This window comes from Alkalicoccobacillus porphyridii, assembly GCF_007293315.1.
GTDB lineage: Bacteria > Bacillota > Bacilli > Bacillales > Bacillaceae_D > Alkalicoccobacillus > Alkalicoccobacillus porphyridii.
Genome location: NZ_VLXZ01000013.1, coordinates 1 through 56,670 on the forward strand (window position 1 = coordinate 1; position 56,670 = coordinate 56,670).

Here is a 56,670-nt window from a genome sequence, read left to right on the forward strand (position 1 = left end):
TGAGATATCGTGTATCTCTTCGTACGCTTGGCTTCTGTTCAGTTTTCAAAGAACTTCCGTCGCTCATTTGGCGACTTTCATATCATAACACTTCATTAAAGAGGAAGTCAATTCCTTTTTTAAAAAGTTTATTGTGTTTGCCGTGCTCGTTCGCAGCGACAAGTAATAATTTAACACGCACCCGTCATAGAGTCAATCATTTTTTTAATTATAATTCTCAATAACATATTTTGTTTGATAAATGGACTTCGCTGGTGTTTCTCTTTTCACTAATGAAACACAGCCCTTTTCAACTAATGTGTTAAGCATTAGCTCTAAATCAATGCGATATTCCTGCACTTCAGGCAATGATAGCATCTCAGAGATGGTCGCTTCTCCTTCAATAGATCGAAGCTGCTCCAAAAAGTGTGATGCCCCCAGTTCAAGCTTAGAATGAATAGCAACACCAAGTGCTAGAATTAGCAATTCAATTCTTTTATCAAGTGCCTCTTCACTATTTAGTGCTTCTTGATATAGTTTATGAATTTCAGGTTCTATCTTTTTCACTTGCTCCCAAACCGTCACTTCAGGATAAAATCCATCTTTAATAACAGCCATTCTCGCCAGATGGTGAAGGGCATGAAATAAATTACTAAAGCCATCCAAAATAAAACCTTGCTGGAACAACGTCTTACCTTCTTCAAATCTGCGCAGCAATTTTGCAAATTGTATGGTTAGCTTCTTAGAGCGATCCCCTGGAGGAAAGCTATCAATACGAAACTTCACATCCTGCATAAACTCATTGCGATCATACACAATTCGTCCATTAACAAGCCAATCAATTAAGCGGCGTTGGTTTCCAGTAATAAGAGAATGGTGCATCATCTCTTGACTCATCGTATGAAAAGCAATTCGTTTCCCCACGGCTTCATAATGCTTACTTTGCCAATCTTTCACATGATCAGAAATTAATAAGATAATTGCATCAAAGCCGTCTGTACTAAGAAAGGATGAGTCGTCCTTTCTTAAAACCAAAATGGCACACGTATCTTCTTTTCCCGCTTGATCTTGATAAAGCTGTCTTAACAGCATGTCCATGATGTATCCTCCCCGTAGAAAAAGAATCTTTCTCAATAAAATATCATATGTCCTTATCAATTCGTCAAGAAGTACTTCTCCTCCTCCTTCCTATTGACTTTAATTGAGTGAGTGTATACGCTGTCTGTGGTATACTTTTTCTGTCAGGAGGCGGAGTATGGCTATTAAGTATTCAAATAAAATTAATAAGATACGAACTTTTGCTTTATCCTTAGTATTTATCGGTATTCTCATTATGTATATAGGTATTTTCTTTAGAGGCAATACAATCATTATGACCCTTGCCATGTTAATTGGTTTCTTAGCAGTAATATCCAGCACCGTGGTCTACTTTTTTATTGGCATGCTTTCGACAAGAGCAGTACCTGTGGAATGTCCAAGCTGTGGCAAGCATACAAAGGTTCTTGGTCGAGTAGATGCGTGTATGCATTGTAATCAGCCTTTAACGGTTGATAAAGATCTAGAAGGCCTTGATTTTGATGAGAAGTACAACCAAAAAACAAGTAAATCGTAAAAAAAAGCCCCTCAATTGTAATGATTGAGGGGCTTACTGTTTATTCATTAATGGGCCAACTCGCCTTTACAATCTGGACATGTACCGTGAATTTCCATTCGATGTCCATTCACTTTAAAACCAGTAACATGTTCAGCCAGAGACTCAACCTCATTTAAACCTGGGTAGTGAAAGTCAACGATTTTACCACAATCATTACAAATGACGTGATAATGATCTGTTGTGACACTATCAAACCGACTGGATGAATCCCCATAGGTCAGTTCCTTTACGATACCTACTTCTTTAAAAACTCTCAGGTTATTATATACAGTTGCAACGCTCATATTAGGAAATCTACCTTCTAATGCCTTATATATATCATCAGCAGTAGGATGGATTGATGACTCATATAGAAACTCCAAAATGGCGTGGCGTTGAGGAGTCATTCGAACACGAGTGCTTTTTAGAGCCTCAACTGCATCATGCAGGCGATGATTTGACGACATCGTCATGCACCTCGCTTTCAAAACCTATTCTTACTTTATAATAATTATAAGTCAAGAATAATCTCCCTGTCAATTAGGCAACATCCCATTTGCTAGAACATGGGATAAATCCCCCGACTTTATGAGGAAGGACGTATAACGATGTGTTTTCTGATCCTTGCGCTGTTTTACTTTCTCAACGTTTAAGCAGGCCTCTTTTAGTGATTCCCTTAATGCAGGAAGATCATCCTCATCCGCTCCGAATAGAAAGGTCGTACTTCCCTTTCTTAAAAAACCTCCCGAACTGGCAAGCTCAGTCATTCGATATCCTTTTTCCCGGAGCTCTTTCTCTACCTGATCTTTATAGAAATTATCCAGTATACATACAAGTAACTTCATCTGGATCTTCCTTTCTGCTTCTTATTGGCCGCTATTTAGCTCATTAATATATTCAAGCACTTCTTCTGCATGCCCTTTTACCGATACTTTACGCCATTCTTTTACTAATTGAAAGTCTTTGTTAATGACAAATGTCGACCTGACGACACCCATGTATTCTTTTCCGAAGTTCTTTTTTAATTGCCATACTCCATACGCCTCTGACGCCTCATTATTCTCATCAGCAAATAACGGAAATGGTAACGAGAACTTTTCGCTGAAATTCTGGTGCTTCTTAATTGAATCAGGGCTTACACCTAAAACCACGGCTCCTTGCTCTTCTAATTCTCCAGTTAAATCCCTAAAGTCACAGGCCTCTGTTGTGCAACCTGGGGTATTATCCTTTGGATAGAAATACAGGACGATATGCTGACCTTTATAATCAGATAATGCTTTTGTTTCTCCTGATGTGATAGGTAACTTGAAATCAGGAGCCGTACGACCAACTTCTGCTGTCATATTCACTCAATCCTTTGTTCATTATTTATCTGTTATCGTAGCTGATTCTTGTCTGTTAATCAATTGGTTTGCCAATTAGACTTATCCTGAAGCGGTTGAGCACCCAAAAAACTTGCCGATCCCTACTGCATATGGTTGAATGGCTAAGAGAGACTTAGATTTTCTGGAGGGAACCATATACATGAATAGAAACCAATCAGAGCTCCTATTTTCGGAAGCTCAAGAACATATTTTAGGTGGCGTGAATAGTCCGTCTCGAGCCTTTAAAGGGGTTGGCGGTGGAACGCCTGTTTTTATGAAAAGAGCCTCTGGGGCATACTTTTGGGATGAGGACGATAATCAATACATCGATTACCTAGGCGCCTATGGGCCAATCATTGCCGGACACGCCCACCCTGCAATTAGTCAAGCGATTCAAACGGCTGCAGAAAATGGGCTTTTATATGGAACACCTACTAAATTAGAGAATCAATTTGCGAAGAAGCTTAAGGATGCCATTCCTTCACTAGAAAAAGTACGCTTTGTTAATTCGGGTACAGAAGCCGTAATGACGACCATTCGTGTTGCACGCGCGTACACCGGTCGAGATAAAATTGTTAAATTTGCCGGCTGTTATCATGGGCACTCCGACCTTGTACTTGTAGCGGCTGGTTCTGGCCCTGCAACACTAGGTACACCTGATTCAGCTGGTGTGACTAAGAACATTGCAAAAGAAGTTATCACTGTACCCTTTAATGATATTGAAGCCTATCGTGCAACGCTTGAAAAATGGGGCGATGAAATCGCAGCTGTTTTAGTTGAACCCATTGTTGGTAATTTCGGCATGGTAGAGCCCGCACCCGGATTTCTACAGCAGGTTAATGAGTTGACTCATAAGCACGGAGCCCTTGTTATCTATGATGAGGTTATCACCGCTTTCCGTTTTATGTATGGTGGAGCGCAGGACTATCTTGGGGTTTACCCAGATATGACGGCGCTTGGCAAAATCATTGGTGGGGGATTACCTATTGGAGCGTATGGCGGCCGAGTAGACATTATGGAGAAAGTTGCTCCACTTGGACCAGCGTATCAGGCTGGAACTATGGCAGGGAATCCCGCATCTATGTCTTCAGGAATTGCCTGTCTTGATGTATTAGCAGAAGACGGCGTGTATGAGCATTTAAATCATTTAGGCGAAATGCTAGAAGACGGTCTGATGAAACTCGCCCGTAAGCATCACGTTCAAGCAACAGTCAATAGAGTAAAGGGTGCCCTGACACTATATTTTGGTTCTGAAACGATTACCAACTATGACCAGGCGAATGCTACAAACGGCGAGCAATTTAGCATCTTCTTTAAAAGTATGTTAAATCAAGGCATTAATTTAGCGCCTTCTAAGTTTGAAGCATGGTTCCTCACGATTAAGCATACAGAACAAGATATTATCAAAACATTAGAAGCAGCTGATTATGCGTTTGCCGAAGTAGCTGCTACCTTGTAAACACCCTATCTAATGTTTCGGAAAGGATTCATCTCAGATGAAGTTAGGAGCTAGAATATTCAAAACCGGGTTAGCCATTATTCTTGCTTTATATTTAGCTGAATGGCTGGGTTTTAACCCACCAACCTTTGCAGCTATTGCAGCGGCATTTGCCATTCAGCCGTCAATCTATCGAACCTTCAAAACATTACTCGATCAAGCACAAGCAAATGCCATCGGGGCCGCTCTTGGGGTCATTTTCGTCATTACATTTGGCAATGAGCCTTTTGTGGTAGGTGTGGTTGTCGCGTTATCGATTGCGATTATCTTGAAGCTAAAGCTTCAAGCAGCCACCATTCCGATTGCGATTGTAACAATCATCATTATTATGGAAACACCTACTGAAAGCTTTTTGGAGTTTGCTGCAGGTCGTTTTTTCTTAATTATCCTTGGGATTCTATCTGCCTTTATCGTTAATCTAATTTTCATTCCGCCTCGTTATGAATTAAAGCTGTACGAGCGAATGACAAAGGCCGTAGATGAAACGATACAGTGGCTCATGCTTTTTGTTCATCAGGATGCGGAAACAAAGAAATTAAAGCAGGACATTGACCGTCTCAATTCGGAAATGGAGAAGCTTGATACATTGTTTGACTTGTTTAAAGAAGAACGGACGTATTTCTTAAAAAGAAGCTTTTCAAAAGCGCGCCGTGTTGTGGTATTTAGACAAATGGTTCACGCTTCGAAAAAAGCCCTGGATGTGCTAGCAAGCTTTGACAAGCGATTATATGAGCTAGATGAGCTACCTCCTCGAGTGCGTGATATTATCCAAACACAGCTTGAGCATCTAACGACCTATCACAGTCGTATCATGATGAGGTACGCAGGAAAAGTAAACAAAAACCCATCTGAGGAGCTAATTAGTGACATTGATAAGGGGCAAGCGAAGCTAACAGACTTGTTTGTGACTTTATATGAAGAGCCTGAATTTGATCTTGCCCAATGGCATCACTTCTTGCCTGCTATCTCTGAGGTCATTGAGTATCAAGAAGAGCTTGAGCATCTTGACCAATTAGTGGAGAATGTGACCTCTCACTTAGAAGAACCGACCGTATAAAAAAAGCTCGGTCCACCTTGTTATGTGGATACCGAGCTTTTTTAGAAGGGGAACGAAGTATGTGTTGTTTCTTCGACTACCGCTCCCGGAAATGGGGGCACGCTTACCGCGGGAAGGTATTGAACTAATCTGGCTCCGCCATCTTATTTCAATGAACCTTTTCATCGAGGCCACTGAAAAATGATCTTTAGAAGACTACGAACTATCATCAATAGTTATAGTCAGATCGTTAGCGAAAGGAGAACCCGAAGACTCCTGCGGAACAGAACGCGGCAGACCGACATCGAAGGGGCGATTTTCCGCTTTGAGGGCTGAGGCCGTTCCCGCGGAAAGCGTAGGGTTCTCCTGTAGCGGCGCCATTCAGCTCATCCATGACTTTATCAGTGGCCTCCTTTTCATCCCGCAGTGTCAGCCCTCCATTTCCGTCCGCTTGTTAGTTTGGTATTATCATCAGAATGTACACTATTATAAGGAGACTGGACTTTTTTCATGTTATCCTAGCTGCTGTACATGGAATAGCTTATGGTAGCTTCCTTCTTTTTTCATTAATTCATCGTGTGATCCAATCTCACTGATCTGCCCGTTCTCAATTACAACAATTCTGTCTGCTGTAGTAATGGTAGAAAGTCGGTGGGCAACAATAAATGTTGTACGATCCTCTGCAAGCATTGCAAGAGCTTCTTGTATATAATGCTCACTTTCTAGGTCAAGGGCCGATGTCGCCTCGTCAAAAACTAAGATTGGCGGATTCTTAAGAAACACTCGTGCAATCGCAATTCGTTGCTTCTGCCCTCCTGAGAGTTTCACCCCTCGTTCACCTACCTGTGTATCATATCCGTGGGCTAAAGCTTCAATAAAGTCATGCGCATTCGCAGCTTTGGCTGCTCTCACAATCTCTTCATCCGTTGCCTCAGGGTTACCCATTTTTATATTGGTTTTGATCGTGTCACTAAAAAGAATATTGTCCTGAAGAACCATACCGATTTTATCCCGCAGTGTTCGAACCTTTAATCCGCGGATATCATGTCCATCAACTAGAATTCTTCCTTCCGTCACATCATAAAATCGTGGAATGAGGCTAATTAGTGTGCTTTTTCCTCCACCACTCATACCAACAAATGCGATAGTTTCCCCTTTTTTTACGTCAAGGTTAATGTCCTTTAAGACTGTTGCTTCGTCCTCTTCATATGAAAAGCTAACATGCTGGAAGGATACATCTCCTTCTACTACCTCTAATGCCTGAGCCTCATTAGAATCTTTGATGTCATACTTTTCGTCTACAAATTCAAACACTCGATCCATTGATGCTATAGACTGGGTTAATGTGGTTGATGAGTTGATGAGTCTACGCAAAGGACCATACAAACGCTCCATATATAAGACAAATGCCGTCATCGCCCCAACCTCAAGCGAACCCGTAATAACAAAGTACCCTGATACAATAAGTACTAATAATGGTGCAAAATCAGTAATTGTATTTACAACCGCAAATGTCTTGGCATTCCACTGTGTATGATCTAGTGCTTTATCTAAAAAATGATGATTGCGTTTTGAGAAAGCTTTTTGCTCATGATCCTCTAAAGCAAAGCTACGAATAATGTTCATGCCTTGGACCCGCTCATGCAGATGCCCTTGTACATCTGCTAATGCCTGTGACCGATCTCTGGTCAGCTTCCGGAGTCTTGCATAAAAATATTTAATTGAAAATCCGTATAGCGGAAACATAGATATCGCTACAAGCGTTAACCAAAAATGGATATTCATCATGATGATAATGGCAATGACGATGGTAAACAAATCGAGCCAGATGTTCATAAGTCCTGTAATGACAAAGGTTTTTGTTTGTTCCACGTCATGGATGACTCTTGATATGATCTCGCCAACCTTCCGATTTGAATAGAAGCGTAGGCTCAATTTTTGAATATGGTGAAACAACCCATCTCGGATATCAAAAAGAACCTTATTGCCAATCCATTGGGCAAAGTATTGCCGATAATATTCAACGGGTGGACGAACCACGACAAAAATAAAAAACATTCCGCCCATAATCCAATACAGGGTGGAAAGCTTGTCTGCCTGGCTTAACGTGTTATTTAAAATCACGTCGTCAATAATGTACATCATAACTAAAGGCAGAAGTAATGGTATGCCAAATTTCAAGATTCCAATCACGATCGTGGCGGCAATCTGTTTCCAATACGGCTTTACAAAACTCATATACCTGCGTATACTATCCAAATTCTTACACCTTCTCCTCAAGAAAGAAAGCCTGGAACCCAGGCTTCAAGACTAAAAACAATTGATTAATTCAAGGAAAGCAGATCCAATCTGCTTCATAAAACTTTAGCTATCTGTACTGCAAATACCGCTCGTACCAGCTTTCAACAAACTGCGGCGCAAACGGTCCCTTCCTTTGATGAATCCAAGAAATTAACTCATCTACACTTCTTCTTAGTATTCCATCAAGCTCGGGAGGATAATTCATCGCTTTACTATGAAGCTCATATTCATCTTCATCCAATAGCTTAAAGGTCATGTCCGGAAATACTTTAATATCGAGATCGTAATCAATATACTTCACTGCCTCATCATCCCATGTAAACGGAGTGCCAAGATTACAGTAATAGTAAATTCCGTCTGATCGAATCATGCCAATCGTGTTAAACCATGTTTCAGCGTCAAAATAACAAATTGCCGGCTCTCTTGTACGCCAATTACGTCCATCCGATTCTTTAACAATAATCCGATCATTTCCGCCAATAACAACTTTTGACGTCCCTTTAAGTACAATTGTATCTTCCCAAATGCGATGAAGTGATCCATTATGCTTATAGCTATGGATTTGAATGTTGCTTCCTACTTTGGGAAATTTCATATAAGGCTCCTTTCTCATTTCTGCGGACGCCCTAAACAGGGATACTCCCCCTGTTTACTGCTAACGTTCTAACCTGCCATTGTTTTATCCACTTATATTATACAGTTTTCCATATCGTTTTGAAACGGTAAGGGCCTGAATTTAATAAACAGGCTATCGGATTTGGACACTCCATGTAAAAAACGCCCTCTAAACCGGATGGTCAGAGGGCGTTTCGCTCTGCAAAAATGAATGGTGCAGAGTGTTATTGTTGTGTTTTTTTAGACTGAGACTGTTGGTTTTGCTTTCTCACTTCTTGAGCATCTGTTTCAGATGCAAATTCAGTGTTGTAGTTTTGTTGTTCAGAAGCTTGGTTTTGCTTCTTAACAGTCTTAGCGTTTGTATTTGATTTCTTTTCCATGGTTTATCACCTCCACAAACTATAAGATGTCCGGAAGGTGAGGGTCTTATTCAAACTTTTTAAGCGAGTAAAGAAATTCCTCCATCGACAATAATCGTTTGCCCGCGAATCATACTTGCTTCATCAGATAACAAGAAAAGAGCTGCATTGGCAAGATCTGCTGGTTCTACAATTCGTCCAGCCGGAGTTCGGTTGGCTGCGTCGTTTAACAATTCTTCTCGGTTCGGGAAGTGAGTTAATGCATCTGTATCAACAGCCCCACCTGAAACGGCATTCACCACAATATTCATCGGCGCAAGCTCTACGGCTAAATATCTGGTTAACGATTCTACAGCCGCTTTGGACACACCAACCGTTGTATAGTTAGGAAGGTAACGGATAGACCCAAGTGAGCTCAGGCTGACAATTTTTCCTCCGTCCTTCATACGCTTAGCTGCCTCTTGTGCGCAGAATAGTAATGCTTTTGCATTAATGTCCATCGTCCAATCCCAATGACTCTCCTCAAGCTCCATTAATGGACGCAATACTCCGGATGCCGCATTGTTCACAAAAATATCCAGTCGTCCAAACTCCTCATCAACGGTTTGGAACATTTCTTTAATTTTTTCAGGCTTACCTACATTTGCTTTTACAATTACAGCCTTTCTGCCTAGTGCTTCAATTTCCGCGGCAGTATCCAGTGCAGCTTGTTTGCTTCTAGCATAATTTATGACAAGGTCATACCCTTTTTCCGCGAGTCTTAACGCAATCTGTTTTCCAATCCCACGGCTACTTCCTGTAACGAGTGCTACCTTTTGTGACATTCTTTTCTCCTCCAATCAAATATGCCCATCTATTATAGCGCATAGCAGGATTCGCTGAAAGCCAGACTATAAATAAGAATGAATACAGGAGGAATGATTACATGTATGTAGGAAGAGATATGAGCGAGTTGAGTCAGTATTCCACAGAAGAATGGACAGATAAGGAGCTCGCTTTTTTTCATAATGGAATGACACAGGTAGCACCCTACCTTAACCAAGAGGGCGCAGCCATTCATGTACAGATCATAAAAGAAATTGAAGCAAGAGGCGGTTTACACCATAAGGAGGCCACTTGGACACAGGGCACGGAGGTTCATTATGACTAATGAAGAAAAACAGCTCTATTACGTAAATCTAAACCCAATCAGCATGGATGCGATCAGTCCCGTCAGAGTAAATGACGGGCAATTAATTGAATATGAAATTGAGGCAACCTTAGACGAGAAAAAAGAACTAGAGCACTTACTGCACGAAACCCAAGCTCACGATGTCGAGCTAGGCAACCTTATCAGCTTCCGCCACTTTGATGATGAAATTGGAGATGCCGACAAAAACGAATACCAGCGCGGTTTAGGAACTATTTTTGACGAGCTCTACCGACTCGGAACGGAAGAAACCAAAGCAAAGATAAAAGAAATTCATTTGATTAATGATGAGGACGTTGGGCAGGATGAACCTGGTTTGTGAAGGAATGAGGCTGTGCGGGGGAGTTGAGCGGGAGCAGGCATGCGAGCTCGTGCTTGGGCATGCGAGACTTCTGGCTAAGTATTAATGATAATCTAAATAAAGATGATTCCTCTTGGGACAAAGGATTAGAGGTAATAGGGAATTGGTGCGAAACTCACAAAAGCGGCGGGGGCTGAGCTAGTATCGGCGCGAATCCCTCGAAAGCGGCGGGGACTGAGCTAGTATCGGCACTAGATATCTTTCCCGATATCTGTTCCCCTTTCCCGATATCCGCTCCTCTTTCCCGATATCCGCCTCTCCTTCCCGATATCCGCTCCTCTTTCCCGATATCCGCTCCTCTTTCCCGATATCCGCTCCTCTTTCCCGATATCCGCCTCTCCTTCCCGATATCCACCTCTCTTTCCCGATATCCACCTCTCTTTCCCGATATCCACCTCTCTTTCCCGATATCCACTTCTCTTTCCCGATATCGCCTCCTCACCTAGGCAAACAAAACACAAAAATGGCACGCAAGCATCCCACGCTCACGTACCATATTTCCTTATTTACTTAAAAATTTGATTTAGATTGTCCGCCGTCTACGTTTATGGTGGCACCGGACACCCAGCCTGCTTTGTCGGAGGCTAGAAATACGACGACGTTGGCGACTTCTTTTGCGGTTCCGAAGCGACCGGCAGGAATTTCATTTTCGACAAAGGCCTTCATTTTCTCCGGGTCTTCATCTATTCGTTTTTGCCAGTTACCGGATGGATGGAGGATGGATCCTGGCGCCACCCCGTTTACTCTAATTCCGTTTTTGATTACTTCGTCCGCAAGTGCTTTTGTGAAGCTAATTAATGCGGCTTTTGCATTATTGTAGGTGGGACGGCCTCCTGCCTCGCGTCCAAAAATGGAGGAGATGTTTACGATCACTCCTCTTTTTTGTTTTTCCATTTCAGGTAGGGCAAGCTTGCTGAAATGGACGGCCGAAAAATAATTCAAATCAAACGCTTGATAGAACGTGTCCAGCTCTGTCTCACTAATGCTAGATCCGTTACTACCGCCCACGTTGTTAACCAGCACATCCACCTTGCCTAGTTCATTGACTACTTCACTAAAAGCCCGTGAACGTTCCTTTTCATCCGCAAGATCAGCTTGTACCGCATAGACGCCAAGTTCATTTTCACATGCCTCAAGCTCTTCTTTTCCCCTTGCTGCGATTGCGACTTTGGCTCCCTCTTCAATAAATGCTTTGGCGATGGCTTTTCCAATACCTTTGGAGCCGCCCGTCACAAAGACAACCTTCTCTTTTAATTGTAGATTCATGCTTAATCACCTCGTATAGAATGGGTAATAATCTTTTGATGTGAGACTGGGAATGCATATTGTTCTAGATCCTCTTCTTTGACCCACTTTAAAACGGTACCTTCTGTGCTTTCAACGGTGTCTGCTTTGCCTTCAAACACTTGTATATTCCAAATAATATGGGAAAAGACATGCTCTATCTTCTGAATCGCTTCGTTGTGATTGTAGTCACGAACGCCATAATGTGTAGCTAAGCCTTGCTCTAGCTCTGTAAAAGAATACTCTCCTAGCTCAAAATTCGGGAATTGCCATAAGCCAGCCAGTAGCCCTTTTTCTGGACGTTTTTCAATTAAGACTTCATCATGATCATTTCTAATTAAAAAGGCTGCCATATTTTTTGGTACAGCTTTCTTCTTTTTAGCTTTTACAGGTAATTCGGCTTGTTTCCCTTCAAAGTAAGCACCACATTGCGTTTGGACTGGGCAAAGAAGACAGCCTGGCGACGTCGGTGTGCAGACCAATGCCCCGAGCTCCATTAGCCCTTGATTAAATGCAGAAGGATCATCTGGATCAATTAATTCATATAGTTCGCTCTCAAACATTTTGCGAGTTTTAGCTTTTCCGATGTCTTCATCAATTAGCAAAACTCTAGCCAACACTCTCATCACGTTACCGTCCACAGCTGGCTCCGGTTTATTATAAGCAATACTTAAAATAGCTCCTGCTGTGTACGGACCTACTCCTTTTAAAGTGGAAATTTCCTGTCTTGTATCAGGAACCTTTCCAGCGTATTCAGTCACAACTTCACGAACGGCGGTTTGCAAATTACGAACGCGGGAATAATACCCTAGACCTTCCCACGCTTTTAAAATTTTGTCCTCGGGGGCATTCGCAAAGCTTTGGAGGTCTGGGAACTCGCGCATAAAATTTGTGAAGTACGGAATGACAGTGTCTACTCGAGTTTGTTGGAGCATGATTTCAGATACCCACACTCTATAAGGATCACGATTTTCTCTCCATGGCAAATCACGTTGATTTTGATAAAACCATGTGATTAAATCATTTCTAAATGCATTGATATCTATGTCTGTGCATCGTAACGTCAACTCGATTCACCCCCAGTTTCTTTTCGCTGAAAGGCCCAGCAATGCAGCTTTGATAGACCACCTGCAATCATTGGATCTAGCTGCTGGAAATCGGGATGAATTTTGGTTTGACGTAGTTGCTTTAAACGTCGATAATGGGATAACGTTGAGACTTCAAACATTTCAACATATAATAGAGGTTGATCAGCTGCTTCAAACCACTCAATATTAGTGGCACCCTCTTCTGAGAGAGTGTTTAGCAGGCTAGGCATAAGTTGCTCATAACCTTTTTTTGCTTTATCGTTAATTTTATATTCAACAAATACACGAATAGGTTGTTTCATTCATAACATCCTTATATATTATTAGAATCCCACTAAAGGAGGATCCCTTGTTTCATGGACACAAGTACACATATTGTCATGGGAATTGGCCTTGGTGGACTAGCTACGATTGATCCAGCAGTTGCCACGAATCCGGTCATGCCTGGTGCCGTTATGGTTGCAACGCTAATTGGCTCCCAGGCTCCTGACTTTGATACGATATTAAAATTGAGAAATAATGCAGTGTATATACGAAATCACCGGGGGTTGACACACTCCATACCAGCTGTGATTATCTGGTCATTTCTAATTTCAACCATCATCGCTTTATTTGTTAGTGATGCGAGCTGGCTCACTTTATTGTTATGGACGTTTATTGCAGTGTTCCTGCATGTTTTTGTAGATATCTTTAATGCCTATGGTACACAGGCTTTAAGGCCTTTTTCAAACAAATGGATTGCTTTAGGCATAATTAATATCTTTGACCCATTTATTTTTGCTTCGCATGTTGTGGCTATTATGCTTTGGTGGACGGCTCTTGCGCCACCCGGGCCAGTATTTTTTGGCTTGTACAGTTTGTTGATTTTGTACTATTGCTGGAGAATTAAAGAAAAGCGCAACGTTGTTCGGAATGCAAGAAGTCTGCATCCGGATGCTACTCACATTTTTGTCTCTCCATCCATTCGATGGAATCAGTGGCATTTAGTGATTAGAACACCGCAAATGCTTTATGTTGCGGAATCCAGACACCGAAATATAAACTTTTTTGAACGCTATCAGTTTGTTCCGATCCCTGAGACAACGATCATTAATGCAGCTAGAAAAGATCCGAACCTTTCTGCATTTTTATCTTTTTCTCCGACTTACAGGTGGGAAGTGGATGAAAGTAGTGAAGGCATGCAGGAGGTACGTTTTTACGATTTAAGATACCGTAGTAAGGGTCATTATCCGTTTGTTGCCATTGTGCAGATGGACGAAAACCTTGAAATCGTTTCTTCCTATACTGGCTGGGTCTTTAGTGAAGAAACTCTGCAAAAGAAATTAAAAGTCGTGACGTAATGTTTATGGAGAAAGCCCGGTTATACCGGGCTTTCTTTTGCTTTTAGAACCGTTCTACAGCCTATTCATTTAAATGGCTAAACTTTTTTTGTCCGGGTTCATAGCGATGTAAATAGGGACCGTATTGATCAATCCATTTAATGACAACCGCTTCTGTAGTCTCGGGTCCACGATATTTACGTCCTGCTTTGGCATAAGTTGCTTCGAAGTCTTCCCAAAGCGATTCCACCCATGTTCTTGCTTGCTCAACTGTGAACTCTTGGTTACGTTGCATCAGTCTTTCTGTTAGCTCTTTGAATTTTTCTTCCATCTTTCTTTTCCCCCTTACAATAATTACGTCTTATAGTTTAACCTTCAAAGCGAACAATACAAATAGGCCACCAGGAGAGGAGGCTGCAGCATGAGGAACAAGGCATCTCATTTTCCCGGACGGATCTCTTTATCAGGAGAGCCCAAAGCTAAACCGGAATTCTCATCAAAACGTGCTGATGGTACGATTGCGGATCGTCCACAGGAGCGAATGTTTAGCTCTAATAGAAATCATTCACACAAGTGATGACGGAGGTGGCAAGCGTAATGAGTAAGAAGCAATCCTTTACTTCTCACTACAAAGATCCTTTTCAGTCGCCAAGGGCAAACTCTAAAAAATCGTTTCACCAAGTAAATGGGGAGACGGAACAGAGTCAGCACAATATTATATTAGAGAAACAAATGAGAACACGAACGTAGAAATGAAATGGCAGGGTTAATCCCCTGCCATTTTTTTATAATTGCAGTAGTGATATTGGGACTCCCTCTAAATTTTTTGCATTATTTCTATAGCCCCAAGCAAAGTGTCCATTCATGTAGGAGATTGAAAAAGTAGACTCTCCGTCCTTCATTTGATACGTTTGTCCGGGTTTGAATTCTTCAGGATTGATGAGGTATGCCTTTGCAAGCAGCACCCTTCGTTCATATACAGCAAATTCATTTAGCATTCCCATTTGCTCTGCTTTTCTGGCTTTTTCATTTAATGCCACAATTTCTTGACGTAATTCTGGATTGGTCATGTCACTAAACCTTTTTTCAGTCATGGTTTAACTCTCCTCTTGTATCGCTTCTTCCAAGTACCGGTCAATTAATTGAACGGAAAAGCCTTTTTGATATAGTGCCTGTTTCATTTTAAGCGTAAATTCTTTGCCTGTATACTTGGATGAGTATTTACGTTGTAGTTTCTCAGCCTGGTAATACAATGCTTGATTCTCGTCTTCTTCCTCAGGCATTGTCATCTCTTCAAGCACGGACTGAATAAGAGCACTTGAGAAGCCTTTTGCTTTAAGCTGAGTATAGAGCTTTCGTTTATGTGCAGAATGTGAATCTTTTGCTGCTTTTTTTGCTTGCTTGTCCACCCATTTTTGGATAAGCGTTTTCTCATCCTCTTCATGAAATTCCTCAACCGCTTGCTCTGTCACTGCTTGACCTACACCCTTTTGTTGAAGCTCTTGCTTTAGCTTTAATGGTCCCTTGATTTGACTTGTAGATTTGCTTTTTACATAGGCGGAGGCGAACTCATGATCATTTAAATAACCAAGCTTTTGCAGTTGCTTGATCGCTGCCTCAATATGTGCAGGATCCCGTTCTTTTTTCTCTAAATACGTTTGCATTTCGTGGATGGTCCTCATGCGGTAGGAAAGATAATGAAAGCTTAGCTGTAGGGTTTTCTTTTTTTCATCTTCCTCTATTAATTCCTTCATGTGTTCTTCGTTAATGTCCATTCCCTTTTTCAGGTTGTATTTCACAAATACGTCCTGATCAATGGCAAAGCCAAAGCTCTCTTGACCATCCTTCATCAAAAAAATATTCAAGCGCTCCTTGTTACGCTTTTGGACAGTGATCCTGCTTATTTTTGTCATGTGACACCCCTTTAACAACAAATACTGTCTTCATATTACATTCATTCGGGTATACATTATTATTATCATATACTGAAGGAGGCTGTATATGAAGATCGCAATTACAGGTGGGAGCGGGTTCATCGGTCAGAAGCTTAGCCAGCAATTGGCTGACTCCGGACATGAATTAATTATTCTTACGAGAACCCTCGATAACAAACCTGCCCAGTCGCACATCACATATGTGGAATGGTTAACAGACGGTTCTGAGCCTGAGAAGCATTTAGAAGGAATTGATGCCATTGTAAATCTTGCTGGTGAGTCCATTATGGGACGCTGGACCAAGGAAAAAAAGCAAAAAATCTTGGATAGCCGAGTTGAAGCTACACGAGAGGTATTATCCATTATACAAAAATTAAAGCAGAAACCCGAGGTATTGCTTAACGCTTCTGCTATTGGCTACTATGGTATCTCTGAGACCGCTGATTTTGTAGAGGGGGACGAGCCCGAGCATAAGAATTTTTTATCTGAGGTTTCAATTACGTGGGAGCAAGAAGCTAAAAAAGCCTTAGAATATGGAGTACGAGTGGTCTACGGTAGGATTGGCATCGTCCTTGATGATCAAGCAGGCGCACTGCCCAAGATGATCATTCCGTATAAGCTATTTGCTGGAGGAAGACTTGGCACAGGAAGACAATGGTTTTCATGGGTACATATCGACGATCTAACAGCCATGTACCAATTCGCACTTGAAAACAAGAGCATTAGTGGGCCATTTAATATTACCGCCCCTAACCCGATGCAAATGCAGGAATTTGGCCATACGCTTGCAAAAGTGATGAATCGCCCGCATTGGCTACCTGCGCCTACTTTCGCTCTATCTATTGTTTTAGGTGAAATGAGCACTTTGTTAGTAGAAGGTCAAAAAGTATACCCGAGAAAAGCAAAGGATAATGGATACACGTTTAAGTATAGCGAGCTAAAGCCTGCTCTTGAGCACTTAACAGGCTCCTGAAGGTTATTTAGACTATTGTGAGAAAAACAAATATTTGTGGTTTGAACACTACCTCATTGGGTACTTATATACAGGAATCAACAAGATGCAGGTGGCTAGCTACGCTCACTTGAACTAATCAGCTTTAAGCACGTTTAATGCCATCTTAGCTCGTTTGCTTCTTAACTAGCTTAAGTTATACCATTGTGAGTGGAGTTTGTTTCCAGCTGCATCAAAAAATAAAGATGGTTAAAAGGGGTGAAGATATTGAGCAAACAAACGGCAACGATTATTCCAGTTACTTTTGAAAAGCCCACTAAAGAGGACAGTTCAGCAATGTGGAACCTAGTGAATGAGTCCACACTTGATCAGAACTCACCCTACAAGTATATGATGATGGCTGATTTCTTTACCGAGACGTGTATCGTCGCAAAACAGGATGAAGAGCTAGTTGGATTTGTAACGGCTTTTATTCAGCCGGAACGACCTGACACCTTGTTTATCTGGCAAGTAGGAGTGGACGCTTCACAACGAGGAAAAGGTCTCGCTTCAAAAATGATTTCAGAGCTAATTAAATGGAATGCCACAGAGGTACACTATCTTGAAGCAACTGTTACACCATCTAATGAAGCCTCAAGGGCATTGTTTAAGAAGCTAGGTAACAAGCTGAATGCAGAATGTGAGATTACTGATCATTTTTCAGCCTCACTTTTTCCAGATAGCAGTCACGAAAAGGAACAATTATTTAGAATTGGTCCATTTAAGCTTTAAGTAAACGGTTTACCATTTAAAGGAGGAGAACACTTAGACATGACTCATAAAACGGATATGAATATATTTTCACAACTGGAATCCGAAGTTCGAAGTTACGTGCGCAGCTTTCCTACCGTGTTTACCAAGGCTAAGGGCCATAAGATGTGGGATGAGAGCGGAAAAGAGTATATTGATTTCTTCTCTGGCGCTGGAGCGTTAAATTATGGTCACAATGATCCATTAATGAAAGAAAAATTAGTCGAGTATATTCTGAGTGATGGGATTACTCATTCATTGGATATGGCAACAGCACCAAAGGCTGTTTTTCTAGAGGAGTTTAATAACACGATCCTCAAACCTCGTGATATGAATTACAAAGTCATGTTCCCGGGTCCTACTGGAGCAAACACAGTTGAAAGTGCTCTAAAGCTCGCTAGAAAGGTAACGGGACGTACGGATATTATTAGCTTTACAAACGGTTTCCACGGAATGACGATCGGTGCTCTATCTGTAACCGGAAACTCGTTTAAACGTAAAGGAGCGGGAATTCCACTTACTAATACTGTAACAATGCCCTTTGACAATTTTGTCAGCGATGAGCTCGACACTCTGGAGTATCTCGAGCGCTTCCTAGATGATGGAGGCAGCGGTGTTGCTATTCCAGCAGCCATTATTCTCGAGACAGTCCAAGGTGAAGGCGGAATTAATGCCGCAAGATACGAGTGGCTTAGAAAAGTGGAAGATATCTGCAGACGATGGGATATTCTATTAATTGTCGACGATGTTCAAGCCGGTGTCGGAAGAACCGGAACATTCTTTAGTTTTGAAAAAGCAGGCATTAAACCTGATATTATTTGCCTATCTAAGTCTATTAGCGGATATGGCACACCATTTGCCCTTACCCTGATCAAACCTGAATATGACATTTGGGCTCCGGGTGAACATAATGGAACATTCCGAGGCAATAACCATGCCTTTGTCACTGCGACAGCAGCTCTTTCCTACTGGAAGGATGGCAGCCTAGAACAGAAGATCGAAAGACAATCCGAAAGAATCTTCTCTTTCCTAAACGGGCTTGTTGAGAAATATCCAGAGCTTGAAGGCGAAGTTCGCGGCCGAGGTTTCATGGCAGGTATTTGCTCACCTAAAGAAGGGCTAGCAGGAGAAATCGCTGCAGAAGCGTTCTCTCGCGGATTAATTATGGAAACAGCTGGACCTAGCGATGAGGTATTTAAGCTCTTCCCTGCACTAACAATAAGTGATGAAGGTCTTGAAGAAGGACTTCGTATTTTAGAAGCTTCGATAGAATCATCTGTAAAACCAAAAGAATTAGTAACGAACGCATAAATCGAATCTGGAGGGGTCACCTGAGATGAAAGTAGTATCACTTAATGACGTTATAGGAACAGAAAATGAAGTAAAAGCCAAAAACGGAAACTGGGTCAGCCGCCGTTTGCTATTTAAAAAGGACGGAATGGGTTACTCAGTAAATGACACAATTATCAAAGCAGGAACTGAAACACACATCTGGTACCAAAATCACCTTGAATCGGTCTATTGCATCGAAGGCTCAGGTGAAGTAGAAACCATCAAGGACGGCAAAGTGTGGCCAATCAAAGCTGGCGACATTTACGCTCTTGACCAAAACGACGAGCATCTATTACGCGCTCACGAAGGTGGAGACATGAGAATGGTCTGTGTCTTCAACCCACCACTAACCGGAAAAGAAAACCATGACGAAAACGGCGTCTATCCCGTGATGGAAGATTAATTAAATGCACATGTAAATGTAAGAGGCTGGGACAAAAGAATTATTACTATTCTAAAAGCTGAAGAATGTTGGAGTCTCTCCATTCATTGTTCAGCTTTTTTATTGTCCAAACGAGGCCTAAATGAAAAGGATCATTGAGATAAAAGGGCGTAGTTAGGTTATCTCATTACCGTCCCGCGGTAAGCGTGCCCCCTATTTTGGGAGCGACGGACGAAGAAACGAATCATGATCCCTTTCTATCCATGGTATCAAAATCAAAAAATAAAAAGGAAACAAGCATCTATGCCCATTTCCCCTTCTTATTTATTAAAATTTTATTAATGAACATACACCTGCTCAAATTCTATATCTTTTAAATCTAAACCGATCTTGCTCAGAAACTCTTGAACCTCTTCCATCGTGTCTAGAGGATATTGCGTTTGGCATAGATGACTCGCACGTTTTAAGCTAGCTTGAAAGCTCTTGCTTTGCATTAGATCACTTTTCATTGAATAAATAGCCTGGAGCACTTTTTCATCTCGTTCAAAACTAACAAAGCCATCACTTTCATTAAAATACACAATGAGTGGCACATTTGTATGCGGGTGTATAATGTGTGCCTTGTATAAATTCACCTCTAGCTCCCCCTATGCTACTTTCAGATTATAAGTATTGTATGTTTCCCCTATCAAATCTTTATTAAACCTGCTTATGACTTATGATAAACAAGCTCTGTCACACTCTCTACCTGTGCGGTCCATGGAAACATATCTACCGGCTGGATGTTTTGAACTTTATATCCAGACTGCTTAAGTTGCTCAACATCCTTTGCTAGAGTCGATGGGTTACAGGAAACGTAGACAATTCTATGCGGCTTAGTCTGTTTTAATGTGTGAAGAAGCTTTTGGTCACAGCCAGTACGTGGAGGATCTAACACCACAACGTCTGGTTTCCAGCCCTGCTTGCTCCATTTAGGAAACCAATCCTCTGCTTTTCCGACCTCGTATTGATAGGAGGTTACCCCATGTTTAGCTGCGTTTTCGCGTGCATTTAGAATGGATTCCTCAATGACATCCATACCTCGGATGTCCCCCGCTTGATCAGCTAACCATAAACCAATGGTTCCTACTCCACAATAAGCATCTACTACTTTTTCTGTGCCAGTTAATTTTGCTGCTTTTTTTGCTTCATTGTATAGTACAACCGTCTGTTCTGGGTTCAATTGAAAGAAAGCACGAGCAGATAACGAGAAGGATACATCTCCGAGGGTCTCCTCAATGGTTTCTTCACCTGAAACTAGCTCGGTTTTATTACCGAAGATGATTGACGTCTTTTGTTCATTAACATTGTGCATAAATGAAGTAACCTCAGGCAATCTTTTTTTCACCTGTTCAATCAGCTGTTTACGTTTCGGTAACGAAGGCTCTGCAGTAACAAGTACAAGTTGAACATCTTCTGAGGTAAAGCTGACTCTTGTGACGATTGTACGAATGGCCCCGCGATGCTTCCTCTCATTGTATATGGAGATATTAAGGTCTTGTAGAATTTCCTTCATGACTTGGGTGACATGGTTTGACAGCTTATGCTGCACCATACAGGCAGAAAGATCAATGAGGGTATGTGAATTTTCCGCATATAACCCAGCCTTAAGCTGACCTTTGGATTTATTCACTTGAAGTTGGCTTTTATTTCGATAATACCAAGGGTTCTCCATTCCCAATGTTTTTTGAATGGGAAGTTCACGTTCCGAGAAGCTAGTATATCGTTCAAAAGCCTGTCTCACTAAATCAGCCTTTTCTTTTAGAGTTGCCTCATATTGCATATGCTGAAGCTGACAGCCGCCACACTGGTCATAGATCGGACAGGGGGCTGAGATTCTATCTGGAGAAGCTTTGCGGATTTTTTTAATAGTGGCGTCAGAAAAACGGTCTCCTGGTTTCGTGACTGTTGCAACGACTTCTTCTCCTGGCAAGGCTCCTTTTACGAACACAACGTGTCTTTTAAAGTAACCGACCCCTTCTCCGTTAATTCCTAAGCGTTTAATTGTAAGTGGAAATTGCTGACCTTTCTCCACCTTTGTATGCTGATTCGTTGATTTCATTTCTAGACACTCCATTTTTTTACTACGTATACTATAAAGTATAGCATGTTCACGGATCTTCCTAAACTTACTAAACACTTTGACCTCTATCTCTGATAAAATGATAAAAGTAATGGCTAGTGGAGGAGTGAAAACTATTGTCTATACCAACAGATGTAGCGTCCCTGCAGATTATGGCGCACGTCTACAAACGTCAAAGCGCCCAGTCTACCTTTGAAAAAACAGTAGAAAGCTTAGTACGTTCAGTACCTTATATTGATTGGGTCGGAATTTATTTATATGAACAATTAGATCATAAGCTGGTTGCTGCATCCTGCTTTGATGATGATTTGAAATGGACATGTAATGGAGAACTGAAATTTCCTATTAAAGACTCTGGTGATCAGGAGATCGGCATGATGATTGTACGCAGCAATCAATCCATTGCTTTTGATGTAACAGATGTGTCCACCCTAAAAACGATTGCAGCTGCAATTGGACAAGAAACCCTTGTTAATTAACCCATATGATGATTCGTTGTAACGAACCCCGACCATAATCGGGGTTTTTTATTTATGTATTAATATTAATATTAAAAAAATAAGGGATCCATTCCCTTATTATTGTAAATAGTTATACCAATGGCTACCCTAAAACAAGCGGAAAAAATAAGAGGGCCGACACCTGCGGGATGTACAGGAGGCCACTGAAAAAGTTATGAAAGAATGAGCTGAATGGCGCCGCTACAGGAGAACCCTACGCTTTCCGCGGGAACGGCCTCAGCCCTCGAAGTGGAAAACCGCCACTTCGATGTCTTCAGACGCGTTCTGTTCCGAGGAGTCTACGGGTTCTCCTTTCGCTAACGTTCTGCATTAAACAATTGAAGAACGTTCGCAGTCTTATTAAGATCGTTTTTCAGTGGCTTCGATGAACAGGTTCATTGAAATAAGAGTGCAAAGCCCGATTAGTTCAATACCTGCCCGCGGTAAGCGTCCCCCTATTTTGGGAGCGATGGACGAAGAACAAATCCTGAGCCCCCTCTATCCACACACCTTTTTTTGGTTATGGTAAAACATCACTAGATACAAGTTCATCTAAGCTTTCAAAGCAGTACCCTTGTTTTTTGGCCTCATCAATGACTCGAGGTAAAGCCTCTGCATTATCGCTTGAAACCGAGTGAAGTAGCATGATTGCGCCTGGATGAATTCTACTCATAATCTTTTCGTACGCGTAATCTGCTCCTTTTTGTTTATTCACATCCCAATCGGCATAAGCCAATGACCAAAAGACATTAATGTAACCCTCTGCTTCTGATAATTCTAGGCTCCGTTCACTGAATTCCCCCCGCGGTGGTCTAAGGTAGCTCATATAGTCTACCCCTGTAAGCTCGGTAAAACGTTTTTTTACTTTTACTAACTCTCTGGCCAGGCGCTCATCATCTATAGCGGGCAAGCTTGGATGGTGCCACGAATGATTTCCAACAATATGTCCTTCAGCTACCATTCGTTTGACAAGCTCAGGCGCGGAATCTAAATAATGACCTGTCACAAAAAAAGCGGCAGGCACCTCTTTTTCCTTTAAAACATCTAGCACTTTCTCGGTATACCCATTCTCATAGCCATTATCAAATGTTAAATACAAGACCTTGCGCTCAGTATCTCCAATAAAATACCCCCCTGCATTTTGCAGAAGTCTTAGAAACTCAGGCTCCGTAGTAGCAGGCTCTTCATTTTTTGAAGGCTTAAAGCTCCAATGAAGAACATCGTTATTCATTGTCTCTGCTGTAGCATTATTAGGTAAAAACGAAAGACAAAAAAGCACAATAATGAATAGTATCTGTTTCCATTTCATAAAATCACCCCACACATGTTTAGCCTTAGCATGCATCTGTAGCGTTTATTTCATTACACCATTATTTGGACAAACCAAAACCCCCGCCATCTTTAACAGGATGCGGGGGTTTCTTTGGACGTACTAATACATATTATGCTTCTACAACTAAGGTGGTAATCATTTCAGCGTGGCCAGCTCCACAAGGAATGGTGCATCGCACGGTGTATTCACCAGGCTCTAGAACAGCTGAGAATGAGCCCTCTCCATTTATTTCTACATCTGTTCCCTCTACTACAATTCCGTGGTTCCCCTCGACATTCTCGAGAGTAACGGTTACTTCACCTGCAGGAACCGTATATGATTCTTGATCAAAATCCCAGTTTGTCGCTCTTAAAATAACCTGTTCACCAGTAATTTCCTCTGCTGTTCCATTTTGATCTGTTTCTTCATTGTTATTGGCTGCTCCACACGCGGTAATAGCTATAAGGAGAAACAGTGCGACTAAAATAAACAGCATCTGCTTAAGTTTCATGAATAATACATCCTCCTACTTCTTTCTTGTCCCCTTAACAGTATACGCCCAGAACCCTTAAGCGTATATCACTTTTTAAAAATTTATTTGACCTTTTCGTTACTATTTATTTACCAAACGTTATCTTGCCCTTTTTTTGTTTGTGTGTTTTGATAAGAAGGATATGTGAATGTTATTGATGGAGGGTACATAATTGATTGAATATAAAAATTTACTTAGAGGAATTGCAATGGGAGTAACTGACGTGGTGCCAGGTATAAGTGGCAGTACGATTCTTATGGTCTTGGGCGTCTATGAACGATTTATTGCTTCATTAAGTGGTTTAACCAATCCACGCGAATGGAAAAAAAGCTTAGGGTTTTTGGTTCCACTTGGGCTCGGTGTTGTTACTGCAATGATCGTATTTGCTCGTGTCATCAGATGGTTTTTAGATCACCACCAACCTGTTACACTTTTTTTCTTTATTGGTTTAATAGTAGGTATACTCCCAATACTTGCTGGTGAAATTAATATACGCCGTTCCTTTAAGCCTATTCATTACGTTCTGTTAGTCATTGCATTTATTTGTATAGCTTTCACTGCATTGATTCCAAGCGAGGTTGACCTTATGACAAACTTAAGTATGGGTGACTACATCCTTTTATTTGTCTCAGGATGGCTTGCCAGTGCAGCATTAATCCTACCCGGAATTAGTGGTGCCCTAGTGTTCCTTTTGCTTGGTGTGTATACAACAGTCATACATGCAATATCTGAATTTCAACTTTTGATTATATTTGTTGTTGGGGCAGGGATTGCCGTTGGTATGCTCCTAACAAGCAAGTTAGTTCGCTACCTATTCGCAAACTATACCACCTATACATATGCTGTCATGATTGGACTTGTTGCTGGTTCAATTGTTGTGATTTACTCTAATGTTCTGCCAGGAGGCTCTGTATTAGGTTGCACACTTACCTTCTTAGCCGGTTTAGTCATAGCTTACCTATTAGGAAAAGTTAAAAAATAATTAATTAGGTCTGAACCCCGTGATGAAATTGACATTGTTACGGTGGTTCAGATTTTTTTGTGTAGGTTTTTCTATCGCTTTCAATAAAAATAGTTTTATGCTTATACATTGACGGCATGAACGACTTAAAATAAAATATATATACATTAACTAGGTAAAGGGGTGATTCGATGGGGCAGTGAATAGAATTCGTGAACTTGCGGCAGTATCTAAAGTAACAATATTCTCTGGTATGACTCATACCGTACAGTTTTTGTTTCACACACAGCGCAACCGAATCACATTCAACTTTGCAAGGATTAAGGAAACAACGTCATAACAAGATTTAGCTTGCTTTATACAAATAGGAGGTGACCCCTCTTTATAGAGGGATCTTTTTGGACAATATATACTTAAATTTGTTTTTTGTGGCTATATTAATTGCTCTCACTGCTTTTTTTGTGGCATCTGAATTTGCCATTGTTAAGATTAGAAGTACAAGAATTGATCAGCTCATTCAAGAGGGTCAAAAAAGTGCAGTTCTAGCCAAAAAAGTAACCACTAACTTAGATGAGTATTTATCTGCTTGTCAGCTTGGGATTACCATTACCGCCTTGGGTATTGGACGTTTAGGAGAACCAACCTTTGAACGCATGCTGCATCCGGTTATTGAATCATTACCGCTTGCGAGTGGTGCCATTGTAACAACGGTTAGTATTGTCGTTTCATTTATGATTATGACATTTCTACATGTTGTCATTGGTGAGCTTGCGCCGAAGACATTGGCAATTCAAAAGGCAGAGCGAATCACGCTGTTGCTTGCTCCTCCTTTACGTGCTTTTTACTTTATCATGTACCCGCTTATCTGGTTCTTAAATGGTGCTGCCCGTCTTTTAACCCGTTCTTTGGGACTAAAGAGTATGTCAGAGCATGATGTCACTCACACTGAGGAAGAGCTGCGTTTAATTCTTTCAGACAGCTATAGAGGTGGAGAGATTAATCAGTCAGAATTCAAATATGTAAGTAAAATCTTTGAATTTGATAATCGAGTAGCTAAAGAAATTATGGTTCCACGAACTGAAATTTCAGCTATTTCTATTGATGAACCAATGAATAAAAACTTAGAATTTATGCGTAAAGAACGATTTACCCGATTTCCTGTAGTAGATGGTGACAAGGATAACATCCTTGGGGTCATTAACGTCAGAGAAGTTCTAACAGATATTGTTTCACCTGATGTGACAAAAGAAATTATATTAAATGATTATATTCGTCCTGTCATCTCAGTGATTGAGTCGATTCCAGTTAATGATTTGCTTATCGAAATGCAGAAGCAACAAACTCACATGGCCATTCTCTTTGATGAATATGGTGGAACCGCTGGGTTGATTACAGCAGAAGATATCATTGAAGAAATCGTTGGAGAAATTAATGATGAGTTTGATGTGGAAGAAGATCCGCAAGTTCAAAAGATCAGTGATGACCATTACATCATTGAAGGGAAAACGCTTATCAGTGATGTTAACAAGCTGTTACATCTTGAACTAGACGAAACGGATGTAGACACGATTGGTGGATGGCTACTTACAGAGAAGTACGATATCGCTGTAAACGAAGCCATGGAGTATGATCAATTCACATTTACAGTGATTGAATTTGATAACCACCAAGTCAAACGCATCGAAATTATGAAACAGCAAAGCAATCCGCAATTAGCAGAACAACTAGCATCCACATAATGATTAAAGGCTTGGAAAGAAGTATTATAATTAATCTAAAAGCTGAAGAATGTTGGAGTCTCTCCATTCATTGTTCAGCTTTTTTATTGTACAAACGAGGATAGTGTCACTCCAGAAATACAATTCACACGCTCAAGTACATAGAGGAATTGGAGGTTATCTGAGTAACAGTTCTTCGGTGGTCGCTCCCAAAAATGGGGGCATGCTTACCGTGGGAAGTTATTGAGGCCACTTTATATGATAGTGAACCTTCTATCAAACAAAAACAGTCCGAATTGTTGGTCCTTTGACTAATCGGGAACATGAGCGAAAGGAGAAAACGTAGACTCCTACGGAACAGAACGAGTCTGAAGTTCATTGAAGTGGCGCACTTCCACTTCAAGGGCTGAGGCCGTTCCCGTGGAAAGCGAATTTTTCTCCTGTAGCGGATTTAATGCAATGTACGTGTTTCTAAGCAAGAACTATAGTTTGGTCTCGAACTTTATCTTACAACACCCCGCGTTTTGCTTGTTGTTCTACGTTTAGTGAATCTAGGTGTGCGGTGCGGTTTGTATAGTGTATTAATGGTGTGTCCTGTTCTACCTGCCACTCTACCAAGGTCACGCTCGTATTTCCAATCACAAAAGGACGTTGGAGGGTAGACCATTGTTCTTTTGAGATTAGGTACATAAGAAAAATACTGATAAAACCACCATGAGAGACGAGAGCCACTGAATCTTTTTTATGCACTTTTGTTAATTGATCTAATACGTATTCACAGCGTGCAGTTAGTTCGTCTACCGTCTCTGTGCCGGCAATGCCTGAGGTGATAATCGATTTTTCTTGAGTGATTGGATATTTCACTTTTATTTCTTCTCTTGTAAGTCCTTGCATTGGTCCTAGATGCACTTCTCGAATCTTGTCCCAGGTATGAATGGTTACGTCTTTCACTTCACCAATCTTTTTCGCCGTTTCATAAGCTCTGGTTAGGTCGCTACTATATAGAGTGTCTAAGTGTATATCCTTAAAGAAGGAGCCGATTAGATCTACTTGCTTTTCACCAAGGCTAGATAACGGGAAGTCCATTGACCCTTGTATTTTTCCTTCGAGGTTTCCTTGTGATTCTCCGTGCCGAATTAAATATAATTTCAATTTGACTCCCCTTCTCTTTCCCAATCTTTTTTATATTGATTTGCTTTTAGCTGTAGTTGTTCAAGCATCTCTAGAAAATGCTCTAGCTGCTCTGGCTCGGCTGATTCTGCTTCAACTGAGTCCAAATTGGCGAGTAATAGCTGTAATCTGTTTTTTAAATAGGAAATTTGATCCTTCTTTTCATGCACTGCTTTCCCCATATCATCTCTCCTATCCTTAAATACTAGTTACTTCTAAAAAGCTTAACAGAATCATACTTATAGCTCAAATCGTAAGAGAACTTTTCACTTTCAGTAATTTGGGTTATGATAATCTTGAAAACTTGGTGAAGGCTGTGTGTAAACAGCTGACTTAAAGGAGACTTACTGTGTTAGAGACTTCAAATAAACCAATTACACCTAAATATGATCCGTGGGAAGCCTACATGGACATAAAGGATTATGGTCAATTGGCATTAACAAATATAGAATTTACAACTACTACCTTATGTAATATGCGCTGTGAGCATTGCGCTGTTGGATATACGTTAAGCCACAAAGATCCTGATGCATTGCCTTTGCAGCTGATGATAGATCGTTTAGAGGAGCTCCCACAATTGCGAGCACTAAGCATTACAGGTGGAGAACCGATGCTTTCTGCCAAATCCGTCAAGGAATATGTGGTTCCTCTGCTTCAATATGCCCATAGACGAGGCATACGAACACAAATAAACTCCAACTTAACGATGAAGCTGGAGCGGTATGAGGCCATTCTGCCGTATCTGGATGTATTACATATCTCCCATAATTATGGAAGCGTCGATGATTTTTGTGAGATTGGTTTTGCTATGATGGAAAAAAAGCCGACCCGTAAGCAACGTGAAGCATATTTCGAACGGATGGTTGAGAACGCTAGGGAATTAACCAAACGTGGTGTATTGGTTTCTGCTGAGACGATGATTAATAAACGAACCATTCCCCATTTAAAGGAGATTCACGAACAAATTGTAGAGATGGGCTGTCAACGTCATGAGGTTCACCCGATGTACCCTGCAGATTTCGCTAGTGCTCTTGAGTCAGCTTCTTTAGACGATATACGTAAAGGCATACACACCCTACTTGATGTTCGTGATCCAGAGGTCTGGATGCTTTTTGGAACGCTTCCATTTTACCCATGCAGTGATCATCCAGAGGATCTTGAACTACAAAAACGACTTTACTCTGCCAAAAACGTAACCGTCCGTAATGATCCAGATGGTCGTTCAAGGTTAAACGTTAATATTTTTGACGGCTCTATTATTGTGACTGATTTTGGAGATATTCCGGAGCTTGGCAATATTCAGGACACTTCATTGCAATCCGCATATCATACCTGGATGCAATCAGACGTCAGTCGCTCGGTTTCATGTCACTGCCCTGCGGTTCAATGTCTAGGACCGAATATCTTAGTAAAAGATGCCTACTATCCAAAGGTTGATTTCTTAAAACGCAGCTCTAAGATCTCCATTTAATTGGGTTAATTCTTAGCCATATACGTAAAAGAAAGATAATCTTGAATAGGGATCCAAGCACCTATACCTTGTTGTGTAACATTTTTAACTTCCAGTCTTTTCTTACCATTCTTTATCACAACATACACCTCTCCATAGGTGACATTCCCTTTCTCTTGAACGGCAGGGACATAGGCATTTAAATAGCCAATCTGTGATGTCGATACATTATACGTTTGGCTTGTACGTGTGCCTTGACCAATGACCGTATCAAAGGAAAGAGGAAGCTGGGTTGTTTGGCCAGCATGAATCATCATCATCTTCCGAACAGCTTCTGAATTGGGGATGGCAGCTGATAATCCTCCTGATATTTTTTTCTGTTGATCCTGTGAATAGGTCATTTGAGCTGGAGCATGACCTCCGCGGTTATCTACATAATTGGTGTTTACTTTTTGATATTGCCAGTTCACTTCGGTTCCAGCTGATTCATACGCTAGTGGCCATTCACCTAGATAAACGGAGACTCTTAGGCCAAGACCAAGAAGAGGATTGCCTACATGCGATTCATTTAATAAACGAATGAGATCAGGGTTCGCAATTTTCTCATCGGTCGAATCAAGAAACTCCTGTGCAAGCTCACTCGGATGTAAATAAGGCAAGTCCTGCGTACCATTGGTGTACGTGTTTTCTTTTGAGATCGATAAAGCAGAGTCGGGAACCTTATATGGATTTTCTGCTGCCTCTTTGGCAAAAGCAAATGGTTGAGAATGAAAAAGCATTGTAACAATGACAATGATAGAAAAAGCAAGCTGCTTCATACGTAAGACACCTCCATTTTTTTATGGAAGTAGTTTACACCCAGTCAGTCTATATTATGTATTTCTGTCGTAGTTCGTGGAGGTATTTATGAAGGAAAATCATCCAAGCTATCGTTTCATCATGCTCATTGTGATGGTTGCGATCGCTGGTTTCGCCCAGGGCATGTTATTGCCTTTGCTTTCAATTATGCTTGAGGAAGCTGGTGTTTCTTCTGCACTAAATGGATTAAATGCCACTGCTCTCTATATCGGCATCCTACTTGCCTCCCCTTTTATTGAAAAGCCTGTTCGCACATTTGGATATAAACCAGTCATTACCATAGGCTTACTTGTTATGACTGTAAGTCTTTTGGTTCTGCCTCTTTGGACCTTCTTTTGGTTCTGGTTTGTCCTGCGGATGATTATTGGTATTGCTGATAATATGGTTCATTTTGCGACACAGGTATGGATTACCTCTACAAGCACCGCAAAAAATCGGGGGAGGAACATATCCATTTACGGATTAGCGTTTGGACTTGGCTTTGGCGCTGGCCCACTAATGATCCGTTTATTAGAGATTGCTGAGTGGTTACCTTTCGTTATCTCAGCAGCGTTGACATTTATAACCTGGCTATTTGTATCAAGGTTGGCAAATGAATTTCCTGCAGCCGATTTTGATACGCGTGGCCCCGCTTCCACACTTGCTCGTTATCGTTCAGTACTAAAATTAGCCTGGTTCTCGCTTATTCCAGGATTTGCATACGGTTATTTGGAGGCATCTCTTCATGGCAACTACCCTGTTTATGCATTACGCTCCGGCTTAAGCATTGAGCAAGTCTCCTTACTCCTTCCAGCCTTTGTTGTGGGCGGCTTAATTACCCAAATTCCTTTAGGGCTGGCAAGCGATAAATTTGGGAGAAGACTTATTGTCCTGTCCATTGCCTTGTTAGGGAGTGTCAGCTTCTTCCTAATGATTGTAGCAGAATCCTCTCATGCCACACTGATTGCTTTGTTTCTGATAGGTGGTGGATTAGTGGGTTCCCTGTACTCTCTAGGTGTAGCCTATATGGCGGACCTAGTGCCCTCTAACCTATTACCTACCGCGAATGTGATGATGGCTGTAAGCTTTGGCCTAGGTAGTATCACGGGCCCTCTCATTGGAGGATGGTTCATTGACCTATTTGAACACGGCAGCATCTACTATTCCATAGGCGGGATGTTACTCCTTGTCGCATTGAGTGGTCTCTTTTCAAGACAACCGACAACCTCCACATAAACAACAAAAACGGCAGCGCTAGGCTGCCGTCTTTGTTCCTTTAGACGTTATAGAAGAATTATTCATTTAACAATTTGGGGTCGAATCGATCTTTGCCTTTCACAGGACACCTCACTTCTAAATTGTTAGATATAACAATCTCGAAAGTCATGAGCACTGTGCATTCGTATCACCTCATAAGAAGAGATCAAATAACAAGAAACGGCTCTATCCTATTGCACATTGAACTTCAACTGTAACGAATACAGGATCGGAAGCAGATAAACTGTCTTCCATGACATTAATATGTGCAAGTAAAAAGAACTTATTCATCCAGATGAGGCTTTTTTAATTGCTTTACCTCAAATGCTGCTTCCTTAGCAGATTCAATCGCCTCTCGTGAGCTCAACCGAATATGATTGGCTGTATCCGTAAGTCTTTTAATATCAGCAGACAAATCAGAAACAATAATAGATACCTCGTTAGCTGTTTCCTTTGCTTGTTCAATAATTTCCTCTCGATTGTCGCGAATGAATACAAATGCCTCCGCAGTTGAATCCTTTACATTCTTCACTTCTTGACACACTTGATCACGCCACTCTTTCTTAGACAACACAGCCGCAATCCCAATCACGGCAATGCCACCAAGCACTAAAGATGTACATGACCCTTTTGAACAAGACTTTTTCATCAACTGTTATTCCTCCCTCGAACCTAGACTGCTCTTATCATATCAAGAAATTCAGCCAAAAAGAAAGGCATGTCCCCTTTGAACGCTAAATAAAAAGAACAGCCACCTTGAATGAGCTGTTCTTGAGCATATTAATTATAAGCCTCTACAAGTAAAGCATCTGTTTCAAGGACCTCAAACTGATTTGTAGACTTCTCTTTAATTTCTTTAAGTTCCGAAGCCATCTGCTCCATCTGTTTCTCAATCATATCAATTCGTTTCTTCTCTGAAATAGTCATATTAATCTCCCCCATCTCATCTGACTGAACACTCGCTCAGATTGATTATATAAAAAAAGATCGCTTGCATTTATATATTAAAAATATAGTAACAATTTTCAATCAATTTGTAAAGCCTAATAATTAGATTTTATTCGAGCACATTCGACTTTGTTAGTTAATTTTAAAAATTGTCACAATTTTATGTTTGAAAGATAATCTCACGTGATATACTACTATTAGAATAAATAAAATTGGTTAGGTGATACAACGTGAGAAAACAATTTATTCGATTTGAAGATCTAATGGATCAAAACCGTACTGAATTGTTAAATGATGAAGACGCTTTAAACCGTCTCGATGACCGTTTAGATGAAAGAAACGCAGATAGAGAAAAAAAAGCAGAACACAATTAGACCGGAGTGGATTTTTAAGCATGACGCCATCATCTCAGAATGTGAGATGGGCGGGGTGCTTTTTTTGTTTGGGTGGGGAAGGTGGGGTTTAGTGAAGTGGGGCTTCCTTTTGGTGTATGGCCGGTGGTTCTTGGTGTGGTGCTGCGGCTCTTGGTAACAGGGTCATTCCTCTTGCTATGCTGCTGGTTCTTCTTGGTATGGCCCTGCGGTTCTTGATAACATGGACCTTCCTCTTGCTATGCGGATGGTTCTTCTTGGTATAGCCCTGCGGCTCTTGGTAACATGGCTCTTACTCTTGCTATGCGGTTGTTTCTTCTTGGTATGGTGCTGTGGCTCTTGGTAACATGATTCTTCCTCTTGCTATGCTGCTGGTTCTTCTTGGTATAGCCCTGCGATTCTTGGTAACATGATTTTCCTCTTGCTATGCGGCCGGTTCTTCTTGGTATAGCCCTGCGGCTCTTGGTAACATGATCCTTCCTCTTGCTATGCCACTGGTTCTTCTTTGTATAGCCCTGCGATTCTTGGTAACATGATTCTTCCTCTTGCTATGCGGCCGGTTCTTCTTGGTATAGCCCTGCGGTTCTTGGTAACATGGGCCTTCCTCTTGCTATGCGGCCGGTTCTTCTTGGTATAGCCCATTGGCTCTTGGTAACATGGTCCTTTCTCTTGCTATGCGGCCGGTTCTTCTTGGTATAGCCCTGCGGCTCTTGGTAACCTGGCTCCTCCTCTTGCTATGCGGCCAGTTCTCCTTGGTATAGACTTCGGCTCTTGAAAACCTGCTCTTTCCTCTTGCTAAGCGGCTCATTTTTCTTGGTTGTACTGTTGCTCTTCTTAACCCCGCCCCTTCTCCTCCCACTAAATATTCCCACCCCCACTCGCGATATAAAATCTCACGCATATTAATCCTTTTTTTACACAAGGTAACATCAACTATGCTTGAGAGGATGGAATAACTTGGATAGTGTGCTACTTTCAAGAATGCTGTTTGGTTCGTCTATGGCTTTTCATATAATCTTTGCGACGTTAACGGTGGGTATCACTCTTATGATTCTTCTTGCCGAGATCATGAGATTAATAAAGAAGGATAATGATTATACTTTGTTGGCTAAGCGCTGGACAAAGGGTGCTGCAGTTTTACTTGGGGTAGCTATCCCGTCTGGTACCATTGTTGCGATTATGCTCTCTCTTCTTTGGCCGCAGTTTATGAAAATTGTTGGTGAAGTCATTGCCTTGCCCTTCCAAATTGAGATCTTTGCCTTCTTTCTAGAAGCTCTCTTCCTATCTATTTATGTATATGCAGCTGATCGGCTTGGTCCAGTGACACGTTTGATTGCTGTGTTTTTTGTGGCGTTTGGTGCTGCAGCCTCTGCTATTCTCATTACCAATGCGCATGCTTGGATGAATACGCCAAGGGGCTTTGAGCTAGTAGATGGTCAGGTTGTGAATGTCGATCCACTTGCTGCTATCCAGGCTCCTAGCTTTTTTGTGACGGCACAGCATGTGGTTGGTACGGCTTTTATGGCTGGTGCATTTGTACTCGCTTCCGTTGCTGCTTATAAACTACTACAGAATCACTTGACCCAAAGAGAAACCACCTATCACCAAAAAGGTCTCGTTCTTTCCCTGATTGTTGCTCTAATCATGTCGAGCTTTACCGCTTTATCGGGTCATGAAACAGCGGTTATGCTTTACGAGGAATTACCGATAAAGCTTGCTGCCTCTGAAGGGTTATTCGAGACGACTGATAACGCTGCCCTAACTATTTTCGGTACACCAAGTGTGGAAACGGAAAGTGTGATTGGCGGCATTGAAATTCCTGGGCTGCTTAGTTGGATCGCCACTGGTTCGACAGATGGTGTGATTCAAGGACTCAATGATTTTCCCCAGGATGAGTGGCCTCCACTATTTATTCACACCCTTTTTAATGTGATGGTGGGTATCGGATTTATTTTGTTGGGCCTTGCCGCCATTGGCTGCCTTCTTTGGTTCATTCGCCGTAAGCATACTGAACTTCGCTTCCCAAAGTGGCTTCTTGCCTCCTTGGTTGCCTCGGGACCACTCGCCATTATTGGCATTGAAACCGGCTGGATTTACAGCTGTACAGGAAGACAGCCTTGGACGATTTACGGCATTCAGCGCACAGCAGATGCCGCTACAAACTCAGGAAACCTAGGCATCCTTTTCTTTTTGTTTTCTGTCCTCTATATCTTTTTGCTCGTTCTTACTGGCCTGGTTATGTATTTTTACTTTAAACGCAATCCAGTTTCTGATGAATTCACGACACAAAATGAAACGCTACAAAGCTAAAGGAGCGAGAATTCATGGACTCTTTAAACGTTGCCCTGATCATAATCTGGGCGTTTTTATTCATATATTCCATCGCTGGATCCATTGATTTTGGGGCAGGGTTTTGGGCCATGTATTATCAAAATCGGACAGATACAAAATCTTCAAGCATTGCAAACCGTTATCTCTCTCCATCATGGGAAGTCACCAATGTATTTCTAGTCCTTCTCGTTGTCGCCTTTGTTGGATTTTTTCCCGATGGTGCTGCCTCTGTTGGCACGTTGATGATTGTGCCTTTTAGCCTTGTGTTAATCCTCTTAACCATCCGTAGTGCATTTATGGTTTATTCTCACAGCGTTCAACGCTACTCACGCATTTTAACCATATTTTCTGGCACGACGGGTCTGTTAATCCCTGCCCTACTAATCACCATCCTCCCTGCAGCCATTGGCGGGTACATTATGAACGACGGGGTCCATCAATATATATTAGTGGATCGCCTGTTCTCAAGCTCTACCTTTTACACTCATATTGGATTTGGTCTGAGTACAGAGCTTTTTTTATCGGCGCTTCTTTTAAGTGACTATGCTCGTGCTGCCCATTCCATTGAAACGTATCAAACCTACCGCCGCAATGCGATGACACTTGGTCCAATAACTCTTGCCTTCGCTGCCGCAGCCATTTATACACTGATCCCTCATGCACCGTGGATGTTTGAAAACATTACAGAGCCTTGGCGACTCACATTGCTCGGTGCCTCACTCCTAGCTTTTCTCATTGGCTACAGCGCTCTGTGGTGGCCAACTAATAAATCTCGTCACATCGGTCAGCCTCGAATGGCGGTCATATTTATTATCATACAATTTGGACTAGCTAGCTTCGCCTATAGCTCTGCTCAGCTCCCTTACCTTCTCTATCCGGATGTTACTGTGCAAGAGGCCTTTACAAACGAAACGATGTTTAGGCTGCTTCTTTTCGGATACGCAGGAGGCATGGCAGTGCTTATCCCCGTCTTCATTTGGTTCTGGCGCCTATTTATGAAAGACAAAAGGTATTTGTTGAAGTAATAGGTAATACGTCCTTGCTCTTTCATGGGAGCAAGGACTTTCTTTTGGACTAAAGACCCCCATTTTTATTACAGAATCTTACTAAAAAGGACATTTGCACGATAGGAACGCACATCTTTATCCAGTAAAATAAAATTACTTGAAAAAATAGGTTTAGATATGAATATTAAGGTAATATATTGAAGGGAATAAGTTCAGGACCTGTATAACAGTGGAAGGAGATGCCCCCAAGTGAGTAACGAAATTAAGCTAGATCCTCAATTACAAAAAACAAACATCAGCAACATCCGCAACAGCTCCCAGAACCTACACACCATCACAACCGTATATAACGAAGGTTGGACAGAACTAGACGCGATTACACTCGCCAAACAAAACATGGTAGACCTACAAAGAGTCGTTAGACAATATAAATCCTTAGTAGATACAAACAGTAGCCAAATGGAATCGCTTATTGAACAATTTAGCCAAGCAGAAAAACAAGTGGCGGAGGGGATTACGAGAAGCTAGAAAAAACATTCTTTTTAAGAAGGTGAGATTAATGAGTGACGAAATTCAATTAAGTCCAGAAATGATGACAAGAAGATTTGAAACCATGCGTTCTAGGATTAATGAACTCACGATATCAAACAATTCATATTCAACGAACAATACTAAACTAGACTCTATTGATCTTCTTTTAGAAATTATGAGTTTATCACAGGATATACTTAATAATTATCAGAGCCTTGTCTTGTCGAATGCTGATCAAATAGAATCATTAGTTGATCAATTTATTCAAGCAGAATCTCAAGTTGCTACAGAGATTGCAAAGGGGTGATCTTATGTCAGAAAAATCAATTGATGCTTCACATACTATTTCGTTATTAGAGTCAATTGGAGAGACAGTTAATGATCAAAGCACTCAATTAAATAGTTATAGACGGTTTCTAAGTTCACAAGAAACTAGTCTTCGCATGCCATCTTCCGGGAAAACTGCAAGTAGTATTAATCGATTCTTAGTAGATGTACACCTTCCCATTGTCGAACATTTACAAACAGCACTTAAAGATTTCAGCTCGCATTGTGAGACAATGAGAAATCAAATATCAAATGAACTTTCCGAAGATGCTATAATTGATCAAGAGTTTCTTACATCCACGCTTCATAATAAACTTGACCAATTAAAAGATACAACTGAGAATCATGGTGAAGGCTTATTTGACCTGTCCAATGAATATAGTGATGTTGTGAGGCTCCCGAATTTCAATTACGCCTCAATTATTGAAGGATTAAGCTCATCTCAAAAAGATGCAGATGATACCGTTACCGCATTACATAATCTTGATAGTGAAATGAAATCACCTTTAGAGTCTGTCAGAGACTCATTTGATTTAATAAAAACATTGACGAGTCGCGTTGAAACCATGATTTCTTCTGGGGATATGTCGATAAGTAATTTCAGCAGATCTACAATCAAAAGTGAAGAATCGTATCAGGAATTAAATAAACAGGCTAACAGAAAAAATATTAGTGAAGGTTTAGGAGCAGTAAGTGGGTTTTTAGGTTATAGTGGTGCTTTACTAGTTGGCTCTCAAAACATTGCTGCTGGATTCTCCAAAGGGATAAATAAGGCTACAAAAACAAATTACACTCAATATAGTAGGACTTTAACAAGAAAATTCAACTCAATGGAATTCAGTAATAAATATATAGATAAGGCAAAATATGCATTCCATCAAGGGATTAATGCTACTAAAAGAGGTATTGTAGAAATAGCTATTGGAGCATCTAAGAATGAAACTATACGTTCTACTGCTCAAAAATTATCAAATTTTGAAGTTAATAAAGGTAGATTTGGTGATAGTGCAACTTATAAAGTTCTAGATTCAAAGTTTACTAGAGCTCTAGGTCCAATTGGCTGGGGAGCAACTGCCGCAACAAATATATATGATGAATTTTATGGGGAGGGTCATGAAGATAAGTCAGGAGTAACTAAGCTTTTTAGAGCTGGGGCAGGTACTTTGGTTGAAGGGGGTTCTGCAACAGCAGGTGCAGTTATTGGAGGTGCATTAGGATCTATAGCTGGACCGGCGGGTACATTAATCGGAGCTGGCGTTGGAAGTGTAGCTGGTGCTTATGTAGGTGAAAAAATAGCTCCTGCTATAAAAGATGGGGTTGAATATATAACATCAGGTCAACTCAAAGAAGACTTTAATGAGACAGTAACTAATATCGGAAATAAATATAATGATATAAAATCAAGTGTAGTAGGTTGGTTTAAATAGTACTATTTGTAACGAGGTGAAATTCACATGAACTTGAATTTATTATTATTGGGTATAGTTGTATTTTTTCTAGTTTTTCAATCTATTAACGCTTTTTGCTTAACAATATTAGGACCAATTTATCGACATTACATTGCAGGTTTTTGGACTAAAAATCCCCAAAAAACTAATGAATGGATTTTCAATGGGGTATATATCGTTACCATGAGCTTGGCTTATCCAACGTATATGCATTTGTTCAATAAATACTCTACTTGGAAAACATCTTTAATTTATGGTTCATGTTTTCTTTTCCTGTGGTTGTTTATACTTGTTTTCATTGCTCCAATGTTAGATAGCTCAGGCAAGTTCGATTAAAAAAATAAATCTAAAATAATGTTTTGAAATTTATGTAGCTTCCTTTAGTTAATTTTATATATTGCCTAGTTAATACTTACTATAATTTTTATAAGGGAGAAGTGTATATGCAACCTAACCTAACTTGCACCACAGAAGAACTAATCCTACTCCTCACCCTCTGCGGTTACCAAGAAACTGCAAAGGGGCTAGGGGAAAGTGTATTTGGCGAAAAATCAACAGATGCATGGGATACCCTACTTGATGGTGCCTCTCACCAACTTATGTTAAAAGGCGTATGGGATTACGATAAAGCAGAAAATGATGAAGTACCTTTAACCAATGAGCTTCAAGACTTTATAAAAAATTATGCTTCGTCCCCTCATCTAGTTCGACTCATAAACCAAGCTCAAGATACTTCTTTATTATTTCACTCTGTATCGGAAGACTACTGGATCGAGCATATTGTAGTAAACGGCATAATACATGAGTTTGGTTACGTTTCTCTAAAAGAAATTAAAGAAGATATTAGAGATTTTTATTTAATTGAAAGTCCTACTCCGTTAAAAGGCTCTGCTTTTGTACTAACTCCAAATCAATTTGAATTATTGAGTGATTCATCAAATGTGGACATATTAGCTAATAACCTTGAAGACGCACCCTTTAAAGATAGTTTTATAAACTTTAAAGAGGACTTAAATAATTATAAGTGGCAACTTGACAATATAAGTAGGTTCTATTTAGAAGATTCTGGCGAAGAAAGTAAAATGACTAATATCTTATTCTTACTACCTTCAAAAAATGGAATCTGGTGCATTAAATATATTGAAAATGATAACGAAGTATTCGTTGCTTTCGAACTAAAAGATACGAATTCTTGGATTGAGGAATGTATGAATCTCTTTAATCATACTGATACACCTGTCCTCAATTAATGGTGTAATAAGAAGGAGTAAAAAATGTACAAATCAAAATTAGACTGGAAATTCATCACAGTGCTAACAACGTCTTTACTTATCTGCCTAGTGATATTATTCTCAATTTATTTTTCTGGTAATACTAGTACTCGTTCGCTTTATTTTTATGGACCAGGATTGATTTTAGGATTGATTATCGGTATTCCTATTTTTCACAATGTTGCGGTAAACACATTTTATGAACTTAAGGAAGATGGCTTGTATATTCGCTCAGGGTTTTCCAAATACAAAGTTGAGTATGAGTTAATGGAATCTGTCCATCCAGTTAACCAAAATCTTAAGAGCACTTTTAACCTATTATCTAATATCAATGGATTGCGTACGATGACTGCATTTAGCGGAACAGCAATCCGCTTAAACGCAAAATGGTCATTCGTAAAAATATCTCCTAAAGAAGAAGAGAAATTTCTAAATGCACTTCTTGAAAAAGTTCCTAATTTAGAAAGATCTAACGACCCATTATAACTTTAAAGGAGGCTAAGCATGTCTGAATCATACTATCGCAGGCTTATCTTTAATCAAGAGATCGCTTTAGCATCTTCAGTAGCTGAAAACGAACGTCTTCGTGATTGTCGGGGGAAATTAAAAGCTAGAAGAGCAAGCATGAATAGTTCAAAACCTAATTATAGCGAACCTGAATTAACGGCATCAACTTGGCGGGGGAAACACGCAGATAAATTCGAAGACAATCGCGAAAGTGGGGTTATTGATACGTATAATTCCCTCTTAGATAAAGTGGATGACGCTCTAGATCGTGTAGATAATGCAATCAATCATTCTCAAGACACGCTTACTTTCCAAACCCAGAATCTTCAAAATTATAAAGCTGCTTTACAAAGAGAATTGGCTAAGGATTAATATTGAATATTGTCACCATTTTATTAGTGCTGTGGCAATTGCATATCATAATCCAAATAACTTGAGCTTAATTAACCGACCAATAAAACTTTAGATAATATACCGATCTCATCAAATAAACCTTCACAAGGACTATAAAATTTCTTTTAAAAAACTCCCAAGTATCGTATCGGGAGTTTTTTAATTAAGCATTAAATCTAATCAGGATAGTTAGATTTTTGTATGAATTAAATTGAATAGAATGGTTCACAATTTTGGATAAAGTTATATTAATTATGACCGAGCTATTGATAATGGATTATGAATTCAAACTAAAACAACTATCTGTAATCAAGCTGTGAGGAGATGAAAGAACTGTATAAAACTAAATTTGATAAAAAGTATATTATTTTAGTTAGCTTAATTTTATTAATTGCTGTGGTCGCTTTAGTCTATTCATGGATAGGCCCATCACCTGGATCAAGATATAAACATGCTAAATATATCCTATTACCAATAGTAGGTATATTTGTTCCATATACTATTTATTCACTACCGAGAATTACATACGAACTATGTGAAAACGAACTTATAATCCATACAGGTGGAATGAAGTTTAGAACCAAATATGAAACAATGAGAGGTATTCATCCTACTAGTTCGAAAATAGACCATATTGTAGAATCTAAGAATCAGGGCGCTTTACGCGTAGTAACAAATTTTAGTAACGGAATCACGATTACATTAAATGATAAAAAAAGACCCTATGTTCAAATCACCCCTAAAAATGAAGAAAAATTTATTCTTGAACTACAAAATAAAGTTCCCACTCTGAAGAGATCTAATGAACCTATATAAAGGAGACTATCATTGCTACTCTTAAAAATTTTATTAATCTTTATCATGTCTTGTTTCAGCATTCAAGCTGCCACAGCATTAGGTTTAGCTTTTGGGGGTCCATCTGGGTCTTGGCAGCGTTGGAATATAGAGCGATATTGGACGAAGAATGCCACTCATTGGGCTGATAAGGTCTTTAATGTTTACTTTTATTTAACAATGAGCTTAGCGTATTTCTCTTACCATGCTGTTTATAAAAAATATGGTTATTTACGGACTCTTGCCATTTTCTTATTTGCTCTTATCACTATAATCTTTACTGTTTTCGGTATTATATTTCCCTTTTTAGATATAATAGGTTTTTTTGATTTTTTAGATTCATAAAATGAATAAAAGCACCTCATTGAATATTTTCATTCGATGGGGTGCTTTTTATTTATTCCATCCTCACAGCTGGATCCATCTCCGGCTGCTCTTTTTGCAGTTTTCGACTAATAAATTTTCCGAACAGAGCTGCAAGCACTTGCTGGAACAGGGTTCCGAGTATAACTGGCAACGAAACGGCCGGTGGAAAATACACTACAGCAATGGCTGCACCCACTCCAATGTTTCTCATTCCGGAGTTAAACATGACGCTGATTGAGATGTCGGAGGCAAAGCCGAGGCGTCTGGAGCCAAAGAAACCGATTAGATAGCTTGTGATGGCTAGTGTTAGAACAACAAAAAAGATGGTTATAACCGTTGCGTCTATAGATGTGAGATAAGGTGCTACGATGGAGCCGTTGAGCATAATGACGGTCAGTAAGCTTAGTTTAGCTAATGGGGCAAGGGTTTTACTCATTCGAATGATATTGCCTTTTCTTAGATGATTCACTAAGATACCTAAAGCTGATGGGAGAATCACCATCATGATGAGACCGCTCATCACTCCCCACGTATCCAGTGAAATTTGTCCTCCAATCAAAATACTGAGTGTTAAGGGCACGATGAATGGAGAGATCAATGTATTTATAAGAATGATAGCAAGGGTCAAGCTTCTGCTACCATTATAAATCGAAACCCACATGAGGGTAACGACTCCGGTAGGTATCGTAAAAGCAAGCACTAGGCCGGCAATCGTCTCAACGTTTCCTGCAAAAAAAGCGTGCCCAAGTCCAAATGCTAGGAGCGGCATGATGACTTGGATAATGACCATACTAGTAAGAATGGGCGCGGGATAATGAACGATATTTTTCATATCTTTAGGACTAATGGCTAGGCTGCTAGCAAACGTAATAAATGCAAAAATAAAAGGAACTAAAAATACATAGCTTGAGAAAAACGTGCTTAACATCACACCTGTGATAACTCCCATAGGTGTGAGAATGGGCAACGCTCTTTCTAAAAACCGGTTCAGCGTATCTAACATTCAATCTCTCCTACCTTACAAATGAAATGGACCTTTTTATTTTTAGTTTACCATATGAAAGGGAAGCTGTATTGAGCACGGGGTTGATTTTGCAGACTTATTCGCTACACAGCTCTGATCATTCTTTGAGCACTTCCTCCCTTTCCGCTCATTTTAAAAATTTTCGCGCACCGGAATCGAAATTTCGCGCAGCTCTTCTCTATTTTCGCGCAATTCACCTTAGATTTCGCGCATTTGAAATTCACGGCACGTGCTTTAAAATGTGTTTTTGCTCCACATGCTCTCTTCCCCTTTTAAATACAAAGAAACGCAGTCCACAAACTGCGTTCCTCCTCATCCTTATTTCAATTCATCTGCCAAGCGGTTAAATTCTTCGATATCTGCTAGGACTACATCAATGGCTTGCTGCCAGAACGATGCGTCTGTAAGATCAGCGTCTAGGTGTTTCTTAGCCAGGTCTTCGACAGTCATGCTGGCGGTGTCTTCGAGTAAGGCGATGTAGCTGTCTTCGAAGGATCCTCCAGCTTCAAGCGCCTGCTTATAGATGCCTTGGCTGAATAGATATCCGAATGTATACGGGAAGTTATAGAATGGCACGTGGGTGATATGGAAGTGCAGTTTGGATGCCCAGAAGCTTGGTGAGTATTCTGTGAGCTGGTTTCCAAAAGCTTCGCGTTGAGCTTCTTCCATTAATGCGTTTAGCTCCTCTACTGAGAGGCTTTTTTGCTTACGTGCTTCATAAAATCTTGTTTCAAATAGGAATCTCGCGTGAATGTTCATAAAGAAAGCGAGTGCGCGTGAGATTTTGTTTTCGAGTAGTGATAGCTTTAGTTCCTTGCTTTCCGCTTCCTCTACTAAGGCATCAGAAACGATGGCTTCTGCAAAGGTTGAGGCGGTTTCGGCCACATTCATTGCGTATTTGCGTGCAAATGGTTGCTTTTCGGTTAAGCAGTGGCTATGGTAAGCGTGACCTAGCTCATGAGCTAGGGTCGCGACATTTGCCATTGTACCGTCATAGGTCATAAAGATTCGTGATTGCTTCTTTAATGGGAAGCTTGTACAAAAGCCTCCTGGACGTTTCCCAGCACGGTCTTCGGCTTCAATCCAACCGTCGCGCAAGGCGCCTTCTGTAAATTCTGCCAGCTTCGGACTAAAGGCGCGGAAATGCTTGATGATGAGATCACACGCTTCCTGATAGCTGATTTTCTTATCATTCTCAAGTGGGAGCGGTGCGTTTACGTCATGAAAGGAAAGTTTCTCAATGCCAAGGAGCTCGGCTTTTTTCTCCATAAATTGATAGAACGCTGGCTTGTTTGCCGTGATCGTATCCCACATCGCATTAAGTGTTTTTTCTTCCATGCGGTTATAAGCTAATGGTTCTTTTAATACGTTATCCCAGCCTCTTGCTTCGTAAAGCTTTAAGCGGAACCCGGCAAGGTGGTTAATTGTTTGTGAGAACACATCTGCTTCCTTTTGCCATGCTTCTTCGTTTACTTTAAAGGCACTTTCGCGCACAGAGCGGTCACTTGAGTTCATGCGATTTTGTAGCTGCCCAGCTGAGAGAGATTTTACTTCCCCATCTTCTTCAAACGGAATTTCCATACGCCCCACAGCTTGATTGTAGAAGTTCCCCCATGCGTGATAACCATCAATAGCTAAACCAGCAGCCAGTTTTTCTTCTGCTGGAGAGAGTTTTTCTATAGCTTGTTGTCTTTTTTCTTGTAAATTAAAAGTTACTCCATCTAGCTCAGACTGCTCAGTTAGTTTTGCAAAATCCGAATCTGATAAGCTAGCAAGCTCTTGTTCCAGTTTATCTGAAAGGGTTTGAAGCTTAGCCCCTATTTCTAGTAACTGCCCTTGCAAAAGCAGAGCCTGCTTGTCTTTGACGTTTTGAGCCGTTAAGCAGCTGACAAACCCACCTGCGTGCTGTTGACGCAAGCCGATTTGCTGAACATGGACGAGTCCTTCTGTAAGCTGAGCTAACGTCAACTCTCCCTCAAGCTGCTGATCTAATTGCTTTAACTGGTTTTTTGTCTTTACCAAAAAGTCCAGAAATTCACTAGATTCACTACCACCTGCAAAAAACGTTTCTAAGTCCCAATTTTCCGGAAAGTGCATATGTATCTCCTCCTAGACTATTTCGCCTTACGTAATATCTAGTTTATCAAATTTTTCAGAAGATAACATCTACTAATTAAGAAAGTATAATTGCTCCATATAGTAATGATCCGAGGATAACAAGGGCTGGATGAACTTTGACCACCTCTAGCAAAACATAGCTTCCTACAATTAGAATGATGGTTTGAATTGAGCCGGCTCCCTCCCACGAGGTCACAAAGAAATCATAGGCTAGTACCGCTAAAAGAATAGCGATAGTTGGTTTGATTAGCTTTGTTAGCAATTTTACCTTTGGTGAGTCTTTAAATTTTAATAATATATTTAAGAGAACAATCATTAAAAATACAGTAGGTGCAACGGTCGCAAATAAGGCCACAGCTGCTCCTGGAATACCAGCTACTTCATAGCCTATTTGCCCAGCCAGCTTTGTTGCAATTGGTCCAGGCAATGCATTAGACAAGGCGACAAGTTCACCAAAATCCTGATTGGTCATCCAGCCATAACGACTGACCACTTCATTTTGAATAAGTGGAATGGATGGCGGGCCACCTCCGTAACCGACTATACCTGGGATAAAAAATGCGATAAATAGTTGTAAAAGTATCATTGCTTACTCCTTTTAACCTTTTTGCTCTTCTTGTTTCTTAGCTGGTTTCAGTAATGCATATGCCATCAAAACGACAATCAAAATAGCTGGATGAATGCCGAGAAGTTCCATAGCTATTAAACTAACAACGCCGAGTATAATCGCTCCTGTCCAACCTAACCCTTTTCCTGACTGCTTCACAAATGTAAATGTCATGACAAGTAGCATGACTCCCACGACTGGTGTTACAGCTTGAGTCATTCCTTCTACTATCGGCGACTCACTAAAAGATGCCAAAAGACTAATAAGCCCGATAAGAATGACAACAGTCGGAATGACTGTGGCAAATAATGCATTTAACATCCCTGCCCAGCCACCAAGCCGATAGCCAATGTACCCTGACATTTTGGTCGCAATTGGCCCTGGCAACGTATTCCCTATCGCTAAGATATCAGCAAATTCCTCATCATCCATCCACTTATAACGCTTGACGACTTCATCATGGACTAAGGGAATGGTTGATGGTCCCCCACCATATCCAAGCATCGTTGAACGAAAAAATGCGATAAATATATCCTTCTGTAGCTTCCAATTCATTACCTTTCCTCCTACCTTACAAAAACATATTCCTACTAATACTAATGCAAATGATGGTCTCTGACAAACAGGGGATTACAAAACCTTTTAAAATATTAATCTATCCACGAAATAATTTAGATTGTGGAGAAGTGCTACTGAATGTTCAAAAAAAAGCCTGACAGCAAATATCTTTGCCATCAAGCCACTATATCTTTTATAAGAATTTTTGTACCTTCGGAAACACCCTCGTTGCCGTATTGTAGAAAAAATCCTCATGAAACGATTCGGGAATCATATCCGCTAACCATTCCATATACGGTTTGACCTGTACGAGAGGCCAGTCTGTGCCGAAGAGCAGCCTGTCATAGCTATCACAATAAACCAAGGCTTGACGCAGATGATCAAAATAACGATTATCGCGATCGAAGTGCCTACCCACTCGTTCTTCTGTACCAACAATCAATCCAGAAAGATCGGCAAAGACATTACGGTTTTTGTAAATGACTTCAGCAGCAGTTAGACACCAAGGATCGCCAAAGTGTGCCATCATGAACTGAACATCACGGTGCTCCACTGCTACCTCATCTATCGTTAGTGGGTGTGAATATTTTAACAGTCCTTTTTCAGAATATGTATCGCCCGTATGATAAACAACGGGCACTGAATATTCCTTAGCCAAACGGTAGATAGGCTGATAGACCTCATCATACGCATAGTATGGATAATAGCCGAGGTAAATTTTGATTCCGACAACCCAATCCTTTTGGAGTTCCTCCTCAAGCTTTACCAATGACTGTTCCGTAAAGAGAAAAGGGTTGATACCAATACAGCACATAATCTGCTTAGGTCGTGTTTCGAGGTCGAGACCCATCAGAGCACCCGCTCCACGATCTGGGAATTCTCCCACTACCGTCTCCTCCACGCCCATGCCGATTCCAAGCACGACATTTGCATCCTTATATTCCTGTAACAATCCCTCTGTGTTATAGGAAATATCTGCGAGCTCTGTAGCAGTATCCTTAAACGATTGGATATTTGAAAAATGCAGATGCGCATCAATGATTTTCATGCTCAGCCTCCTTAAATGTGACGTTTCGTAGCCAGTCCCAGCCCTTGCCCGCAAGATGCTGATCTGTTACACAATAAAATGTTGGTTTAGAACGAACTCTCGCTTGTTCTGGCGTGGCTGTGAAGGATTGAAAAGCTGTCCATAAACATAGCTCTGCGTTTGAATATAAGCCACTATCGCTATAAAAATCCGTATCTACAATGACGAGTCCCTCTTGTATTTTCTTATCCCACATTCGAACTACTGAGCTCACTTGCTCACCAATCAGCTCAAACGGCGTTTTTCCGGCTATTTTGTGCTCTTCTGAAGAGCTTCGAGCATACATTTGGAGCTGCTCCGACTCTTTATCCAAAAATATCGTTGTTTTAAAACGATGACCCTTTAGAAGCTGGTCTGGATAATCAACTTCATAATACGTGGCAAGCACCGGACTCTTCGGCAGTGTAACAAAAAATTGCCTTAAGGTCATCTCCTTCCACTTATCATGATTGGCAAACGATGTGTCAACACGCAGACCCTGCCACGTATGTCCCCATTGGTCAAAAACCTCAACAAATGCTGCGTCACTGCTTTGATTTAACAGGGAATAAAGATTAAGATCTGCAGGCATGGTATGAAGGCCACCGCCCCAAGGGTTCCACCACGATTTTGGCCCAGGTGTTGGAAAGGCGTGAGCAAGCCATTCCTTCTTCTGAGTCTGCAAGGAATAGACAGAAGGGAAGTAGCTTGGCGCGGCTTTAAACGATATCACTCCATTATTTACACTTAACACCTTATGACCTTGTTCCTGATCAATCTCTTTTTTTATGTCATCCTTTTCTGTAGGAATAGCTTGAATAGTAAGCGGTTGGACATGCGTATCTAGGTGTACATCTGTTGAGACCGTTGTAACCTTTGTTGAAGAAATACTTTGCGTAATCTCCTGACTTGCTTCACCCGTTAAAGATAATGATTGTCCAATTGGAGAACCCTGAATATAGAGCGAGCCTACGGTCACCTGTTTAGATAATTGACTAATTTCAAGCTGAACAGGCTGCTTTGGATCACAGAATCCATGGCCTTGGCTAAAGTCTATAGTCATTCTCTCTCTGATCGGCTGTGGTTCTATTTTTTTCTGGAACGCACGCCAGTTGGAGTAAACATTTATATCAATTGTTAGGGGTGCAAAATGTTGTGAGCCTCCCGGTTGAATGTTTTCTGCCTTTTGCTCAAAGGCGGTTTGCCAGCTTGGTGAAAAAAGTCTAGCATCCTCTGGCCATTGCAGACTAAAGGTGTGACCCTTTCCTTCTAAATACATCCACGGGGCAGTAAGGTGATTTAACGGTAAAAGCCCCATTTCCACAGATTCCTCCAAATGTAGCAGAGCACCCTGAACAGGGAGCACTCCTTTATCCGCATCAAGGAAAAACAGCTGACTTACATGTACATCCTTTAAGCTTTGTGCACTATTATTTCTAAGCTCAATGGATAGGCTTAGCGTGCCATCATACGTCCAACGAAACACTCGAACTACCGTTAATTCCCGTTTTCCAAGCTGATAGGTTAATTCAAGAACAACAGCGTCCTCCTGCTCCTCCCATGAACAGTGATCCCATGTCTGTTTTGCAAGATCATGAGAATAAGGCAAACCAATCATTGGATGCACCAATGTTAATGGAATCCTTTCATATGTGAAGGCATTCAAAAGGGTCATGTCGTGGTTTTCTTTATTACATTTTAAGATCATCGCCCCGTGATACAGATAAAGATTCGTTGGGGTATCCATACAGAAGGACTTGTTTCTTTTTGGCAGGGCAAACTGGATCGTTTCCTCATATTGAGCATCCAACCAGCTCAATGAGCTTTGCACAAATACCTTGTACTGCTGCTCACCAAATTGGGAGGAGGTATATGGAACAGTGAGCACCCGGTTCTCTTTCGGCTCAAGCTTGAGCGAATACTCCTGATTTCCAGCCACGGTTAACCTTACATTCTGTTCCTCTTGTAGTTGATTTTCTACTTGAATGTAAAACTCTGAAGGGCTGTTTAAGACCACCTGCTCAGGATTAAGTATATGTGCCTGTAAAGCGAGTGGTTTTTGGATATTGGACCCAACTTCCAAAGGAAAACGAATCCCCTCAATTTCTAATTCAATAATTAATTGCGGATGGGCTTTCCATTTAGATTGTTCAAGAGCAGGCGCACTGTCTACTTTAAATGGCACCTTAAAGACTTTTTCACCCTCCACTTTTTCTGACACATTTAAAGTGCCTTCGATATATTCATGCTCTGCAAGATTCGCTTTCACCTGCAAAGGCTGTGCTTGTTTATTTTTGATACGGAGACTTGCCTCATATTCACCAGTTAGCAATAGGTGATGCGAAGGCATCTCCCACTCTACTTCATATTGTTCTGTTGAGAAGGCGGAAATCCCTCGTCCGCTTTGCTCAATTTTTGCCTGCACATGTCCTTTTGGGGTTTCAAAGTCATATGTATAAAAGGTAAACCCATTCTCTTTTTCACCATCAGGTTTAATACTTATCTCCCTTTTAAGGGTGTCATACCAATTCGTCGAGTCCACATATTCACTCAAGACAGGATGAGTGATCACTTTTGGGATAAAGTTAAGCAGATGAACCGTGTCATCTCTCTCTTCCCAGAAGAATCCGCAGCGCTTGTAGAGTGGTACGGCTTTTGTATTCCCTGGCCATGTATATAAATCAAGTCTCGGCCAACCAAGTTCTATTGTTCGTTTTAACGCTTCAAGGACCAGCTGTTTTCCTATACCTTTGCCGTGATAATGAGGATGAACATTTAGCAATGGGATGTATAATGCACCCACATCTCCCCTGAATTCTGAAAAACCACAATACCCTACTACTTTATCTTCATCGTAAGCAAGCAGTGTCGTGATATTTCCGTTTGAGGCTTCTGTCTGGCGGCGATCTTCCGCTGTTTCTACTTCTTGTTCACCGCCCCAGCTATCCCGACTTTCATTCCAAAGTGTAGCTACAGCGCTAGCATATGTATCTTGGTATTCTCTGATTTCGTATAAATGCTTTGACATAAGAATCCTCCCTACTATCAAACTACTATTAATTGTATGAAGATTCCCTCGATTTGTAAATGAAAAGGAACAAATTTCATGTAAGGTCTTACCATTTATACAATAGCGCTTCAAAAACCGCTCCGCCAAAACACTCGCTTTCCGCGGGCACGGCTTCAGCCCTTGAAGTGGAAAATCGCCCCTTCAATGTCTTCAGACACGTGCTCTCCCGCAGGAGTCTCGCATTTTGGCTACGCTAGTTCTACTGTGGAACTTATAATTGTTAATTGTTTTTAAAAGTAAAAATTAAAGTTCATTATCTATAGCTTTATAATTCTTCCTCACTCATAGCGGACGTAGTGGGTCGCCCCCGAGAGAATTGCACGTGAAGAAGTGAAATTAGCTGGATTCTAGCCTAGATTAGTTCACTACACTTTAGCGGGATCGCGCCAAATTTCTGGAACGTTTTTTATGCTCTTGCATGCGTCAATAAGGACACAAAAAAACCGAACTACGTGCATAATATGCACGAAGCCCGGATATCTTAATCGTTCTATGTCCTACAGTTACATCTGTTCCAGCTTATCAAGATAAGGACTTAGATCTACGCCCATCTCGTCAGCCAGTCTTTTACCAAGATCAGCATCTGCACGGTAGAAATTGCACAGCAATAGAAGTACAGTGCGTTGCTCTACGTCCTGCCAATCGGAGACGAGATTCTTTACAAGGGAGTCTTGCATTTCCTTACTATGTCTGCGCCACACTTGACCAGCTTGGCCAAAGTGGTCTTTCTTTTCGATTGCCAGACGACCACGTGTTTCTCCTTCATTTGGAGCTTTGTAGTCCATGTGAAGCTCATCTTCTTTAGGCTCAGTCTCATAGCGGTTTGGCTCATAATTAACTGGGCTGGTTTGTTGCTTAATTGGCATCGCTCCGTCTCTTTGATAGTTATTGACCTGAGCAAACGGACAATTTACAGGCAGCTGCAGGTAGTTAGGTCCGATTCGATGGCGTTGCGTGTCAGAGTAAGAAAATAAACGACCTTGAAGAAGCTTGTCCTCAGACGGTTCAATTCCTGGTACCAGTACGCCTGGATTAAAGCCAACAGACTCTGTTTCAGCGAACACATTATCAGGGTTACGGTTTAACGTCATGGTCCCAACATGATGGTATGGAAAATCTTCTTCAAACCAGTCTTTTGTTGCATCAAGTGGATCAAAGTCATAGTTATCCATATCTGCCGGGTCAAGAAACTGGACATATAAATCCCATTCTGGAAACTCGCCACGTTCAATGGCTTCATATAAATCAATAGAAGCATGGTTAAATTCCTCAGCTTGGATCTTGGACGCCTCTTCTTCAGAGAGGTTGCGCTGCCCCATTTTTGGAACCCAGCGGAACTTCACATAGACCATGTTTCCATAGGCGTTAATCCATTTAAACGCATGCACGCTTGAACCACGAATTTCACGGTAGCTCGCTGGAATGCCCTCGTCTGTAAATAAGTGCATGAGCATGTTTGTAGATTCAGGTGATAGCGACATGAAGTCCCAATATCTATTTGGATCTTGCACATTTGTACGCGGATCCGGCTTCAGGGAATGAATCACATCTGGAAACTTGATGGAATCACGAATGAAAAAAACAGGTAGGTTGTTCCCTACGAAGTCCCAGTTTCCTTCTTCAGTATAGAATTTCACTGAAAAACCTCTAGGATCTCTTAACGTTTCAGGAGAGTGCTGACCATGAATAACAGTAGAGAACCGGGCAAACACAGGAGTTTCCGTGCCCTCCTCCTGTAAAAAAGCTGCTTTTGTATAACGCTTCATGCTATTGGCTACTTTAAACACACCATGCGCCCCTGCACCACGAGCATGAACAACACGCTCCGGTACTCTTTCTCTATCAAAATGCGCAAGTTTTTCAATCAATTGATAATCTTCAAGTAACGCTGGACCGCGTTGACCTGCTGTACGAGAGTTTTGATTATCATAAATAGGCTGACCTTGATTATTCGTTAACTTCTTCATGAACATTCTCTCCTCATTTATGTAATTATCGATAATAATTATAACATGATAATAATTATCGAATCTCTATTATGAGTCTATCTCTTCTACCATTGCCTGTCAAAGAAAAGGCTTACTCTATTCAAAAGTTGTAAATGTATTATCCTTGCTGATCGGATATGTATGCTCATCAGTCAAATAATGAATAATACGTTGGTTGCGCTGTACAGCCAATGCTAGATTAGTGGCACTTGTCCCATGTGCATGCACGACGTTAGTCAAAGCAAAAATTTGGCCTTGCCTCTTATCTTTAAATGAGACTCGACCATCAAGTTCAACAGCAAATTCAGTCTCACTTTCCCACTGCATCTCATCACTCATGCGTAAGAACCACTCTGGTAGATTGGGTTTATAACCAGTAGCTAACACAAGCTTTTCTGTTTGGTGCTCAAAGCTAGCATTTGTTTGCCACTGATGAAATGTCAACTGCACCTTTGTTGGCTGCTCCTTAATCTCTTTAAGCTCTGAGGTTGGTCGTATTTTAGCTGGAGAGCGCTTCTGCCCAATGGAGCGATGATACAATAGGTCATAGATGTTTTTTAAGGTCTTAACCTGCACCCCATTTCGAATACCTTCTAACCTAGGTAAGGCTTCTTTTCTTGCTGAATAAGGGAGCTGATGAAAGTACTCTGTGAAGTCCGGGGAGAACATTTCTATACCGAGTTTGCCCTCCTCCATTTGAAAGAAACCCGCCGAACGAGTAAACCAGCTTAACTCATAACCATGATCCTCTTGGGCATAAAGTAAATCGTAGAAAATCTCTGCAGCACTTTGACCAGACCCTACCACAGTAATAGATGTGGCCTTCTTTAATTCCTTCTCATAAGGTAGATACTCACTTGAATGAATACAGTTTGCAGACATTTTTTCTTTAAACTTTCCAGGGATAGCAGGCACTGTTCCCGTGCCCATGACCAAATGGCGAGTATGTACGGCGAACGTCTCTTTTGTTTGCCTGTCTGTGCAGGAAACATGATAGACTTCGTTTTCTGTATCGTAGCTCACATCATCAACATGAATATTAAACTGACACGTTAAGAGCTTGGAAGCGACCCATTGCAGGTAGGCATTATATTCCTTTCTCGGAATATCAAAGCGATTAAAATAATAAAACGCATACAGCCTTCCCTGTTCGTGTAAATAATTTAAGAAAGTGAACTCACTTTTTGGGTTCGCGAAAGTGACCAAGTCTGCTATAAAAGGAACCTGAAGATCAGTCATCTCAATAAGCATCCCAGGGTGCCATTGTAAGCTACTCTGTTTATCAACAAAGTAGCTTGTGAGTTCTGTCCCTTCCTCAATCAACGTAGCAAGTCCAAGATTAAATGGTCCCAACCCTATTCCCATGATGTCAACATGCTTTTTGATTTCCAATCTACTTCCTCCTATTTCATCAGCTTACGGATCAATTTTTTTGTGACTGGCCCTTGTTTATAACGAATAGGCAAGTCAAATGAGGTTGATTGTTTGACGATACTTTTTCTATGAGAGAAAGCAAGAAAGCTTTCATATCCATGATATGAGCCAATTCCGCTCGGACCAGCTCCACCAAACGGCAAATGAGGATTCGCCACGTGCATAATTGTATCGTTTACACAGCCCCCGCCAAATGAAAGCTCATCAATAAACTGCGATTCTATCTCTTTGCTTTCGGTAAAGACGTATAATGCTAAAGGATTTGGTCTCTCGCGAATGTTCATTTGTGCTTCAGCCGTTGTAGAGTAAGACAAAACAGGTAGCAGTGGTCCAAAAATCTCCTCACTCATGATTGGCGTGTCCCAATCAATGTCTGTTAAAACAGTAGGTGATATGGCTAGCTCCGATTGCTTAGATTGCCCTCCTATCAGAACTTTTCCATCGTTTAAGAATTCTGTTAGTCGATTAAAATGTTTTTCACTGACAATTCGAGGGTAATGCCCCTTTTGCCATGGTTTCTTATACAAATCATTTATATGCTTTTCCAGCTTCTCTAAAAATTCATCTCTTACCTGCTCATCCACTAAAACGTAGTCGGGGGCAATACAGGTCTGTCCAGCATTAAGGAACTTCCCCCAAGCAATTCGTTTGGCTGCCAAATCTATTTTTGCATCTCGGTGCACAACCGCAGGACTCTTCCCACCCAGTTCAAGTGTGAAAGGAGTTAGATGCTTAGCCGCAGCTTCCATGACGATTTTCCCGACAGCAACACTTCCAGTAAAAAATATATAGTCAAAAGGCTCCTTCAAGAGCTCAGAGCTCGTTTCCACAGCTCCTTCAACCACTCTAATATATTCTTCAGGAAAGGTCTCTTCCATCATTTCAGCTATAACTGCAGACGTATTTGGTGTCAGCTCTGATGGTTTAATCACAGAACAATTCCCTGCTGCAATCGCTCCAATTAACGGCGCGATCGCCAATTGAAATGGATAATTCCAAGGCGCGATAATAAGGATCGAACCACGCGGCTCATATAGGACATAGCTCTTGGAACCTGTATGAGAGGCAGGAGATTTAACTTTTTCAGGGGCCATCCATTCCTGTAGAGATTTTTCGACAAGTGAAATTTCAGCGTACACCACGCCTATTTCGGTTAAAAAAGCTTCTTCTTTAGATTTGTTTAGGTCCTGCTTAAGTGCCTGCAGAATTTTATCTTCTTTTTTCTTAATGATTTCTCTAAGGCTACTTAGCTGGTTAAGACGGAATTCAAGTGATCTCGTTGCTCCACTATAAAAATACTGCTTCTGCTTCTTCCTTAATGGTTCAAACATCTAATTCCTCCCTATTTTCTCCCATAGTCTGCTTTAATTTCGCCCCAATGCTTTGTTTCCCACTTGATGACTTTATTCTGATACGTGTTGTCCTTCAGCCATTGCTCCGCCCGATCGATGAGTAACCACATCTCTTCGGTTTTGATTGATCTTTCCAGGCTAGAATTCACTTTCTTATCTTTTACCCATTTCATCGCTGTTTTTGAATCTGAATAAACAGGGGTAGTCGAGTCGTTTCTTTGCTTAAGGTAGGCTAAAGCGTGGACAATGGCTAGAAATTCTCCCATATTGTTCGTCCCAATATGTATTTCTCCATGTGAAAAAAGAATTTCACCGGTTTTTGTATCTACGCCTTTATATTCCACTATACCCGGATTTCCCTTCGAACCAACATCGACAGAAATACTTTCCCAGATAATCTTATCTTTACTAATGGAAACACTAGGCTTTGCTGCTCTGGCTGTATTGTTTTTTTGTTTGGTGGCTGTTGTAGGCTTTGAATGAAATGCGTTTTCCGCTTCCGATTTTGTGGGAAATGATTTGAATCTGGCCCCGGGAAAGCCTTTGACTTGCGCTTCACACTCCTTCCAGCTTGTATAAATTCCTGGTTGAATGCCTTTCCATACTACATAAAACTTACTATTTGCCATATTAAGCACACCTTTTCTGTATGAAATATCTTTTAGAAACCGATACTATTCCCAAGTAAATAAAAAAACAAGGGAGGGCATATACATGCCTAAACGTAATAAGAATAAAAATAAAGCATTAACGAACAACCAAACACCTAAAGAAACCCTTTTTAATCAGGAAGTTTCAAGTGAACTTGTAGATAAAGATAAACAAAATCAAGCCAATCATAAAAATAAACCAAGCGAGTAATTCAACTCGCTACGATAAAACCTATGAAACCATGAAAGGGGATTTATATATTTGGATATTCTAATGAAGCACAATGCACCCACTCGTCAATCTGGAGAACTTATTTATGCAAAAAATGATAAGTTATATGCACTCATTGAAGATCCTGATGAACGGTATCCGTATGTACTAATCAGTCTTTCTGATCTAAGCATTATTCAATATTATGATGACACTCCAACAAATGAAGAGATTAGCTTTGATATCGAAGACGAGATTATTAGTATCCATGATCACACTCAATCTAAAATTACGATTGCTTAAAGAAGAAGGATGGTCGGTATGTGCCCGACCATCCTTTCTATTTATCTTCTTATCTTTAATTATTGAGATTGCTCTTGCTCGGCTTCCAATTCTTGTTCTTCATACCAATCATCTAATACCTTGGCATCGAGGATTCTTGAATCAATGTAAGCCTTTTGTTTATCTATAAACTGCGTTCCCCATTCATAATCGAGGTCTTTGGCAACCTGCACTAATGTCAAAAGCTCCTGCCAGGCGACATAGCGTTTATACCAAAAGAATTGAGGCTGCTCCGTCATATAAGGGTAAAGGTCATCAAACTCCGTATGTTTGCAATCAATTGTACGCTCAAATTGTATTTTTGCCTTAATCAGCTTGTCTTCGAAGTACGCCTGCATATTGTTGATTTCCATTTATGTCCCCTCCTGATGATGTCTATACTTGGATCATCCAAACGACATCTTTTTTCTATTATATCACGTTTACTTTCAATGCAAAAAGAATGGGATTTTATTTTCATCATTTTCGAGAATTAAAAAAGACTGAATCCAAGTTAATGCGTAAATGAATTCTGAGTCTTTGTGGATTGAGGACGGTTCATGATTAGCTCTTAGTCCGTCGTTTCCAAAATAGGGGCACGCTTATCGCGGGGGTACCTGAGCTAACGGGCGATGGCCCTATTTTCTCAATGAACCTTTTTAT

The 56,670-nt window shown here is 40.9% G+C and carries 66 protein-coding genes; 31 read left to right on the plus strand and 35 right to left on the minus strand.

The features are described from left to right. Positions 1-204: 204 nt before the first annotated feature. The gene (locus tag FN960_RS17080) at positions 205-1,077 is read right to left on the minus strand and encodes a nucleotidyltransferase-like protein (RefSeq protein ID WP_143850074.1); all 873 of its coding nucleotides are present in this window, start codon (positions 1,075-1,077) and stop codon (positions 205-207) included. Between the two features lie 157 nt (positions 1,078-1,234). Here FN960_RS17080 and FN960_RS17085 point away from each other — a divergent pair, with 157 nt between their 5' ends. Further along, the gene (locus tag FN960_RS17085; RefSeq protein WP_143850075.1) at positions 1,235-1,591 is read left to right on the plus strand and encodes a YgzB family protein; all 357 of its coding nucleotides are present in this window, start codon (positions 1,235-1,237) and stop codon (positions 1,589-1,591) included. A 47-nt stretch (positions 1,592-1,638) separates the two neighbouring features. Here the strand turns inward: FN960_RS17085 and perR are convergent, their stop codons facing one another. The 3 genes from perR to bcp form a co-directional block, all read right to left on the minus strand. Then, entirely contained in the window at positions 1,639-2,085 is a 447-nt protein-coding gene (gene perR / locus FN960_RS17090; protein ID WP_143850076.1) for a peroxide-responsive transcriptional repressor PerR, read from the minus strand. Positions 2,086-2,148: 63 nt separating this feature from the next. Continuing rightward, positions 2,149-2,457 (minus strand): cyclic-di-AMP receptor, encoded by a 309-nt coding sequence (locus tag FN960_RS17095; RefSeq protein ID WP_143850077.1) that lies wholly within the window; start codon positions 2,455-2,457, stop codon positions 2,149-2,151. Between the two features lie 21 nt (positions 2,458-2,478). Next, positions 2,479-2,955: a thioredoxin-dependent thiol peroxidase gene (bcp, locus tag FN960_RS17100; RefSeq protein WP_143850078.1), complete on the minus strand. Its 477-nt coding sequence runs from the start codon at positions 2,953-2,955 to the stop codon at positions 2,479-2,481. A 181-nt stretch (positions 2,956-3,136) separates the two neighbouring features. On the opposite strand from bcp, the gene FN960_RS17105 reads away from it, so the two are divergent. Then, on the plus strand, positions 3,137-4,435 hold the full coding sequence (locus FN960_RS17105) for a glutamate-1-semialdehyde 2,1-aminomutase (RefSeq protein ID WP_143850079.1): 1,299 nt from the start codon (positions 3,137-3,139) through the stop codon (positions 4,433-4,435). 37 nt (positions 4,436-4,472) lie between these two features. Continuing rightward, positions 4,473-5,531 carry an aromatic acid exporter family protein gene (locus tag FN960_RS17110; protein WP_143850080.1) on the plus strand — a complete coding sequence of 353 codons (1,059 nt, stop codon included), beginning with the start codon at positions 4,473-4,475 and terminating at the stop codon, positions 5,529-5,531. Positions 5,532-6,023: 492 nt separating this feature from the next. Here FN960_RS17110 and FN960_RS17115 read toward each other — a convergent pair whose 3' ends face one another. The 4 genes from FN960_RS17115 to fabL form a co-directional block, all read right to left on the minus strand. Further along, on the minus strand, positions 6,024-7,769 hold the full coding sequence (locus tag FN960_RS17115; protein WP_306461624.1) for an ABC transporter ATP-binding protein: 1,746 nt from the start codon (positions 7,767-7,769) through the stop codon (positions 6,024-6,026). Between the two features lie 109 nt (positions 7,770-7,878). Further along, a complete protein-coding gene (ntdP, locus tag FN960_RS17120) occupies positions 7,879-8,406 on the minus strand; it encodes a nucleoside tri-diphosphate phosphatase (RefSeq protein WP_143850081.1) in 528 nt (175 codons plus the stop codon). A gap of 244 nt (positions 8,407-8,650) precedes the next feature. Further along, positions 8,651-8,806, minus strand: a complete 156-nt coding sequence (locus tag FN960_RS17125) for a gamma-type small acid-soluble spore protein (RefSeq protein WP_143850082.1) — start codon at positions 8,804-8,806, stop codon at positions 8,651-8,653. A gap of 59 nt (positions 8,807-8,865) precedes the next feature. Further along, positions 8,866-9,609, minus strand: coding sequence for an enoyl-[acyl-carrier-protein] reductase FabL (gene fabL / locus FN960_RS17130; RefSeq protein WP_143850083.1), 744 nt, complete (start codon positions 9,607-9,609; stop codon positions 8,866-8,868). A 101-nt stretch (positions 9,610-9,710) separates the two neighbouring features. On the opposite strand from fabL, the gene yfhS reads away from it, so the two are divergent. Both yfhS and FN960_RS17140 read left to right on the plus strand, forming a co-directional pair. After that, complete coding sequence (gene yfhS / locus FN960_RS17135) at positions 9,711-9,935, plus strand: mother cell protein YfhS (RefSeq protein WP_143850084.1); 225 nt, start codon at positions 9,711-9,713, stop codon at positions 9,933-9,935. Further along, on the plus strand, positions 9,928-10,296 hold the full coding sequence (locus FN960_RS17140) for a hypothetical protein (RefSeq protein WP_143850085.1): 369 nt from the start codon (positions 9,928-9,930) through the stop codon (positions 10,294-10,296). Before yfhS ends, FN960_RS17140 begins: the two co-directional genes overlap by 8 nt. Before the next feature lie 230 nt (positions 10,297-10,526). Here the strand turns inward: FN960_RS17140 and FN960_RS17145 are convergent, their stop codons facing one another. From FN960_RS17145 to FN960_RS17160, 4 genes are read right to left on the minus strand one after another with little or no spacing between them, the layout of a single operon-like run. Beyond that, positions 10,527-10,805, minus strand: coding sequence for a hypothetical protein (locus FN960_RS17145; RefSeq protein ID WP_143850086.1), 279 nt, complete (start codon positions 10,803-10,805; stop codon positions 10,527-10,529). A 40-nt stretch (positions 10,806-10,845) separates the two neighbouring features. Further along, entirely contained in the window at positions 10,846-11,601 is a 756-nt protein-coding gene (locus tag FN960_RS17150; RefSeq protein ID WP_143850087.1) for an SDR family NAD(P)-dependent oxidoreductase, read from the minus strand. Positions 11,602-11,603: 2 nt separating this feature from the next. Further along, on the minus strand, positions 11,604-12,686 hold the full coding sequence (gene mutY / locus FN960_RS17155; protein ID WP_185971083.1) for an A/G-specific adenine glycosylase: 1,083 nt from the start codon (positions 12,684-12,686) through the stop codon (positions 11,604-11,606). Further along, positions 12,683-13,009 carry an MFS transporter gene (locus FN960_RS17160; RefSeq protein WP_143850089.1) on the minus strand — a complete coding sequence of 109 codons (327 nt, stop codon included), beginning with the start codon at positions 13,007-13,009 and terminating at the stop codon, positions 12,683-12,685. The genes mutY and FN960_RS17160 overlap by 4 nt, the downstream gene beginning before the upstream one ends. A 54-nt stretch (positions 13,010-13,063) precedes the next feature. On the opposite strand from FN960_RS17160, the gene FN960_RS17165 reads away from it, so the two are divergent. After that, positions 13,064-14,047 (plus strand): metal-dependent hydrolase, encoded by a 984-nt coding sequence (locus tag FN960_RS17165; protein WP_143850090.1) that lies wholly within the window; start codon positions 13,064-13,066, stop codon positions 14,045-14,047. A gap of 61 nt (positions 14,048-14,108) precedes the next feature. On the opposite strand, the gene FN960_RS17170 is transcribed toward FN960_RS17165, so the two are convergent. Beyond that, on the minus strand, positions 14,109-14,357 hold the full coding sequence (locus tag FN960_RS17170) for a YfhJ family protein (protein ID WP_143850091.1): 249 nt from the start codon (positions 14,355-14,357) through the stop codon (positions 14,109-14,111). Positions 14,358-14,447: 90 nt separating this feature from the next. Between FN960_RS17170 and sspK the strand changes: the two genes are divergently transcribed. Then, positions 14,448-14,603 (plus strand): small, acid-soluble spore protein K, encoded by a 156-nt coding sequence (sspK, locus tag FN960_RS17175; RefSeq protein WP_143850092.1) that lies wholly within the window; start codon positions 14,448-14,450, stop codon positions 14,601-14,603. A gap of 20 nt (positions 14,604-14,623) precedes the next feature. Further along, complete coding sequence (locus FN960_RS17180) at positions 14,624-14,776, plus strand: YpzG family protein (RefSeq protein ID WP_143850093.1); 153 nt, start codon at positions 14,624-14,626, stop codon at positions 14,774-14,776. Between the two features lie 35 nt (positions 14,777-14,811). On the opposite strand, the gene FN960_RS17185 is transcribed toward FN960_RS17180, so the two are convergent. Continuing rightward, positions 14,812-15,120, minus strand: a complete 309-nt coding sequence (locus tag FN960_RS17185) for a YfhH family protein (RefSeq protein WP_143850094.1) — start codon at positions 15,118-15,120, stop codon at positions 14,812-14,814. A 3-nt stretch (positions 15,121-15,123) separates the two neighbouring features. Beyond that, positions 15,124-15,939, minus strand: coding sequence for a recombination regulator RecX (gene recX, locus FN960_RS17190; RefSeq protein ID WP_143850095.1), 816 nt, complete (start codon positions 15,937-15,939; stop codon positions 15,124-15,126). 88 nt (positions 15,940-16,027) lie between these two features. On the opposite strand from recX, the gene FN960_RS17195 reads away from it, so the two are divergent. From FN960_RS17195 to FN960_RS17210, 4 genes are all read left to right on the plus strand, one after another. Further along, the gene (locus tag FN960_RS17195) at positions 16,028-16,933 is read left to right on the plus strand and encodes a TIGR01777 family oxidoreductase (protein ID WP_143850096.1); all 906 of its coding nucleotides are present in this window, start codon (positions 16,028-16,030) and stop codon (positions 16,931-16,933) included. Between the two features lie 237 nt (positions 16,934-17,170). Further along, entirely contained in the window at positions 17,171-17,683 is a 513-nt protein-coding gene (gene ectA, locus FN960_RS17200) for a diaminobutyrate acetyltransferase (protein WP_306461625.1), read from the plus strand. Between the two features lie 39 nt (positions 17,684-17,722). After that, on the plus strand, positions 17,723-19,012 hold the full coding sequence (ectB, locus tag FN960_RS17205) for a diaminobutyrate--2-oxoglutarate transaminase (RefSeq protein WP_143850098.1): 1,290 nt from the start codon (positions 17,723-17,725) through the stop codon (positions 19,010-19,012). 25 nt (positions 19,013-19,037) lie between these two features. Further along, entirely contained in the window at positions 19,038-19,436 is a 399-nt protein-coding gene (locus tag FN960_RS17210) for an ectoine synthase (RefSeq protein ID WP_143850099.1), read from the plus strand. Positions 19,437-19,753: 317 nt separating this feature from the next. Here the strand turns inward: FN960_RS17210 and FN960_RS17215 are convergent, their stop codons facing one another. Next, the gene (locus FN960_RS17215) at positions 19,754-20,050 is read right to left on the minus strand and encodes a hypothetical protein (protein WP_143850100.1); all 297 of its coding nucleotides are present in this window, start codon (positions 20,048-20,050) and stop codon (positions 19,754-19,756) included. Between the two features lie 74 nt (positions 20,051-20,124). Then, entirely contained in the window at positions 20,125-21,516 is a 1,392-nt protein-coding gene (gene rlmD, locus FN960_RS17220; RefSeq protein ID WP_143850101.1) for a 23S rRNA (uracil(1939)-C(5))-methyltransferase RlmD, read from the minus strand. 137 nt (positions 21,517-21,653) lie between these two features. Between rlmD and FN960_RS17225 the strand changes: the two genes are divergently transcribed. Then, on the plus strand, positions 21,654-22,016 hold the full coding sequence (locus tag FN960_RS17225) for a GAF domain-containing protein (protein ID WP_143850102.1): 363 nt from the start codon (positions 21,654-21,656) through the stop codon (positions 22,014-22,016). Positions 22,017-22,557: 541 nt separating this feature from the next. On the opposite strand, the gene pdaA is transcribed toward FN960_RS17225, so the two are convergent. Continuing rightward, the gene (gene pdaA / locus FN960_RS17230; RefSeq protein WP_143850103.1) at positions 22,558-23,346 is read right to left on the minus strand and encodes a delta-lactam-biosynthetic de-N-acetylase; all 789 of its coding nucleotides are present in this window, start codon (positions 23,344-23,346) and stop codon (positions 22,558-22,560) included. Positions 23,347-23,479: 133 nt separating this feature from the next. Continuing rightward, complete coding sequence (locus tag FN960_RS17235) at positions 23,480-23,860, minus strand: cupredoxin domain-containing protein (RefSeq protein WP_143850104.1); 381 nt, start codon at positions 23,858-23,860, stop codon at positions 23,480-23,482. A gap of 193 nt (positions 23,861-24,053) precedes the next feature. On the opposite strand from FN960_RS17235, the gene FN960_RS17240 reads away from it, so the two are divergent. From FN960_RS17240 to FN960_RS17245, 3 genes are all read left to right on the plus strand, one after another. Further along, on the plus strand, positions 24,054-24,863 hold the full coding sequence (locus FN960_RS17240) for a DUF368 domain-containing protein (protein WP_260682046.1): 810 nt from the start codon (positions 24,054-24,056) through the stop codon (positions 24,861-24,863). A gap of 178 nt (positions 24,864-25,041) precedes the next feature. Next, the gene (locus FN960_RS22910) at positions 25,042-25,182 is read left to right on the plus strand and encodes a hypothetical protein (RefSeq protein WP_185971084.1); all 141 of its coding nucleotides are present in this window, start codon (positions 25,042-25,044) and stop codon (positions 25,180-25,182) included. A 58-nt stretch (positions 25,183-25,240) separates the two neighbouring features. After that, positions 25,241-26,581, plus strand: coding sequence for a hemolysin family protein (locus tag FN960_RS17245; RefSeq protein WP_143850105.1), 1,341 nt, complete (start codon positions 25,241-25,243; stop codon positions 26,579-26,581). Between the two features lie 486 nt (positions 26,582-27,067). On the opposite strand, the gene FN960_RS17250 is transcribed toward FN960_RS17245, so the two are convergent. Together FN960_RS17250 and FN960_RS17255 are read right to left on the minus strand one after the other, a co-directional pair. After that, positions 27,068-27,712 carry a histidine phosphatase family protein gene (locus tag FN960_RS17250; RefSeq protein WP_143850106.1) on the minus strand — a complete coding sequence of 215 codons (645 nt, stop codon included), beginning with the start codon at positions 27,710-27,712 and terminating at the stop codon, positions 27,068-27,070. After that, positions 27,709-27,912, minus strand: coding sequence for an SE1561 family protein (locus tag FN960_RS17255; protein WP_143850107.1), 204 nt, complete (start codon positions 27,910-27,912; stop codon positions 27,709-27,711). The genes FN960_RS17250 and FN960_RS17255 overlap by 4 nt, the downstream gene beginning before the upstream one ends. 167 nt (positions 27,913-28,079) lie before the next feature. Between FN960_RS17255 and yfkAB the strand changes: the two genes are divergently transcribed. Beyond that, complete coding sequence (yfkAB, locus tag FN960_RS17260) at positions 28,080-29,201, plus strand: radical SAM/CxCxxxxC motif protein YfkAB (RefSeq protein WP_143850108.1); 1,122 nt, start codon at positions 28,080-28,082, stop codon at positions 29,199-29,201. Positions 29,202-29,206: 5 nt separating this feature from the next. On the opposite strand, the gene FN960_RS17265 is transcribed toward yfkAB, so the two are convergent. Next, positions 29,207-29,998 carry a YfkD famly protein gene (locus FN960_RS17265; protein ID WP_143850109.1) on the minus strand — a complete coding sequence of 264 codons (792 nt, stop codon included), beginning with the start codon at positions 29,996-29,998 and terminating at the stop codon, positions 29,207-29,209. 88 nt (positions 29,999-30,086) lie between these two features. Between FN960_RS17265 and FN960_RS17270 the strand changes: the two genes are divergently transcribed. Beyond that, positions 30,087-31,253, plus strand: coding sequence for an MFS transporter (locus FN960_RS17270; protein WP_143850110.1), 1,167 nt, complete (start codon positions 30,087-30,089; stop codon positions 31,251-31,253). A gap of 304 nt (positions 31,254-31,557) precedes the next feature. Here the strand turns inward: FN960_RS17270 and FN960_RS17275 are convergent, their stop codons facing one another. Together FN960_RS17275 and FN960_RS22915 are read right to left on the minus strand one after the other, a co-directional pair. Beyond that, complete coding sequence (locus FN960_RS17275) at positions 31,558-31,923, minus strand: hypothetical protein (RefSeq protein ID WP_438799898.1); 366 nt, start codon at positions 31,921-31,923, stop codon at positions 31,558-31,560. A gap of 131 nt (positions 31,924-32,054) precedes the next feature. Continuing rightward, positions 32,055-32,201: a hypothetical protein gene (locus FN960_RS22915; protein ID WP_185971085.1), complete on the minus strand. Its 147-nt coding sequence runs from the start codon at positions 32,199-32,201 to the stop codon at positions 32,055-32,057. Between the two features lie 251 nt (positions 32,202-32,452). Between FN960_RS22915 and FN960_RS17280 the strand changes: the two genes are divergently transcribed. The 11 genes from FN960_RS17280 (at position 32,453) to FN960_RS17330 (ending at position 41,587) form a co-directional block, all read left to right on the plus strand. After that, positions 32,453-32,596, plus strand: a complete 144-nt coding sequence (locus tag FN960_RS17280) for an FbpB family small basic protein (protein WP_143850112.1) — start codon at positions 32,453-32,455, stop codon at positions 32,594-32,596. Positions 32,597-33,550: 954 nt separating this feature from the next. Continuing rightward, entirely contained in the window at positions 33,551-34,903 is a 1,353-nt protein-coding gene (locus FN960_RS17285) for a cytochrome ubiquinol oxidase subunit I (protein ID WP_143850113.1), read from the plus strand. A gap of 14 nt (positions 34,904-34,917) precedes the next feature. After that, on the plus strand, positions 34,918-35,949 hold the full coding sequence (locus FN960_RS17290; RefSeq protein WP_143850114.1) for a cytochrome d ubiquinol oxidase subunit II: 1,032 nt from the start codon (positions 34,918-34,920) through the stop codon (positions 35,947-35,949). A gap of 231 nt (positions 35,950-36,180) precedes the next feature. Continuing rightward, positions 36,181-36,459, plus strand: coding sequence for a TIGR04197 family type VII secretion effector (locus FN960_RS17295; protein ID WP_185971086.1), 279 nt, complete (start codon positions 36,181-36,183; stop codon positions 36,457-36,459). 31 nt (positions 36,460-36,490) lie between these two features. Next, positions 36,491-36,769, plus strand: a complete 279-nt coding sequence (locus FN960_RS17300; protein WP_143850116.1) for a DUF5344 family protein — start codon at positions 36,491-36,493, stop codon at positions 36,767-36,769. Positions 36,770-36,773: 4 nt separating this feature from the next. Then, complete coding sequence (locus FN960_RS23350; protein ID WP_143850117.1) at positions 36,774-38,216, plus strand: T7SS effector LXG polymorphic toxin; 1,443 nt, start codon at positions 36,774-36,776, stop codon at positions 38,214-38,216. A gap of 464 nt (positions 38,217-38,680) precedes the next feature. Further along, positions 38,681-39,487 (plus strand): YfjC family protein, encoded by an 807-nt coding sequence (locus tag FN960_RS17310; RefSeq protein WP_143850118.1) that lies wholly within the window; start codon positions 38,681-38,683, stop codon positions 39,485-39,487. A 24-nt stretch (positions 39,488-39,511) separates the two neighbouring features. Next, a complete protein-coding gene (locus FN960_RS17315; RefSeq protein ID WP_143850119.1) occupies positions 39,512-39,994 on the plus strand; it encodes a PH domain-containing protein in 483 nt (160 codons plus the stop codon). 18 nt (positions 39,995-40,012) lie between these two features. Beyond that, positions 40,013-40,387 carry a YwqH-like family protein gene (locus FN960_RS17320; protein WP_143850120.1) on the plus strand — a complete coding sequence of 125 codons (375 nt, stop codon included), beginning with the start codon at positions 40,013-40,015 and terminating at the stop codon, positions 40,385-40,387. Between the two features lie 345 nt (positions 40,388-40,732). After that, entirely contained in the window at positions 40,733-41,224 is a 492-nt protein-coding gene (locus FN960_RS17325) for a PH domain-containing protein (protein WP_143850121.1), read from the plus strand. Between the two features lie 12 nt (positions 41,225-41,236). Then, a complete protein-coding gene (locus tag FN960_RS17330; RefSeq protein ID WP_143850122.1) occupies positions 41,237-41,587 on the plus strand; it encodes a hypothetical protein in 351 nt (116 codons plus the stop codon). Between the two features lie 52 nt (positions 41,588-41,639). Here the strand turns inward: FN960_RS17330 and FN960_RS17335 are convergent, their stop codons facing one another. The 10 genes from FN960_RS17335 to rnhA all read right to left on the minus strand — a co-directional run bounded on the left by FN960_RS17335 (position 41,640) and on the right by rnhA (position 55,454). Next, positions 41,640-42,611, minus strand: a complete 972-nt coding sequence (locus FN960_RS17335) for a bile acid:sodium symporter family protein (protein ID WP_143850123.1) — start codon at positions 42,609-42,611, stop codon at positions 41,640-41,642. Between the two features lie 339 nt (positions 42,612-42,950). After that, positions 42,951-44,729, minus strand: a complete 1,779-nt coding sequence (locus FN960_RS17340; RefSeq protein WP_143850124.1) for a M3 family oligoendopeptidase — start codon at positions 44,727-44,729, stop codon at positions 42,951-42,953. 76 nt (positions 44,730-44,805) lie between these two features. After that, entirely contained in the window at positions 44,806-45,336 is a 531-nt protein-coding gene (locus FN960_RS17345; protein ID WP_143850125.1) for a chromate transporter, read from the minus strand. Between the two features lie 12 nt (positions 45,337-45,348). Further along, a complete protein-coding gene (locus tag FN960_RS17350) occupies positions 45,349-45,912 on the minus strand; it encodes a chromate transporter (RefSeq protein ID WP_143850126.1) in 564 nt (187 codons plus the stop codon). Between the two features lie 196 nt (positions 45,913-46,108). Next, a complete protein-coding gene (locus tag FN960_RS17355) occupies positions 46,109-46,963 on the minus strand; it encodes an amidohydrolase family protein (protein WP_143850127.1) in 855 nt (284 codons plus the stop codon). After that, positions 46,950-50,009 carry a GNAT family N-acetyltransferase gene (locus FN960_RS17360; RefSeq protein WP_143850128.1) on the minus strand — a complete coding sequence of 1,020 codons (3,060 nt, stop codon included), beginning with the start codon at positions 50,007-50,009 and terminating at the stop codon, positions 46,950-46,952. The genes FN960_RS17355 and FN960_RS17360 overlap by 14 nt, the downstream gene beginning before the upstream one ends. A 545-nt stretch (positions 50,010-50,554) precedes the next feature. After that, positions 50,555-52,018, minus strand: a complete 1,464-nt coding sequence (locus tag FN960_RS17365; RefSeq protein ID WP_185971087.1) for a catalase — start codon at positions 52,016-52,018, stop codon at positions 50,555-50,557. A gap of 117 nt (positions 52,019-52,135) precedes the next feature. Beyond that, on the minus strand, positions 52,136-53,431 hold the full coding sequence (locus FN960_RS17370; RefSeq protein WP_143850130.1) for a lysine N(6)-hydroxylase/L-ornithine N(5)-oxygenase family protein: 1,296 nt from the start codon (positions 53,429-53,431) through the stop codon (positions 52,136-52,138). Between the two features lie 11 nt (positions 53,432-53,442). Continuing rightward, the gene (locus tag FN960_RS17375; protein WP_143850131.1) at positions 53,443-54,804 is read right to left on the minus strand and encodes an aldehyde dehydrogenase; all 1,362 of its coding nucleotides are present in this window, start codon (positions 54,802-54,804) and stop codon (positions 53,443-53,445) included. 11 nt (positions 54,805-54,815) lie between these two features. Beyond that, entirely contained in the window at positions 54,816-55,454 is a 639-nt protein-coding gene (gene rnhA, locus FN960_RS17380) for a ribonuclease H (RefSeq protein ID WP_143850132.1), read from the minus strand. Positions 55,455-55,539: 85 nt separating this feature from the next. Here rnhA and FN960_RS22920 point away from each other — a divergent pair, with 85 nt between their 5' ends. Together FN960_RS22920 and FN960_RS17385 are read left to right on the plus strand one after the other, a co-directional pair. After that, the gene (locus tag FN960_RS22920) at positions 55,540-55,686 is read left to right on the plus strand and encodes a hypothetical protein (protein WP_185971088.1); all 147 of its coding nucleotides are present in this window, start codon (positions 55,540-55,542) and stop codon (positions 55,684-55,686) included. Positions 55,687-55,737: 51 nt separating this feature from the next. Next, positions 55,738-55,989 carry a hypothetical protein gene (locus tag FN960_RS17385; protein WP_143850133.1) on the plus strand — a complete coding sequence of 84 codons (252 nt, stop codon included), beginning with the start codon at positions 55,738-55,740 and terminating at the stop codon, positions 55,987-55,989. Between the two features lie 59 nt (positions 55,990-56,048). Here the strand turns inward: FN960_RS17385 and FN960_RS17390 are convergent, their stop codons facing one another. Further along, positions 56,049-56,381, minus strand: a complete 333-nt coding sequence (locus tag FN960_RS17390) for a hypothetical protein (protein ID WP_143850134.1) — start codon at positions 56,379-56,381, stop codon at positions 56,049-56,051. Between the last annotated feature and the right edge of the window lie 289 nt (positions 56,382-56,670).

Excerpts from the sequence above, each read along its gene's own strand:
- FN960_RS17080 (WP_143850074.1), bottom strand. The coding sequence starts at position 1,077 with ATGGACATGCTGTTAAGACAGCTTTATCAAGATCAAGCGGGAAAAGAA.
- FN960_RS17085 (WP_143850075.1), top strand. The coding sequence starts at position 1,235 with ATGGCTATTAAGTATTCAAATAAAATTAATAAGATACGAACTTTTGCT.
- perR (WP_143850076.1), bottom strand. The coding sequence starts at position 2,085 with ATGACGATGTCGTCAAATCATCGCCTGCATGATGCAGTTGAGGCTCTA.
- FN960_RS17095 (WP_143850077.1), bottom strand. The coding sequence starts at position 2,457 with ATGAAGTTACTTGTATGTATACTGGATAATTTCTATAAAGATCAGGTA.
- bcp (WP_143850078.1), bottom strand. The coding sequence starts at position 2,955 with ATGACAGCAGAAGTTGGTCGTACGGCTCCTGATTTCAAGTTACCTATC.
- FN960_RS17105 (WP_143850079.1), top strand. The coding sequence starts at position 3,137 with ATGAATAGAAACCAATCAGAGCTCCTATTTTCGGAAGCTCAAGAACAT.
- FN960_RS17110 (WP_143850080.1), top strand. The coding sequence starts at position 4,473 with ATGAAGTTAGGAGCTAGAATATTCAAAACCGGGTTAGCCATTATTCTT.
- ntdP (WP_143850081.1), bottom strand. The coding sequence starts at position 8,406 with ATGAAATTTCCCAAAGTAGGAAGCAACATTCAAATCCATAGCTATAAG.
- FN960_RS17125 (WP_143850082.1), bottom strand. The coding sequence starts at position 8,806 with ATGGAAAAGAAATCAAATACAAACGCTAAGACTGTTAAGAAGCAAAAC.
- fabL (WP_143850083.1), bottom strand. The coding sequence starts at position 9,609 with ATGTCACAAAAGGTAGCACTCGTTACAGGAAGTAGCCGTGGGATTGGA.
- yfhS (WP_143850084.1), top strand. The coding sequence starts at position 9,711 with ATGTATGTAGGAAGAGATATGAGCGAGTTGAGTCAGTATTCCACAGAA.
- FN960_RS17140 (WP_143850085.1), top strand. The coding sequence starts at position 9,928 with ATGACTAATGAAGAAAAACAGCTCTATTACGTAAATCTAAACCCAATC.
- FN960_RS17150 (WP_143850087.1), bottom strand. The coding sequence starts at position 11,601 with ATGAATCTACAATTAAAAGAGAAGGTTGTCTTTGTGACGGGCGGCTCC.
- FN960_RS17160 (WP_143850089.1), bottom strand. The coding sequence starts at position 13,009 with ATGAAACAACCTATTCGTGTATTTGTTGAATATAAAATTAACGATAAA.
- FN960_RS17165 (WP_143850090.1), top strand. The coding sequence starts at position 13,064 with ATGGACACAAGTACACATATTGTCATGGGAATTGGCCTTGGTGGACTA.
- FN960_RS17170 (WP_143850091.1), bottom strand. The coding sequence starts at position 14,357 with ATGGAAGAAAAATTCAAAGAGCTAACAGAAAGACTGATGCAACGTAAC.
- sspK (WP_143850092.1), top strand. The coding sequence starts at position 14,448 with ATGAGGAACAAGGCATCTCATTTTCCCGGACGGATCTCTTTATCAGGA.
- FN960_RS17180 (WP_143850093.1), top strand. The coding sequence starts at position 14,624 with ATGAGTAAGAAGCAATCCTTTACTTCTCACTACAAAGATCCTTTTCAG.
- FN960_RS17185 (WP_143850094.1), bottom strand. The coding sequence starts at position 15,120 with ATGACTGAAAAAAGGTTTAGTGACATGACCAATCCAGAATTACGTCAA.
- recX (WP_143850095.1), bottom strand. The coding sequence starts at position 15,939 with ATGACAAAAATAAGCAGGATCACTGTCCAAAAGCGTAACAAGGAGCGC.
- FN960_RS17195 (WP_143850096.1), top strand. The coding sequence starts at position 16,028 with ATGAAGATCGCAATTACAGGTGGGAGCGGGTTCATCGGTCAGAAGCTT.
- ectB (WP_143850098.1), top strand. The coding sequence starts at position 17,723 with ATGACTCATAAAACGGATATGAATATATTTTCACAACTGGAATCCGAA.
- FN960_RS17210 (WP_143850099.1), top strand. The coding sequence starts at position 19,038 with ATGAAAGTAGTATCACTTAATGACGTTATAGGAACAGAAAATGAAGTA.
- rlmD (WP_143850101.1), bottom strand. The coding sequence starts at position 21,516 with ATGAAATCAACGAATCAGCATACAAAGGTGGAGAAAGGTCAGCAATTT.
- pdaA (WP_143850103.1), bottom strand. The coding sequence starts at position 23,346 with ATGAAATGGAAACAGATACTATTCATTATTGTGCTTTTTTGTCTTTCG.
- FN960_RS17235 (WP_143850104.1), bottom strand. The coding sequence starts at position 23,860 with ATGAAACTTAAGCAGATGCTGTTTATTTTAGTCGCACTGTTTCTCCTT.
- FN960_RS17255 (WP_143850107.1), bottom strand. The coding sequence starts at position 27,912 with ATGGGGAAAGCAGTGCATGAAAAGAAGGATCAAATTTCCTATTTAAAA.
- FN960_RS17265 (WP_143850109.1), bottom strand. The coding sequence starts at position 29,998 with ATGAAGCAGCTTGCTTTTTCTATCATTGTCATTGTTACAATGCTTTTT.
- FN960_RS17270 (WP_143850110.1), top strand. The coding sequence starts at position 30,087 with ATGAAGGAAAATCATCCAAGCTATCGTTTCATCATGCTCATTGTGATG.
- FN960_RS17275 (WP_438799898.1), bottom strand. The coding sequence starts at position 31,923 with ATGAAAAAGTCTTGTTCAAAAGGGTCATGTACATCTTTAGTGCTTGGT.
- FN960_RS22915 (WP_185971085.1), bottom strand. The coding sequence starts at position 32,201 with ATGACTATTTCAGAGAAGAAACGAATTGATATGATTGAGAAACAGATG.
- FN960_RS17290 (WP_143850114.1), top strand. The coding sequence starts at position 34,918 with ATGGACTCTTTAAACGTTGCCCTGATCATAATCTGGGCGTTTTTATTC.
- FN960_RS17300 (WP_143850116.1), top strand. The coding sequence starts at position 36,491 with ATGAGTGACGAAATTCAATTAAGTCCAGAAATGATGACAAGAAGATTT.
- FN960_RS23350 (WP_143850117.1), top strand. The coding sequence starts at position 36,774 with ATGTCAGAAAAATCAATTGATGCTTCACATACTATTTCGTTATTAGAG.
- FN960_RS17310 (WP_143850118.1), top strand. The coding sequence starts at position 38,681 with ATGCAACCTAACCTAACTTGCACCACAGAAGAACTAATCCTACTCCTC.
- FN960_RS17315 (WP_143850119.1), top strand. The coding sequence starts at position 39,512 with ATGTACAAATCAAAATTAGACTGGAAATTCATCACAGTGCTAACAACG.
- FN960_RS17320 (WP_143850120.1), top strand. The coding sequence starts at position 40,013 with ATGTCTGAATCATACTATCGCAGGCTTATCTTTAATCAAGAGATCGCT.
- FN960_RS17325 (WP_143850121.1), top strand. The coding sequence starts at position 40,733 with ATGAAAGAACTGTATAAAACTAAATTTGATAAAAAGTATATTATTTTA.
- FN960_RS17335 (WP_143850123.1), bottom strand. The coding sequence starts at position 42,611 with ATGTTAGATACGCTGAACCGGTTTTTAGAAAGAGCGTTGCCCATTCTC.
- FN960_RS17340 (WP_143850124.1), bottom strand. The coding sequence starts at position 44,729 with ATGCACTTTCCGGAAAATTGGGACTTAGAAACGTTTTTTGCAGGTGGT.
- FN960_RS17345 (WP_143850125.1), bottom strand. The coding sequence starts at position 45,336 with ATGATACTTTTACAACTATTTATCGCATTTTTTATCCCAGGTATAGTC.
- FN960_RS17350 (WP_143850126.1), bottom strand. The coding sequence starts at position 45,912 with ATGAATTGGAAGCTACAGAAGGATATATTTATCGCATTTTTTCGTTCA.
- FN960_RS17355 (WP_143850127.1), bottom strand. The coding sequence starts at position 46,963 with ATGAAAATCATTGATGCGCATCTGCATTTTTCAAATATCCAATCGTTT.
- FN960_RS17360 (WP_143850128.1), bottom strand. The coding sequence starts at position 50,009 with ATGTCAAAGCATTTATACGAAATCAGAGAATACCAAGATACATATGCT.
- FN960_RS17365 (WP_185971087.1), bottom strand. The coding sequence starts at position 52,018 with ATGAAGAAGTTAACGAATAATCAAGGTCAGCCTATTTATGATAATCAA.
- FN960_RS17375 (WP_143850131.1), bottom strand. The coding sequence starts at position 54,804 with ATGTTTGAACCATTAAGGAAGAAGCAGAAGCAGTATTTTTATAGTGGA.
- rnhA (WP_143850132.1), bottom strand. The coding sequence starts at position 55,454 with ATGGCAAATAGTAAGTTTTATGTAGTATGGAAAGGCATTCAACCAGGA.
- FN960_RS22920 (WP_185971088.1), top strand. The coding sequence starts at position 55,540 with ATGCCTAAACGTAATAAGAATAAAAATAAAGCATTAACGAACAACCAA.
- FN960_RS17390 (WP_143850134.1), bottom strand. The coding sequence starts at position 56,381 with ATGGAAATCAACAATATGCAGGCGTACTTCGAAGACAAGCTGATTAAG.